The following is a 55,961-nucleotide window of genomic DNA, read 5'->3' on the forward strand; positions in this document are numbered from 1 at the left end:
GTACGGGGGCCGGGACCGCGGGCGGTACGGGGGCGGCGTCCGTGGCGGTCTCCGCCGGTGCCGCGGCCCCGGCGGGCCCCGCGCACAGCCGGACGAACTCCTCGGTGAACTCCCTGGTCATCCGGGAGACCACCGCGCCCGCGCCCGACTCGATCAGCTTGGCGAGTTTGCCGTTGAGCTGGATCTCGCCGTCGCACCTGACCAGCGAGGCGCCGGGGTCCTCCCCCGGCACGACGCGGAAGGTGGCGTGGGCACTGAAGCGGGTGGCGCCCTGCCCGTCCTTGCCGCGGGCCGACAGCCGTCCCTCGCGTGCGGGCTCGTCCAGGTCCAGCGAGACCCGGGCGGCGAATTTGACCCGGATTCCGCCGAATCTGACGGCCAGCGTCGCGTCGAACGACCCGTCGTCGTGCGACGGCCCGAGTTCGGCGCCGCCGATGCAGGACACGACGTCCGAGGGGTCGGAGACCACCTCCCACACGCGGTCGGGAGGGCTGGGTACGGCGATCTCTTCCGTGATCGATATCAAAGCGGCGAACCTCACTCGGCGGCGGGCGTGGCGTCTGGGGAGAGGGGCGGCAACGGGGCGGTCAGGTGTCCGGAAGTCCGCTGTCGTTCTTGTGCGTTCACTCACCGGTGACACCAGGCGCCGTAGACATTGTCCGACAACTGATGACGGGAACGTAACACCGTCGACCCGCACCGACAAGATGTTGCAGGAAAAACCGGCACACTTCTTGCAGCCCTAAGTCGGCGGTGTTACGTTCCCGTCACCGCTTGTCCGACAATCTCGGATTCGGGCAGGGCCGCTCACTGCATCAACAGCGACATCACCAGCGGCGGCAACGGCCGCGTCAGCAGCTGAATCCAGCCGTCACCGCCACCCCCGGACGGACGGCACGCGGCCTCACCCGCCGCCCCTCCCCGTGGCGGGGACCCGAGGAGATCCGGAGCCGGGCGCGTCAACCGGCAGTGCACTTCAAAGAGTTCGGAGGAAGCCGATGAACAGTCAGCCCGGCGCACCCGTCGACCCGCTCAAGGTCGCGCTCCGCGACTACGCCCACACCCGGGCCGTCAAGGACGGGACGGTCGTGCCGGACGGCTGCGCCCTGGAATTCGTTGAGGTGGAGCCCATCCACCGGGCGTTCGCCCCGATGGTGCGCGAGCAGCGCTACGACGTGTGCGAACTCGCCGTCGCGACCCTCCTCCAGGCCGTCGAGGCGGGCTGTCCCGTCGTGGCCCTGCCGGTCGTCCTGCACGGCAACTACCACCACCGCTCCGTCTCGACCGCGCAGCCGGGCCTCACCCCGGCCGGCCTGCGCGGACGCCGTGTCGGCGTGCGCGCCTACAGCCAGACCACCGGGCTGTGGGTCCGCGGCCTGCTGAGCGACACCTACGGCCTCGCGTCGCGGGACGTCACCTGGGTGACGACGGAGGGACCCCACGTCACCGGCGCCCGGGAGCCCGCGAACGTCGAGCGCACCGACGGCAGGCTCGTCGACCTGATGCGCGCCGGAGACCTCGCGGCCGTGGTGATGGGGGCGCGCTCCGCGGACCACGTCGAAGGGCTCGCGCCGCTGATCCCCGACTGGCAGGCGCGCCAGGAAGCGCACTTCGCCGAGCACGGCTGGATCCCGGTCAACCACCTCGCCGTCGTCCGGCGCGACCTGCTGGAGACCCGGCCGGACGCCGTCCGCGCGGTCTACCGGGCGCTGACCCGATCCATCGACCTGGCCAGGCCCGACACCCCGGCCACCGTCCGTGACGTGGTCATCCGGCACGGCGTCACCGACACCCTGCTCGCCACCCTCGACACCGCGATCCGCTACGCCCGCGAACAGGAGGTCATCCGCACCGCGATGACCGCCGAATCGCTCTTCGCCGACTTCACGAAGTACGTGGCGCGGGCGTGAGCCGGTCCCCGCTGACCCGCCGCCCCGCCGCCGGTCCTCGCCGCCGCGCCCGCTCCCGCGCCTGCTCCAGCGCCTACTTCCGCGCCCGCGCCCGCTTCCGCCGCCGTTCCCGTTCCCAGGAGAACCGATGCACTACTTCGACACCCACACCCACGCCATCTCCGCGGACACCGACGCCTACCCCGCACAGCCGCTCGGCGGCGCCCGCTCGCAGTGGTCGCAGGAGCGCCCGGTCGACATCGACGGTCTGATCCGCGCCCTCGACACGGCGGGCGTGGAGCGCGCCGCGCTCGTCCAGGCGTCCACCGTCTACGGCTTCGACAACCGGTACGCCGCCGACGCCCTCGCGCTGCACCCCGACCGCCTGGTGGGGGTCTGCTCGGTGGACTTCCTCGCCGACTCGGCCGTCGACACCCTCAGGCACTGGATCGAGGAGCGCGGCTTCCGCGGGGTCCGTATCCGGGTGTCCGACGGTACGACCAAGGTGCCCACGCCCGGCTCCGGTGTCTCGGACGCGCGCATGGAGGCCGTCTGGGACTACGTGGCCGCGCGCGGTGTCCCGGTGTGCGTCCAGATGCACTCCAAGGACGCGCCGAAACTGGCCGAGGTCCTGCGGTCGCGGCCCGGCATGACAGTGCTGCTCGACCACGCGGGACGCCCCGACGCGGCGGGCGGTCCGCCGTACGCGCGCCTGGCCGAGATCGGGCAGCTCGCCGCGTTCGAGGGCGTGCACCTCAAGCTGACCCCGCCCGCGCTGCGCCGCCTGGCCGACGAACCCGGCGCCGACGTCACCGAGGTGCTGCGCCGCCTGGTCGCGATGTTCGGCGCGCGGCGCGTGATGTGGGGCTCGAACTACCCGGCGTCTGCCGGGGCGCTTGCGGAACTGCGCGACGGGATCGAGGCACACCTGTCGTGGCTGCCGGACGCGGACCGCGCGGCGGTGCTCGGCGGCAACGCCGCACGGGTCTACGGAGTGACGGTGGGCGCGCGATGACGCCGCGCCGGAACAGATTCGGAACAGGTGAGGAAGGGACGATGATGAGACACCTCCCGACGAAGAGCGGGCGGCTGCGGCTGCTGGCGGCCACCGGCGTGCTGCTGGTCACCGCCGCGTCCCTGTCGGCGTGCGGGAAGAGCTCCGGCGCCGCGAGCCTCCCGACGACGATGAACGACCTCGTCAAGCAGGCCAGGAGCGAGGGCGAGGTCGCCTGGTCGGCGCCCAAGCCGCAGAGCCAGATGCAGGCGGCGATCGACCTGTTCCAGAAGCAGTACCCCGGCATCAAGGTCAAGTACACCAACACCAAGGCCCCCGACCAGGTCAGCCAGCTCAAGATGGAGCAGGCCGCGCGGAAGGTCTCGGTCGACGTCGCCAACGCGGGCGGCCTGACTGTGCTTCCGTCCCTCCAGTTGGCCGACGACATCGACTGGTCGGCGTACGACATCGACAAGGGCAACGTCTTCGAGAAGAACCTGGTCTACATCTGGTCGGTGCCGAAGGTGTGGGCCTACAACACGGACAAGGTCAAGGCCGCCGACCTGCCGAAGACCTGGGACGACCTGCTCGACCCGCGCTGGGGCGGCGGAAAGATCTCGGCCGAGTCCCGCGCGTCGTTCATGACCGTCTGGGACCTGGACCCGTCGATGGGCGAGGCCACGTCCCTTGAGTGGGCGAAGAAGTTCGCGGCGCAGAAGCCGCACTTCACGCCCAACACCACGCAGTCGGAGGCCCCGATCGAGTCGGGCCAGGTCAGCATCGGCACCAGCCTGATCAACCTCGTGCTGGAGGCGCAGGCCAAGGGCGCCCCGGTCGCGGTCGCTCCGCTGTCGCCGACGAACGCCAACGAGTCATACCTGTACGTGCCCAAGGGCGCCCCGCACCCGGCGGCGGCGGTGCTGCTCACCTCGTTCCTGTCGTCCGACGCGGCCCAGAGCGTGCTGGCCAAGACCTACAACTCCCGTATCCCGGTGGACACCGACTGCTCCAAGCCGGACGAGAACGCCGTGCTGAAGGCGATCTGCGCGGCGGATCTGAAGTGGTTCGGCAGCAAGACCCTCGACGAGTACAAGAGCTTCTCGACCTTCTTCCCGAAGGCGGAGAAGGCGCTCGGCACCGATGTCGGCTAGCACGCGCTCCGGCCGCGCCGCGGCACGGGCGTGGACCAACACGAGAGAGGAAGAACGACGATGAGGTGGCACCGGTTCTCCGCGGTGGCAGGCGTTCTGCTGGTCACCGCCGCGTCCCTGTCCGCGTGCGGAACCGGCGCCGGCACCGCCGACCTTCCGCCCACGGTGAGCGGCCTGGCCAAGGAGGCCAGGAGCGAAGGGGTGGTCAACTGGGCTTCCTGGAACCCGGAAGCGCAGATGCGGCCCGCCATCGACCTGTTCGAGAAGACGTACCCGGGCATCAAGGTCAAGTACACCAACGTCAAGGCGCCCGACCAGATCAGCCGTCTGAAGGTGGAACAGGCCGCGCGGAAGGTCTCCATCGACGTCGCCAACGCCGGCGGACTCACCGTGAGCCCCGCGGTGAAGATGGCCGCGGACGTCGACTGGGCGAAGTACGGCGTCGGCGCGAAGGACGTGTTCGCGAAGAACTTCGTGTACGTGTGGGCCACGCCCAAGGTGTGGGCGTACAACACCGGCAAGGTCAAGGCGGCGGACGTGCCCACGAGTTGGGACGACCTGCTGGACGGCAAGTGGGGCGACGGGAAGGTCTCGGCGGAGTCGCGGGCGTCGTTCATGACCGTCTGGGACCTCAACGACGCGATGGGCGAGGCCAAGGCGCTGGACTGGGCGAAGAAGTTCGCCCCGCTCAAGCCGCACTACTCCCCCAACCTCACCGCGGCGGCGGCCCCGATCGAGTCGGGGCAGGTCGACCTCGGCACCAGCCTGATCAATCTGGTGCTGGCGGCGAAGGCCAAGGGCGTCCCCGTGGAGATCGCCCCGGTCTCGCCGACCAGCGCCAACGAGTCGTATCTGTACGTGCCCAAGGGCGCCCCGCACCCCGCCGCGGCGGCACTGCTCACGGCGTTCCTCTCCTCGGACGAGGCGCAGAGCGTGCTGGCCAAGACGTACAACTCCCGTATTCCGGCGAGCACCGACTGCTCGGCCCCGGACGGGAACGCCGTGGTGACGGCGCTGTGCGCGGCCCATGTGGAGTGGTACGGCGCGACGTCGCTCAAGGACTACGACAACCTGGCCGGTTTCTTCCCGAAGGTCGAGAAAGCGCTCGGGACCGATGTCGGCTGACGGATCGCCCGGCCGGCCGACAAGGAATTCGCATGAAGACGTTCTACGACGCGGGAGGCCGTGATGGAACCGACGACAATCAAGGAGGGTGACGCGCCGACGGCCGGCGCCGTCGGACGCGACGACCAGGCACCCGCCCCGGCGCCGCCCGGCCGCCGTCCGCACGGGGAGCGGCGCGCGGCGGGCACCCTGGTCAACCTCGCCATGGTCGTCCTGGTCGGGTACCTCGTGCTGGTCCCGCTGGTGATCCTGCTGTACAGCAGCTTCAAGGCGTCGACCACGGAACTGCCCTTCGAGGTGCCGGGGTTCTCGCTGCACAACTACAGCGCGGTCTTCTCCTCCAGCCGGCTCCTGACGGTGACGCTCAACACGGCCGCGTACGTCGTGGGCGCACTGGTCGTGGCGCTGGTGCTCAGCGTGTGCCTGGCGTATCTCTTCGAGCGCACCGACATACCGGGGCGGTCCTTCCTGGGCCCGCTCGCGCTCGCGCCGATGGCCGTGCCGGTGACCGTCATGGCGATCGCGTGGGCCCTGGTGGCCAACCCCGCCAACGGTCCGCTGGCGATGCTCATCCGGCAGACCCTCGGCATCCACGTGGACGTCTACTCGCTGCCGGGCATGATCCTGGTCATGGGCATCTTCGGGGTGCCCAGCATGTACCTGATGATCGCCCCGGCGTTCGCGCGGCTCAACCCCGAACTGGAGGAAGCCGCCGCGACCGTGGGCGCGCCGGTGTGGCGGCGGCTGCGGCTGATCGTGTTCCCGCTGGTGACGCCCGCGGTGTCGGCGGCGGCGATGCTGCTGGTCGTGGTGGCGCTCGAAGGGTTCGCGATCCCCGCGATCCTCGGCCTGCCCAAGCAGATCTTCGTCTACAGCAGCCTCATCCAGTACTCGCTGCAACCGCCGAGCGGGGTGGCCAACTACGGGCAGGCGTGCACGTACGGCGTCCTGATCCTCGCGCTGTCGCTCGCCATGCTGCTGGTCTACCGGCGGCGCATCAAGGACACCCACCGGTTCCGGGTGGTCACCGGCAAGGGCTACCGGCAGAACCGGGTCTCGCTCGGCAAGTGGCGCGTCCCGGTCTGCGTGGTCGTCTCGCTGTACATGTTCCTGGCGATCGTGCTGCCCGTGCTGGCCCTGCTGTGGACGAGCTTCTCGCCGTACTCCCGGCCGTTCAGCTGGTCGGGCCTGCACTCGATGACCCTGGGCGCCTACCGCCATGTGCTGTCCTCGCCGGACATCGGGCAGGTGCTGTTCAACACCGGCGAGGTCGTCCTGGTCACCGCCACGGTCACCACCGCGCTGTCGGTGTGGATCGCGGTGGCCGCGGTACGCAACAGGTTCCGGGGCAGCACGATGCTCTTCGAGGCCACGTTCCTGGTCTTCGGCATCCCGAGCGTCGTCCTCGGCGCGGCCGTGCTGTTCCTCTACCTCTATCTGCCCGTGCCGATCTACGGCACGGTCTGGATCATCGTCGTCGCGCTGGTGACGCGGTTCCTGCCGCGCGGTTCGCGGATGATCCACACGGCCCTGCTCCAGCTCGACAACGGCCTCATCGAGACCGCCCGCGTCACGGGGGCGAGCCCGCTGACGGTGACGCGGACGATCCTGCTGCCGCTGCTGCGGCAGGCGCTGTGGAAGTGCTGGCTGTGGGTGTTCGCGCACGCCCTGGGCGAGCTGCCGATCGCCCTGCTGCTGACCGGCGCGGACAACAGAACCCTGGTGGTGCTGCTGTGGGACACCTTCAGTTCGAGCGTCGACTACCCGGAGGCGAGCGCCCTCGCCGTGATCATCCTGGCGATCTCCACGCTGGCGGTGTGGCTCGTCAACCGAGGCAGTGCGGAGAAGCAGGCATGACAGAAAGCAAGGTGCACGTGATGGACAGGGACACGAAGAACGCGATCGCCATCACCGGGCTGCGCAAGTCCTACGAGCAGTCGCCCGGCGCCGAGGCCACGTACGCGATCGACGACATCTCCTTCGAGGTCCCCGAGGGGCAGTTCGTCACCCTCCTCGGGCCGAGCGGGTGCGGCAAGACGACGACGCTGCGCTGTGTCGCCGGTCTCGAACGGGCCTCGCAGGGCCGGATCGAGATGGGCGGCGAGGTGATGTTCGACGCCGGGCGCAAGCGCGATGTCAGGCCCGAGGAGCGGCCGATCGCGATGGTGCCCCAGTCGTACGGCATCTGGCCGCACATGCGGGTGATCGACAACGCGGCCTTCCCGCTGCGGCACGGCCGCAACAGGACCAAGGGGCCCGAGGTACGGCGGCGCGCGCTGGAGATGCTGGAGCAGGTGGGCCTCGACGCGGTCGCCGACCGCTGGGCGACCCAGCTCAGCGGCGGGCAGCAGCAGCGGCTCGCCCTGGCGCGCGCCCTGCTCGGCGACCCGCAGGTCCTGCTGCTCGACGAGCCGCTGTCCAACCTCGACGCCAAGCTGCGGGCCAAGCTCCGGCAGGAACTGCGCTCGTTCCAGAAGCGCTTCGGCGTCTCCGCGCTGTACGTCACCCACGACCAGTCCGAGGCGCTGGCCCTGTCCGACACGGTGATCGTGATGAACAAGGGCCGCGTCGAGCAGATCGACCGGCCGGAGCGGCTGTACGACCACCCGCGCTCGTCCTTCGTCGCCGACTTCATCGGCAGCGCCAATCTGTTCCCGGTGCGGGAAGCGTCCTCGGGCGCGGGCGGCGGGGTGCTCGCCAGGACGGACCTCGGTCTCGTTCTCTGCGCCCGTACGGCGCCGGGTGAGCAGGTACGGCCGCACGACGGCGGGTTCGTGTGCGTACGCCCCGAGGACGTGGACGTACGCGCTGACGACACGGGCGACGGGCAGGCGGCGACGGGCGATAACGCGTACGCGGGGGTGGTGGAGTCGGCGGAGTTCCTGGGCGACCGGCTCGAACTCGTCGTCCGCGCGGCGGATCTCCCGGTCACCGTCTCGACCCGGGCGGGTCAGGATCTGCGGCCCGGCCGGGAGGTCGTGCTGCGGCTGGCCCCGGCGGCCACGAGCTATCTGGCGAGCTGACGGACAGGTACCGGTCAACCTCCGTTCACCGACCGGATAGACTGCCGCAATTCTGCACCTCACCCGTATGCACGGTTTTTCACGCCAAAGAGGGAGCGTCGTGGCGCTGCTCGACCACGCCCGGCCGGCGCCCGCGGCGGAGGCCACCGGCCGGGGGGACGCGCTGCGGCGCGCGGCCCGCGCGGCGGCGCCCGCGGTCCTCGGCTATCTGCTGGTGCGGCTCGCCGCGACCGCGATGCTGTGGATGTGGGCGCGGTCGGATCACAAGAGCCTGCTGGGGCTGCTGGGCCGCAAATGGGACTCGCTGTGGTTCCTGGGCATCATCGAGCACGGCTACGACCACGGCGCCCCGGCCAAGAGCAACCTGGCGTTCTTCCCGCTCTACCCCCAACTGGTGCGCGGGACCGCCGCGCTCTCCCCCACCGGGCCCGCGACCACCGGCGTCGTCCTGGGCTGGCTCTTCGCGCTGGCCGCCGCCTGGGGCATCTACGCGGTCGGCGCGAAGCTGTACGGCCACCGCGCCGGGGTGGTGCTCGCCGTGCTGTGGGGCGTGCTCCCGCACGCCGTCGTCGAGTCGATGGCGTACACCGAGAGCCTGTTCACGGCGCTGGCCGCCTGGACGCTGTACGCGCTGCTCTGCGAGCACTGGCTGACCAGCGCCTTCCTGTGCCTGCTCGCCGGGCTGACCCGGCCGACCGCCTCCGCGCTGGTGCCGGTGGTCTGCCTGGCCGCGCTGTTCGCGATCGTCCGCGCGCCGCGCGCCTGGCGCCCGTGGGCGGCGCTGCTGATCGCGCCCGCGGGCTGGATCGGCTACCTGGTGTGGGTGGGCCTGCGGGTGCACCGGCTCGACGGCTGGTTCCACATCCAGAAGGACGGCTGGGGGTCGTCGTGGGACGGCGGCCGGTTCACCGTCACCACCGCCCGGCACATCCTCAGCACGCCGTCGGCGCTCGACCTGTACGCGGTGACCGTCGTCCTGCTGCTGGCCGTCGCGCTCTTCGTCCTCGGCGTGCTCGACCGGCAGCCCTGGCCGCTGCTGCTCTTCAGCTTCCTGCTGCTGGCCACCTCGATCGGCGGCTCCGGCTTCTACCACTCCAAGGCGCGCTTCCTCGTCGCGGCCTTCCCGCTGCTCATCCCGCCCGCCGTCGCGCTGGCCAAGGCCAGGACCGGCACGGCCGTCACGGTCGTGACGACGCTGACGCTGGTGTCCGGGTACTTCGGCGGCTATCTGCTGCTGGTCTGGAACCACTCCCCGTGAGCCGGGGGGTTTCACAAGCCGTAGGGCCTGTCCGGCGGATCACGGGCGGACCAGGCGGACCAGGCGGTCCAGGCGGCAGCAGGCGGGCGTTGGCGGCGTTCTGTCCCGCCACGCCGAGGATGTGGTTCACCAGCGCCGCGCCGGAGTCGAACAGCGCCGCCTCGGCGACGCCGCCCACGTGATGCCGCCGTCCGGCGGCGGCGCGGAACTCGGCGAGGCCGTCGCCGCGCGCACCGAGCCCGTCTACGCCGAGGCGCACGAAATGCTCGACCTGTGCCTCGGCGACGACGCGCCCTACGGTCTGATCGGCCTGATCGGCCTGTTCACCGGTGCCCTCACCGGCGCGGCGCGGCCGGAACCCGCCTCCCCCGCGCGGACCTGAACCGCGCGCGGGCGCGCGGCGGCGACGGCGGCTCCGTGCCCAGGAGGGGCGCGCGGGGACGGCGCTGTGGGATCCACAGGGCCGCGGGGGCTTGACGCGGGCGCTGGGTGGGCACCAAACCCACTCATGGGTTGTCTGCACGTCGATGTTGTCGAAGCCGTACGCGGGAGGACATGTGCCGGAGTCACGGACCGCGCTGCGCGCCCCGCACCGGGCCGAGGTGGTGCGCCTGCTGGAGCGGGCGGTGGCCCAGCAGGGGCAGGGCGTGGACGGGAAGGCGCTGCTGGCGCGGGGGCTGGAGCGGCTGGAGGAGATCGCGGCCACGGCGGACGAGGAGTACGGGGCGTACGTCAGGGCGTTGGAGGCCGGTCAGGCGGCCGGGGCACAGGAGCGCTCGGGGCGCGCCACGGCAGGCGTACAGGGCCTGGTCGCGGGCGTAACGGCCGCGGTGGCCTTCGGAGTCGACCTCGGCTACGGCCTCGCGGCGGGACCCGCGCTGGTGACCGGACTCGCGGTCGGCGCGGCGGGAGCGGTCACGCTGACCGGAGCGGGCAAGCAGGGAAAGGCGCGGCGCGCGGGCGCCGGCCAGGGTTTACCGGGCGGCCCCGAACAACTGCGGCTGCTCTGGCTCGCCGCGCTCGACCGACGCGGCGTGCGGCCGTTCATCGAGGCGCAGCGCGCGGTGGTCCCCGCACCGCTCCGCAAGCAGCCCTCCAAGACCTCCAAGGTGCCCAACCAGCCCTCCCCACCGCGCCGTTCGGGCAACGACCGGAGCGCGGCGGCCCGCACACGGGCCGTACTGGAGCAGTCGTTCGGCCATCTCCCGGACGCGGAAGGCCCGTTCACCGGGCGCCGCGCCCATGTCGCGCGGATCGCCCAGTGGGTGCACCAGGCCCGGGTGTCCACGGCGGTACGGCCCACCGTGGTCGTCCTGCACGGCCAGGCGGGCAGCGGCCGTACGACGCTGGCGGTGCGTACCGCACGGCAGTTGAAGGACCAGTTCCGCGGCGCGTGCGTGGTGGACCTGCGCGGCGCGAGCGACGGCAGGACGCCGCTGCCCACCAGGGAGGCGCTGCTGCACCTGCTCAACCGGCTCGGCGCGCCCCGCGACCAGCTCCTCTTCCGCGAGCGGCAGAATCAGGAACAGCACCTGCGACGGCTCAGCGAGCAGTACCAGCAGCACCTCAGGGACGTGCCCGTGGTGATCGTGCTGGACGACGCCACCGACGCGGCGCAGATCAGGACGCTGGTCCCCGAGCGGTCCGAGAGCCTGGTGCTGGTCACCAGCCGCACACCGTTCGACCCGGAGGAGCTGGCGCTGCCCGGCGCCTTCGTGCACAGCCTGGACGTCGGCGCGCTCGACGCGGACGACACCTTGGAGCTGCTGGGCGAACTGGCCGCGGCGGGCGGCGGCGCCGCCCCGCTGCGGGAGGAGGCCGAGCGGCTGCGCGACCTGTGCGCGGGTCTGCCGATAGCGCTGCGGATCGCCGGAGCCGCGCTCCCCGACCACCACGGCGCGACCGGACTCGCCGCCGACCTGGAGGTGTTCGGCCCGCGCGATCCGGTCGACCGTGTCCTCGCGCTGCGGTACCACGACCAGCCGGAGCCCAACCGCCGCCTGCTGCGCCGCCTCGCGCTGGCCGGCCGCGCCAGCTTCGGCGCCGCCGCCGCGGCGGCCCTGATGGCCACCGACGAACGCGAGGCCGCCCGCAGGCTCGACGAACTCGCCGCCGCGGGGCTGCTCGAGAACGTCCGCGGCAGCCGCTACCGCCCGCACGACCTCGTCCGCGCCTTCGCGGGCGAACGGCTCCTGGACGAGGAGGACCCGGTGGAGCGCGGCGCCGCGCACGAGCGGCTGATCCGCTCGTACGCCGACCTCGCGAACACCGTCATCCGGCTGGTCGAGGGCAAGACCTCCACCCGCGCCGGGCGCTTCGGCCAGCACGGCTTCGCCTCGCTTGAACTGGCGCTGCGCTGGCTGGACGAGGAGTCCAGCTTCATCACCGCCGCGCTGCGCGACACCGAGGGCGTCGACCGGGCCGCCGTGCAGGCGCTGCTCGGCGCGCTGTGCGACTACTGCCTGCTGCGCGGCGACCTCTACCGGCTCGGCGAGATCAGCGAGATGGCGCAGGCCCAACAGGCCGCCAGGCAGCAGAAGTCGGGCCCCGACGAGGACCGCTCGGTGCTGGTGCGGTCGGTGCAGTGGCGTACCGGCATCGCGGCCCGGCAGCTCGGCGAGCTGGACAAGGCGCGCTCCACGCTGACGTCGGTGGTCGACCTGTACTTCGAGGCGCAGCACCCGTCGGGCGCGGCCCGCGCGCTGGACAGCCTCGGCATCACGCTGCACCACCAGGGCAACCTCAAGGAGGCCGAGCGCAGGCTGCGCGAGGCACTGGAGATCCAGTCCACCCCGGAACTGGAGGAGGACCGGGCCTGGACGATGCACGCGCTGGCCGCCGTCCTGCGCGACATGGGCCAGGTCGGCACGGCGCTGGAACTGCTGCGCGAGTCGCTGGCGCTGCACCGCGAGAACGAGAGCGTGCAGGGCGAGGCGTGGGCGCACCTCCAGCTCGGGCAGGTGTACCTGCGGCTCGGGCGGCTCGACCTCGGCGAGGCCGAACTGCGCGCCGCCGGGCAGTCGTACGCGCTGGCCCGCGACCCGCGCGGCGGCGCGTGGACCGCGACGCAGCTCGCCCGAGCCCTGCTGCTGCGCGGCGAGGCCCGGCAGGCCGCCCAGGACCTGGACGAGGCGGTGCAACGGCACCGCGCCTGCGAGGACGCGCGCGGCGAGGCGTGGACGCTGTACTACCTCGGGCACGCGCTGGAGGAGTCCGGCGACACCGACTCGGCGCTGCGCACCCTGGAACGCGCCCGCACGATGTTCTCCCGCATGCGGGACGTCTACGGGCTGGCCTGCGCCCGGCACCACTCCGCGCGGGTCACCCGCGACCAGAGGGCGGCCCGTACCGGCAATCTGCGCAACAGCGGCTTCGCCCGGCAGCTCCTCCAGGACGCCCGCCAGGACTTCCGCCGGATCGGGGTCGCGCACGGCGAGGCGTGGTCGTGCGTGGAGCTGTCCGTCATCGACGCCGGGAACGGGCGGCTGCCCGAGGCCCTCGCCCTTCTCGACGAGGCCGTCGAGCTCTTCCGGGACCTCGGCGACCGGCGCGGCCACGACTGGGCCGTCTTCCTGCGCGCCACCGTCCAGCCGCTGCTCTCCGAGGACGGTTTGCCGCTCGCCCGCTCAGCCCTCGCCGCGCTCCTCGCCGACACCTACCCCGGGCGGGACCCGGACCTCGAGGAGTACGTCGAGGCGTACGCCCTCCTCCTGGAGCGCGGCACCGTCGCCCCCGGCGGCCCCTGGGACACCTGGCGCCTCGGCATGACCCCCGGCCGCTCCGCCCGCATGGTCATGGCCGTCCCCACCTGACGCCCCCAGGACGTGCCTTTTCAGGGGCGCGGCGGCTCGGGGGCGTTGGCGGAAGGGGCCGCAGGGGCGTCATCCGGCTGGCGAACCGCAGGCTCCTCGGTGAAATCGATCTTCTTCATCTGCTTGCCCATGTTCTTCATCAGCAGCCACAGCCCGACGGCGATGGCCGCGAAGATCACGAAACCGAGGAGCCCCGGTGTCACCTTGTTGGTGTCCAGCTCGGTCGCTGCGAGCGGGACCAGCGTATTGAGTCCGTGGGAGGCGTTCACCCGCCCATTGTCGCCTAGGCCCTCCCGATCCCCGCAAAGAGGTCGTCCTCGGGGATCGAGGTGTCCACGCGGGACTGCGCCAGCTCGTAGTCCTCGGTCGGCCAGACCTCCCGCTGGAGGTCCATCGGGATACGGAACCAGCCGCCGTCCGGGTCGATCTGCGTGGCGTGCGCGAGCAGCGCCTTGTCACGGATCTCGAAGAAGTCCGCGCAGGGCACGTGCGTGGTGAGCTGCCGCTCCGGGCGGTCGAATTCCTCCCAGCGCTTGAGCCACTCGCCGTACGGGGACTCCATGCCGCGCGAGAGCAGCGCCTCGTGCAGCGCGAGGGTGCGCTCCTTGTTGAAGCCCTGGTTGTAGTAGAGCTTCAGCGGCGTCCACGGCTCCCCGGCCTCCGGGTACCGCTCGGGGTCGCCCGCGGCGTCGAAGGCCACCGCCGAGATCTTGTGCGTCATGATGTGGTCCGGGTGCGGATAGCCGCCGTTCTCGTCGTACGTGGTGATGACGTGCGGCCGGAACTCACGGATCAGCTTCACCAGGGTGCCCGCGGCCACGTCCACGTCCTGGAGGGCGAAGCAGCCCTCGGGCAGCGGCGGCAGCGGGTCGCCCTCGGGCAGTCCCGAGTCGACGTAGCCGAGCCAGGACTGGCGGACGCCCAGGATCTGGCGCGCCTCGTCCATCTCCTTGGCGCGTACCTCGTGGATGTTCTCCTCGATGTAGGGGTCGCCCTGGAGTTTGGGGTTGAGCACCGAGCCGCGCTCGCCTCCGGTGCAGGTCGCGACCAGTACGTCCACCCCCTCGGACACGTACTTGGCCATGGTGGCCGCGCCCTTGCTCGACTCGTCGTCGGGGTGGGCGTGAACGGCCATCAGTCGAAGCTGCTCAGTCAAGGCTGGGTCCTCAGGTCTTCGGGGTCCGAGCGGCGCCGAGCCCCCGTCTTCTAAGCCCCCTCCGTCGGCCGAGAGGGCGCCTCCTATAGTGACCGAGTGAGGGGACGAATAATTCCGCCGTTCCCGCGCTCGGGAGGAAAAGCCTATGACCGCCGTGCGGCCCGGTGAGCCGGGCGCCCGCCCCGCCCTGCCCGACGGCAGGTACGGTCCGGGCGCGGACGCGCGGGCGGACCGCAAGCTGCGGATCGCCGCCGTCGTGCTGGGCGCCCTGATGGTCGTCGGCGTCGGCTGGTACGGCTGGCACGCCCTCACCGGCACCAAGGTCAGCGGTCAGGTCATCGCCTTCAAGGCCGTATCGGACCAGGCCGTGGAGATCCACCTGGAGGTCCACAAGGACCCGGGGACCGTCGCCGTCTGCACCCTGCGCTCGGTGGACGTCGACCACAACGAGGTCGGCCGCAAGGACGTGCGCCTGGCGCAGCACGCCAAACAGGTCGACACCGTCGTCACGGTGCGGACGACCTCGCGCGGCGAGACCGGTGAGCTGGTCAGCTGCCAGACCGCCCCGCGCGGCTGACCCCGCACCCCGGCACCCGCGTTCGTTTCCCGTCCCCTTGACCGACTTGACCGACGAGTAATTGTTAGGCTCGTGGTTTCGTCCCGGCGACCGGTGGCAATGGACTTGTTCATCGGGGCGCACCCCGGCACCGGCCGTGGGGACGAGCCGTCGGCCCCACGGGCGCGACGGCACACACCGCCCCGCGGGGAGTCCGCGGGACAGGCACACGACATGACCAGTACCGACGAGGAGCACCTGTGACCCAGACCAGCGAGAACGTCACCTGGCTGACCCAGGCGGCGTATGACCAGCTCAAGGCCGAGCTGGAGCATCTGTCTGGTCCGGCGCGCGCCGAGATCGTCGCCAAGATCGAGGAAGCCCGCCAGGAAGGCGATCTCAAGGAGAACGCCGGCTATCACGCGGCGCGTGAGGACCAGGGCAAGCTGGAGCTGCGCATCCGCCAGCTCAACCAGATCCTGGAGTCCGCGAAGGTGGGCGAGGCCCCGGCGGACGACGGTGTGGTGGCCCCCGGCATGGTGGTGACCATCGCCTTCGACGGCGACCCCGACGACACTATGACCTTCCTGCTGGGCTCCCGCGAGGGCGTCTCCAGCGACCTGGACACGTACTCGCCGCAGTCGCCGCTCGGCCGCGGTGTGGCGGGCAAGAAGCCGGGCGAGGACGCCACGTACGAACTGCCCAACGGCAAGAGCGCGTCGGTGAAGGTCCTCGACGTGAAGCCGTACCAGGGCTGAGAGCCGTACGAGGGCTGACCGGACAGCGGTGTGCCGCCCGTCCCCGTGGCACGGGCGGCACACGACAGCGAACGCGCTGCGCAGCGGCGTCGGGCGTTACGCGGTCGCCGAGCGGTACTTGCGGACCGCGAGCGTGCGGAAGACCACGATGATGACCACCGACCAGAGCAGCGACGCCCACACCGGGTGCTGCATCGGCCAGGCGCTGGACTGCGAGACGCCGGGGTTGCCGAAGAGCACGCGGCACGCCTGCACGGTGGCGCTGAACGGGTTCCAGTCGGCGATCGGCTGGAGCCAGCCCGGCATCTGCGAGGAGTCCACGAAGGCGTTCGAGACGAACGTCACCGGGAAGAGCCAGATCAGCCCGCCCGAGGTGGCCGCCTCCGGGGTGCGGACCGACAGGCCGATCAGCGCGCCGATCCAGGAGAAGGCGTAGCCGAGCAGGAGCAGCAGCAGGAACGCGCCGAGCATCTTCGGCACACCGTTGTGGATGCGCCAGCCGACCAGCACGCCGACGATGGCGAGCACGATGACGGTCAGCGTGGTCTGGACGAGGTCGGCGAGCGTACGGCCGGTGAGGACCGCGCCGCGCGCCATCGGCAGCGATCTGAAGCGGTCGATCAGGCCCTTGTTCATGTCGTCGGCGATGCCCGCGCCCGCGCCCGCCGTGGCGAAGGTGACCGTCTGGGCGAAGATGCCCGCCATCAGGAAGTTGCGGTAGTCGGAGGCGTTGAGCGAGCCGCCGACGGCGACGGAGCCGCCGAAGACGTAGCTGAACAGCACCACGAACATGACCGGCTGGATCATCCCGAAGATGATCATCTCGGGGATGCGGAGCATCCGGATCAGATTGCGCTTGGCGACGATCAGCGAGTCCTTGACGGACTGGACGACGCCGCCCGTGCCCTTGGGCGCGGAGGTGGACACGATGCCGGTCGTGGCGCTCACTTGACTGCCTCCTTGCGGGACGCGTCGGCCTTGCGGCCGCCCGGGTTCTCGGTCTCCTCGTCGGTCGCGTTCTCCTGTTCGGCCGCGTGGCCGGTCAGGGAGATGAACACGTCGTCCAGGGTGGGCCGGCGCAGGCCGATGTCGTCGATCTCGATGCCCTGCGCGTCCAGGTCGCGGATCACCTCGGCGAGCAGCTTGGCGCCGCCGGTCACCGGGACGGTGATCTTCCGCTGGTGTTCCTCGATCTTCGCGTCGCCCTTGCCGAATCCGGCGAGCGCGCGGGCAGCGTCGGAGATGCGGTCCCGCTCGTGCACGACGACCTCGACGCGTTCGCCGCCGGTCTGCGCCTTGAGCTGGTCGGAGGTGCCGCGCGCGATGACCTTGCCGTGGTCGATCACGCAGATGTCGTGCGCGAGGTGGTCGGCCTCTTCCAGGTACTGGGTGGTGAGCAGCAAGGTGGTGCCGCCCGCGACCAGTTCCTGGATGACCTCCCAGAGCTGCTGGCGGTTGCGCGGGTCGAGGCCGGTGGTCGGCTCGTCCATGAACATCACCGGCGGGCTCACGACGAGCGCGGCGGCGAGGTCGAGGCGGCGGCGCATACCGCCGGAGTAGGTCTTGGAGGGCCGGTTCGCGGCGTCCGCCAGATTGAAGCGCTCCAGCAGTTCGTCGGCCCGCGCGCGGGCCGCCTTGGCGCTCATCTGGTAGAGCTGGCCGACCATCTGGATGTTCTCCCGGCCGGTCAGATACTCGTCGACCGCGGCGAACTGTCCCGACAGGCCGATGTGCCTGCGGACCTCGTTGGGGTGCTTCAGTACGTCGATGCCCGCGACGACGGCCTTGCCGCTGTCGGGTTGCAGGAGTGTGGTCAGGACCCGGACGGCGGTGGTCTTTCCCGCGCCGTTCGGCCCGAGCAGCCCGAGGACCGTGCCCTCCGGCACGTCGAGGTCCACTCCCCCCAGTGCCTTGACATCGCCGAAGGTCTTCACAAGACCCTCTGCATAGATGGCGCCCGGCATTTTGTCACTCCGTCCGTTGGTGCGGTGTGCGACTCTCACGACTGGTGCTGTGTGCGGCTTCATGACTTCGACCGCCCGAACGGCCGAAACTCATCGCTCAGCGCGCGGCGGACCGCCCCGGGACCGCCCCGGGACTGCCCTGGGACCGCGCGGCGAACCGCGATAGAACGCGAGAATGACAGACGCGATATATCGCGTCAAGTCAATTTCACGTCCGCCGCGGAACCTGGTAAGCGGCGCGCCGCCGCAGGGGGTTCGGCGAGCGATTCCCCCACGGCGGCGGGTCGTACGACGGCGAGCGTCCGCCCGCAGGGGCGGTCACCGGATGACGGTGTACCCCGCGTTCTCCAGCGCCTCGCCCACGGCGACACAGTGCTCGGGTCCCTTGGTTTCCAGGTGCACCTCGACCTCGGCCTCGGTGAGGCCGAGCCGCGGGTCGGTGCGCACATGGCTAACATCGAGGACGTTAGCGTCGACCACTGACAACACCCCCAGGAGCGTGGCGAGCGCGCCGGGCCGGTCGGTGAGACGCAACCGCAGGGACAGATAACGCCCGGCGGCCGACATGCCGTGCCGGAGGATGCGCTGCATCAGCAGCGGGTCGACATTGCCGCCGGACAGCACCGCGACGACGGGGCCCCGCAGCGCCTCGGGCGCGGCCAGCAGCGCCGCGACCGGACTGGCTCCGGCCGGTTCCACGACCAGCTTCGCGCGTTCCAGGCAGAGCAGCAGCGCGGAGGAGAGCTGGTCCTCCGTCACCGTCACGACCTCGTCCACCAGGTCCCTGACCAGGGCGAACGGGATGTCGCCCGGACGGCCGACCATGATCCCGTCGGCCATCGTGGCGACCGTGCCGAGCGCCACCGGGCGGCCGACCGCGAGCGAGGGCGGATACGCGGCGGCGCCCACGGCCTGCACTCCGATGATCTTCACATCGGGCCGCAGCGCCTTGACGGCGACCGCGAGACCGGCGGCGAGACCGCCGCCGCCGATGCCGACCACGATGGTGCCGACCTCGGGGCACTGTTCAAGGATCTCCAGGCCCACCGTGCCCTGCCCGGCGATGATGTCCGGGTGGTCGAAGGGGTGGATGAAGACCGCCCCGGTCCGCTCGGCGTACTCCATGGCCGCCCGCAGCGTCTCGTCGACGACCGCGCCGTGCAGCCGTACCTCGGCGCCGTAGTCGCGGGTCGCGGCCACCTTGGGCAGCGGTGCGCCGACGGGCATGAAGACCGTCGAGCGGACCCCGAGCAGGGAGGCCGCGAGGGCGACGCCCTGGGCGTGGTTCCCGGCGCTGGCCGCCACCACCCCGGCCGCGCGCTCCTCCGGGCCGAGCCCCGCGATGCGGACGTACGCGCCGCGAATTTTGAACGAACCTGTGCGTTGAAGATTCTCGCATTTGAGGTGCACAGGTGCTCCGACCAGCGACGACAGATGGCGACTGCCTTCCATCGCGGTGATACGGGCCACCCCGGAGAGCATTTTGTGCGCTCCTCGCACGTCATCGAGGGTGATCGAAGGGGACGCTGCGGGCACCGGACTGTCCATGGGCCCAGTCTCCCAGCTCCGGCGGACCGCCACCGCCGGGGGCCAAGGGTGTCACCGGGCGGCCGGAATCCGTGTCAGGGCCGGGGCCGGGGCGGGCGGCGTATTGCCGGTGAAGGGTCACGGGGCCTTCCGCGCCGCGTACTCTTCTCCACAACTTCCCGCCTTCCCGTTCCCCTTCACAGGACCGACAGAACGCGAGCTTCAAGGTCATGTCCAACCCCACGGAGACCTCGACCGAACTCCTTGAGCGCCTCCAGCACCAGGTCGCACTTTTCGCCCGTCGCGCGGAACAGACGCGGCTCGGCGGAGTCGGCAAGGCCCGCAACTCCATGGACCGCGCCGCCTATCTGCTGCTCAACCGGCTCGACCGCGAAGGCCCGATGGGCGTCAAGGCGCTCGCCGAGGCCATGGGCATCGACTCCTCCACGGTCACCCGCCAGGTCGCCCCGCTCGTCGACACCGGCCTGGTCAAGCGCACTTCGCACCCGGAGGACGGCCGCGCCGTCGTCCTCGCCCTCTCGCCGCGCGGCCGGTCCCGGCTCGACGCGGTGCGCGACTCCCGCCGACGGCTGATGGCCGAGGTCACCGACGAGTGGACCCCGCAGGAGCGGGAGATCTTCACCGAGCTGCTGGCCCGCTTCAACACCTCGCTCTCCGACTGGCACACCGGGGCGGGGCAGCGCGATGAGCCGGACTCCGACGAGGCCGACGAGGCCGGCGGGACGGATGGGACCGGCGGCGCGACGGGGGCGCGGGGAGACACGCAAGGGGCTTGACCCGGAACACCCGGTTGCCGTCCCATGGCCGCGTGGGGAAGCGCCGGGCGGCAGCGGAGAACCGACGGGACGCCGAATTCGCGGCGTTCACCGCGGGAGCGGCGGGCCGTCTGCTGCACGCCGCCACTCTGCTCACGGGCGACCCGGAGACCGCCGACCGCCTCCTGACCGCGACGCTCGCGCACGTCTACGCCAACTGGTTCACGATGCGCGCGGAGGACCCGTACGAACGGGCCAGGAGCGAGCTGGTACGGCGGTTCGCCTACCGCCCGTGGTGGCGGCGGCCCCGCGGCGGCACGCTGGACCGGCTCAGCGGCCAGGAGCGGCTGATCGTCGTGCTGCGGCACTTCGAGGGCGTCGCGGAGGAGCAGGCCGCCGCCCAACTCGGCCTGCCCGTCGAGCGGGTGCGGGCCATCTGCGCCCGCGGGACGGCCACGCTGCGCAGCAGGCCAGAAGGCGACGACCCGGCGGCCGACGCGGCGGCCAGGGCCGTGGCCGCCGCCGCGGCGCGCGCCCGCAGAGCCCCCGGCGGGTCAGAACCGGCGTCCGGGGCAACGGAGTTGGCCGAGTCCAGCGCGGTGGCGCCGTGAGCCGCCTGCCCAACCGCCGCGACGACGAGGTGCGCCGCCTGCTGGACACCCCGCACCCGGTGGTCCCGCTCGACCTCACCGCCCGCGCCGCCGCCCGCGGACGCCGGATCGTACGCCGTCGCCGTGCCGTGCGACTCGCCCTGTGGCTGGTGCTGTTCGCGGCCGTCCTGGCCGGTGTCGTCCTGGCCGCGGCGGCCTGGCCCGACCACTCGGCCCATACGACGCCGACGGACGGCAGTTGGTGGTCGGCGACGGGCTGACGCCTTTCGTGTGAAAGGCGTCGGGCCCGTACGGGCCCGGGAGTTCGGGTTCTCAGGACCGTGTCGCGACCTCAGCCGAGGGCCTGCGCCAGATCGGCCAGCAGGTCGTCGGCGGCCTCGATGCCGACCGACAGGCGTACCAGATCGGCGGGCACCTCCAGCGCGGAACCGGCCACCGAGGCGTGCGTCATACGGCCCGGGTGCTCGATCAACGACTCGACGCCGCCGAGGGATTCGCCGAGCGTGAAGAGCTCCGCGCGGTCGCAGACGGCGACCGCCGCGTCCTCGCCGCCCACGACACGGAAGGACACCATGCCGCCGAACGCCTTCATCTGCTTGGCGGCCACCTCGTGCCCCGCGTGCTCCGGCAGCCCCGGGTAGTACACCTGCGCCACCTTCGGGTGCGCGGCCAGCATGTCGGCCACCCGCGTCGCGTTGGCGCTGTGCCGGTCCATCCGTACCGCGAGCGTCTTGACGCCGCGCATCACCAGCCACGCGTCGAACGGCCCGGCGACCGCGCCCATCGCGTTCTGGTGGTACGCCAACTCCTCGCCCAGGCCCGCGTCCGAGGTGACCAGCGCGCCGCCGACCACGTCGGAGTGCCCGCCCATGTACTTGGTCGTGGAGTGCACGACGACGTCCGCGCCGAGCGCCAACGGCTGCTGGAGGTAGGGGCTCGCGAAGGTGTTGTCGACCACCAGCCGCACCCCGGCCTGCCGGGCGACCCCGGCGAGCGCCGCGATGTCGGTGATGCCGAGCAGCGGGTTCGAGGGCGTCTCGACCCAGATCAGCCTGGTCTCCGGCCGGAGCGCGTCCCGTACCGCCTGGACGTCGGAGGTGTCGGCCACCGACCAGCGCACGCCCCAGCGCTCCACGACCTTCGCGAAGAGCCGGAAGGTGCCGCCGTACGCGTCGTCGGGGATCACCACATGGTCGCCCGGCGCGAGCATCGTACGCAGCAGGCAGTCCTCGGCCGCGAGCCCCGAGGCGAAGGCGAGGCCGCGGCTGCCGCCCTCCAGCGCCGCCAGGTTCTCTTCGAGGGCGGTCCTGGTCGGGTTGGCCGACCGGCTGTACTCGTAGCCGCCGCGCAGCCCGCCGACACCGTCCTGCTTGTACGTCGACACCTGGTAGATCGGCGTCACCACGGCCCCGGTCTGCGCGTCCGCGGCCTGGCCGGCGTGGATCGCGAGGGTCTCGAAGTGCTGGTGCCCGATGTCCTGGTGCCCGATGTGCTTGTCGCTCATGGCCCCGAGCGTAGTGCCGCCGTCAGGCGCGCGCCGACAGCCTCGCGCGCAGCACGGCCGCGCTGCGCTCGCACCACTCGACGTTTCCCCGCTCGAAGGCGAGGCCGCGCAGGCAGGTCAGATACGGGCCGATGCGGGTGCCGTGGCGCAGGAAGTCCTCTTCGTCCCGGTCGCCGCGGAGCGTGCCGAGCAGGGCCGTGAACAGCTCGACCTTCGCCGCCGCGAAGGCGGCGCGCTCCATGAGCTGGGCGATGACGGCCTCGGTGTCGAGGCGGTCGGCGGTCTGAACCTTCACCAGGAGTTCATCACGGATGAAGGACGGTTTCGCGGGCGCCGCCGCGAAGCGTTCCAGTTCGGCGAGGCCGGCGTCGGTCACCTGGAAGAGGCGCTTGTTCGGCCGCGTGTCCTGGACCACCTCCCGGCCGGTGACCAGGCCGTCGCCCTCCAGCCTGGTCAGTTCCGCGTAGAGCTGCTGGGGCAGCGCGTGCCAGAAGTTGGCCACGCCGACGTTGAACGCCTTGGCGAGCTGGTAGCCGCTCAACTCCTCGTCCAGCAGCGCCGCGAGCACCGCGTGGCGCAAAGCCATCGCCCGGCCTCCTCCCGTCCGCCCGGTCCGTTGTACGCTCGACATGATACTCAAGAAAGTGACTATTCAGATCCATGAGTATCGCGCGCGTACCCGTGCCCAGGACCGCAGGACCGCAGAACCGAAGGAGCAGCCGCCATGACCTCAGCAGACCCCTCCGCCTTCCGCGCCGCCGCCGAGTCGGGCGACGTCGAGGCCCTCAGCCGCCTGTTCACCGACGACATCCGGCTCTACAGCCCGGTGAAGTTCACCCCGTTCGAGGGCAAGCCGCTCGTCGTCGGCCTCTTCCACGTCCTGGTCAGGACCTTCGAGGACTTCCGCTACATCGGCCGATTCGACGGCTCCGCCCTGAGCACCGGTGACGGCGCCGACACCCCGTCCGCGATCCTGCTCTTCCGCGCCACCGTCAACGGCAAGGAGATCCACGGCATCGACATGCTCCAGTTCGACCCCGCCGGGCTGATCAAGGAGATCACCGTCATGGTCCGCCCCCAGTCCGCCGTCCACACCCTCGGCGAAGCCATCCTCGCCGGTCTCGTCGCCGACGGCCTGGTCCCGTCCCCGAGCCCCCGCTGACGGCCGTCTCAGCCGGAGGAGACGATGCCCGCCGCGCGGGCGGCCGTGAGCCACTGCGGGAACTCGTTGAGCAACTGGTCGTAGAGGTCGGCGTCCGCGATGGCCTTGGGCGAGGGTCCCGCGGCGAAGAATCCCGCGTTGTCGATGACCCGGCGGGCGGGCACCGGCAGGTCGTCCAGCTTGTGGAGGAAGCGGAATTCGTCCTGCCCGAAGCCGACGAACTGCCAGAAGATCGGCAGCCGGGCCGCCGTGCACAGCACATGCTCCGCGGCGGTCTTCGACGACGGTGACCCGTCGGTCTGGAAGACGACGAAGGCCGGGTCCTTCGCCCCGCAGGCCGTGTAGTGGTCGATGACCGCCTGCATGGCGACGTGGTAGTTGGTGCGCCCCATGTGCCCCATCGACTCGTGCAGCGGGGAGATCCGGTCGCGGTACGCGTCCAGGCCGATGTCCGCCGTGCCGTCGATCTCCGTCGAGAAGAACACCACCGGCACCACCCCGTCGTCGTCCAGATTCGCCGCGAGCGCGAGCGTCTGCTCCGCGAGGTGCTGCACCGACCCGTCCCGGTAGTACGGCCGCATGCTCCCCGACCGGTCGAGCACCAGATACACCGCGGCCCGCTCCCCGCCCACCCGGTGCTTGGCCAGCGACACAGCCGCCGTCTTGTACAGACTCACCAGGCCCGGAGCCCGGTCGGTGACCTTCTCCAAACTGATCGCCGCACCACCGCCCGGCTTCGGTCTCTTGCGGTAGTCGATCCGGGAGGACTTACGGTAATCAATCGTCATGCGCCGTGATTGTCCTCCAACCCCCCTCCCCTCGCCCGCCGTTGCCGAAATCCGCGGCGCCCCCGGAGGGTCAGGCGGTTGTTGTGGGGGAGGTCGGGGAGGTGGGGAGGCGGTAGTCGGACAGGGAGAGCATGCGGCGGTGCTGGGGGTGCAGGCCCGTGATGTGGAGCGGGAGCGCGAAGGCGGTGCAGCGGGCGTGCAGGCTGCTCAGGAAGCGCAGCGCCGTCGTGTCCATGAAGGGGACGGCGTCGAAGTCGAGGTGGACGCCGCGCAGGCCGGGGCGCAGCGCCAGTTGGGCCTGGGTCAGGGCCGGGCGGGCTTCGAGGTCGATTTCACCGCACGGCCGGAAGGTGAGTATCCCGTCGTCGTCCAGCGCGGTCGGACAGGTGAAGGGAGCCGTGGCGTCCATGGCGGTCGATGTCCTCTCTCGAATCTCGAAGGGTCCGCACCCTTGGACACCGTCGGCGGACGGAAATCACGCGCGTGGACGTACCAGCCAAGGACCGGCGGTCTCAGACGATCGCGGTGACCGTCACCGACACCGTGACCGGCGTGGTCAGCGTCTGCGGATACGTCGCGTAGACCGCCTCGACGACCGCCTTCCGCACGTGCTGGGCGACCCGGGCCGCCTGGTAGCCGGTGCGCACGGCCAGCGAGACGGTGACCGCGCACTGCGCGGGGTCGGTCCGCCACCGCACGGTGACACCGGGGGCGGTACGCGAGCGCAGGCGGTCGGTCAGGCGCGGGCTGAGGTAGGCGACGCCGGGGACGTCGACCGCGGCGGCGGCCGCGGCGGTCGCGGTCTCGCGCTCTTCCGGTGTGCGGGTCAGCGGGTTCATCGGGTCAGCCCTCCCCAGAGGTCGCGTCGTTGAGCGGGCGGCCGGCCGCCGCCTCGTCGTCGTCGTCCAGGACGTCCACCACCGACACGTCCACCACGGCGACGTCCAGGCCGATCACCGCGTGCGCCGCGTTCATGACGCGTTCGCGGACGGCCGCGGCGGCCCCGGGGACGGTACGGCGCAGGCCGATGGCCACCTCGATGCGGACCCGCAGCGGCACGCGCGGCAGCGGCAGGCCCGGCAGGACGTAGCGCGCGGGCTCGCGGGCCGCGGTGATCCGGCAACTCCCGGCCACGACACCGGGAACCGCGTCCGCGGCCTGCCGGAAGAGCCGGGCGGCGGCGGTCTCGGTGATCCAGTCGTCGGCCGCGGGGTCGCCGAGCGGTACGAGGCGGCCGGGCCGCAGTTCGGTCCGCACCAGGTCCATCACGCGGGCGGCCAGATCGGGCGCGGGCAGGTCACGTACCGCCAGCGCCTGGTGCACGGCCTGGTCGAGCTGGGCCAGTTCGGCGAGCGAGTCCCGGCAGTGCGGGCAGTCCTCGTGGCCGGGGGCGGGCTCGCCGCTCTCCCACAGATCGGCCAACGAGGCGTCGCAGGCCAGGAGTTCGTCGTCTAGCGCCATGTGTCCATCGCCTCCGTCAGATAGCGGCGGGCGCGGAAGATCCGTCCCCGGACGGCCGGTTCGCCGATCCCCACGGCGGCGGCGATCTCGTCGTACGACAGGCCGTGGAATTCGCGCAGCACCCAGCAGGCGCGCTGCTCGGGGGTGAGCCCGGCCAGCGCGCGGTGCAGCGCCTCGGCCGACGCGGCGGACTCCGCGGCGCGGACGGGCGAGGACTGGTACTCGGGCGCGGCGGGTTCGAGGATCGAGTCCAGTGGCTGGGTGGGGCGGCGGCCCCTGAGGACGTTCAGGCAGCGGTTCGTCACGATGCGGTACATCCACGTGCCGAAGGCCGCGTTCCTGCGGAACTCCGGGAGCCGTCGCCACGCGCTGACATACGCGTCCTGCACCGCGTCCTCCGCCTCGGCGTCGTTGCCGAGCAACCGGCGCGCCAGGCGCAGCAGTTCGCCGCTGTGCCGCCGTACCAGGATCTCGAATGCCTCGTCGTCGCCCTCGCTCGCGCGAGCGACCAGCAGGTCTTCCTCCCGGCCGGACACCGGCAACTCCCGGCCGGACAACAGCGACTCCCGTCCGGACACCGGCAACTCCGGCTCGGGCGGGGGCACATGCGACGGCGCCCCGTCGGACGCCTCACCGGACACGGCACCGCACCGGGTCCTCGGCGGCGAGCAGAGGCACGTACAAGCAGGTCAACGTCGTCCGTCCAACAGGTGATCGCGGTCCACGGGGGTGTGCCGTACGGCACCGGGTTCGGGCGAGCGGCAGCGGCGTGCGGGGGCGCCGGGGTGGGACAGCCCCGGCGCTCCCGGAGAACGGCTACTGCACTCGTCCCTCGGTGGGGGTCTCGTCGTCCTCGTCGGGCAGGTGCACGTCCACGATCGAGACGTTGACCTCGACGACCTCGAGCCCGGTCATGCGCTCGACGGCGGAGATCACGTTCTCCCGTACGTCGGCGGACACATCGGTGATGGCGACGCCGTACTCGACGACCAGCTCCAGGTCCACGGCCGTCTGCCGCTCGCCGACCTCGACCTTGACGCCGCGGGTCACGTTGGGACGGCCGCCGGGGACGCGGTCGCGGATGGCGCCCATGCTGCGGGCGAGGCTGCCGCCGAAGTCGTGGACGCCGAGCACCTCGCGTGCCGCCATGCCCGCGATCTTCTCCACGACGGAATTGGCGATGGACGTACGGCCGCGCTCGGCGGGCACGCGGAAGGCGTCTCCGGCTCGCTTCTCCAGGCCCTGCCCCTTGCCGCCGTCGTCGTTGCGGTCCGTGCTGGTGCGCTGGGCCGAAACCGGCGCTTCGGCCTTCGTCGTGGTCATAACCGGATCTCCAGGTGTACGCAGTGCACCGGCCGGGTCGCGCGGATCCACGGACGCGGATCGCACGACGGTGGATCGTACGAATACGCCGACCCTACGGTGCGTGTGGCGGCCTCATGGGCCCTGACATCGTTAAGACACCACTGATCCGAAGACCTCACGCGCGGATTCGGGGTCTTCTCGAAGAGATTCCCGCCGAGGTCGGCGAATCCGGGCCAGGCCCGGATTCTGAGGCTCCGCGACCTCGGTCCCGGCGGGGCTCAGACCTCGGTGCGCACCCAGAGGCAGAAGGGGTGACCGGCCGGGTCGAGGAAGATCCGCGTGTCGTCCTGCGGCTGGTACGCGGCCAGGGCGGCGCCGCAGGCCAGGGCGGTGGCGGTGCCCGCCGCGAGGTCGGTGACCTCGAAGTCGAGATGCAGCATCATCTGCTGGGCGGCGGGGGCGGAGGGCCAGGTCGGCGGGGTGTAGAGGGGCTCGGTCTGGAAGGACAGGCCCGTGCCGCCGCCGGGCGGGTTGAGCTTGACCCAGTCGGGCTCCCGCGCGGTGACCTCCCAGCCGAGCAGCCGCCGGTAGAAGTCGGCGAGCGCCGTCGCGTCGGGCGCGTCGAGGACGACGGCGGTGAAGGTCGTACGCAGTGGCGCGGTCGGCTCCGACATCGGTCTCCCCTGGTCGCGGCGGGCCGGGCGGCACGGTGGGCGGCCGGGCGGGTCGGCCCGGCTCTTGGGCGTGCGGCCCGTTTCCGGTCCAGCCTGGCACCGGGCACCGACAACGCGGCGCCGCCTCTCCGCCGCCGGACGGATCGACCGGCGGCGGGGAGGCGGCGGGAGCCATTCGTACGGGCCCCGGGGGCGCGGGGCCCGCGGAGCGCCCGGCTCAGGCGGCCGTGCGCTCGCGCGGCGTCAGCGTCCCCTTCCCGACCGCCGCCGGCCAGGGCGGTGGTCGCCTGCGGTCAGCGGACACCCAGCAGGTGGTCCATGGCGAGCTGGTCGAGCGCTTCGAACGCCATGCCGCGCTCGGCCGCCGCCTCGACGTCGAAGTCCTCGTACGCGCTTCGGTCGGCGAGCAGTCCGGCCAGCCTTCCGCCCAGCGTGTCCTGCTCGCCGAGCGTCGGGAGGGCCAGCTCGTCCAGGCGCGAGGCGCGCAGCGCGGCCTGCACCTCGGGGTCGGCGCGGAAGGCGGCGGCGCGCTCCTTGAGGATCAGGTAGTTGCGCATGCAGCCCGCGGCCGACGCCCACACCCCGTCGTAGTCCTCGGTACGCGGCGGCTTGAAGTCGAAGTGGCGCGGCCCCTGGTATCCGGCGGTCTCCAGCAGGTCGACCAGCCAGAAGGCGGAGCGCAGGTCGCCCGCGCCGAAGCGGAGGTCCTGGTCGTACTTGATGCCGGTCTGGCCGTTGAGGTCGATGTGGAAGAGCTTGCCGTGCCACAGCGCCTGGGCGATGCCGTGCGGGAAGTTGAGCCCGGCCATCTGCTCGTGGCCGACCTCGGGGTTGACGCCCACGATGTCGGGGCGCTCCAGCGAGTTGATGAAGGCCAGCGCGTGGCCGACGGTCGGCAGCAGGATGTCGCCGCGCGGCTCGTTCGGCTTCGGCTCGACCGCGAACCGCAGGTTGTAGCCCTGCTCGGTGACGTACTCGCCGAGCAGGTCGAACGCCTCCTTCATCCGGTCGAGCGCCAGCCGTACGTCCTTGGCCCCGCCGGACTCCGCGCCCTCCCGGCCGCCCCACGCCACATACGTCTCCGCGCCCAGCTCGGCGGCGAGGTCGATGTTGCGGAGGGTCTTGCGCAGCGCGAAGCGGCGGACGTCGCGGTCGTTGGCGGTGAAGGCGCCGTCCTTGAAGACGGGGTGCGTGAAGAGGTTCGTGGTCAGCATCGGGGTGGTCATCCCGGTGGTGTCCAGCGCCTGCCGGAACCGCTTGACCAGCGCGTCGCGCTCCGCGTCCGTCGAGCCGAACGGGATCAGATCGTCGTCGTGGAAGGTGACGCCGTACGCGCCCAGCTCGGAGAGCCGGTTGACGGACTCGACCGGGTCCAGCGGGGCGCGGGTGGCGTCGCCGAACGGGTCGCGGCCCTGCCAGCCGACGGTCCACAGGCCGAAGGTGAACTTGTGCTCGGGGGCCGGGGTAAGACTCTCGGAAGTCATTGCGACTGGCTCCTATTCGTCAGACTGTTAAACAAATTAGTATGCGAGGCCAGCGATGGGAAGTGGCGCTCGCGAAGGGATCGGGAATCGCATGGGGTCGAAAGCAGGGACGGGACGGGTCGTACTCGGGGTGGACAGCTCCACGCAGTCCACGAAAGTGCTGGCCGTCGACGTGGACAGCGGCGCCGTCCTGGCCAGTGGGCAGGCGCCGCACACGGTCAGCTCGGGGGCCGGACGCGAGACCGACCCCGAGGTGTGGTGGACGGCGCTGCGCGACGCGATCGGGCAGACCGGGGAGTACGCGGCGCGCGCCGAGGGGATATCGGTCGGCGGGCAGCAGCACGGGCTGGTCGTCCTCGACGCCGCCGGGCGCCCGCTGCGGCCCGCGCTGCTGTGGAACGACGTACGGTCCGCGCCGCAGGCCGCCGCGCTCGTCGAACGGCACGGCGCGCAGTGGTGGGCCGAGCGCTTCGGCTCCGTGCCCGCGGCCAGCTTCACCGCCGCCAAGTGGGCGTGGCTCACCGAGCACGAGCCCGAGGTCGCGGCAGCAGCAGCGGCCGTACGGCTCCCCCACGACTTCCTCACCGAACGCCTCGGCGGCGCCGCCGTCACCGACCGCGGTGACGTCTCCGGCACCGGCTGGTGGGCCTCGGGCACCGAGACCTACGACGACGGGCTGCTCGCCGAGATCGGGCTCGACCCCGCGCTGCTGCCGACGGTCCTCGGGCCCGGCGAGGAGGCGGGCGCCGTCTCCGCCTCCGCCGGTCTGTCCCTGCGGCCCGGCGCCCTCGTCGCCTCCGGCACCGGTGACAACGCCGCCGCCGCGCTGGGCCTCGGCCTCGGGCCCGGACGCGCCGTCCTCAGCCTCGGTACCTCCGGTACGGTCTACGCCGTTTCGCGGCGGCGGCCCACCGACGCGTCCGGGACCGTGGCGGGGTTCGCCGCCGCCGACGGGGGGTGGCTCCCCCTCGCCTGCACCCTCAACTGCACGCTGGCCGTCGACAAGGTGGCCGCGCTCCTGCGGCTCGACCGGGAGGAGGTGGAGCCCGGCGGCTCCGTCGCCTTCCTGCCCTTCCTCGACGGTGAGCGCACGCCCAACCTGCCCTACGCCTCGGGGCTGCTGACCGGCCTGCGCCACGACACGTCCGCCGGACAGGTGCTCCAGGCCGCCTACGACGGGGCCGTCTTCGCGCTTCTCTCCGCCCTCGACCAGGTACTCGCCGTGGACTCCGCCCCCTCCGACCAGCCCCTTCTCCTCATCGGCGGCGGCGCCCGGGGCACGGCCTGGCTCGACACCGTTCGCCGTCTTTCGGGGCGGGCCGTTCAGGTGCCGCGCGCGGCGGAGTTGGTCGCCCTGGGCGCTGCCGCGCAGGCCGCCGCTCTTCTCACCAAGGAGGCTCCCTCGGCCATCGCGCTCCGCTGGGGTACCGCCGCCGGGGCTCTCCACCCGCCCCTTCCCCGCGATGACGCTGCCCTCGCGCGCCTCTCCTCCGCCCTCCCCTTGGCGGGCGCCCGCTGAATCCGCCCCCTCCCTGGTGCGGCGCCCGTTTTTTCCCGCCCGCCCACCCGTGCGAGTGCTTTCTCCGTCTGCGGGTGCCGCCCGTGCCTGGTCGGTCCCGGCCCGGGGTACCTCCTCGAAATCCGTAACACCTGGCCCTGCGTATCCGGTGCCGTTCCTGTCAACGTATTTCTGCGGGGGCACCCCGGCCCGTCCCCTCCGGGTACGTCGGCGTCCGCCTGTCCGTGGGGGCTGAGGGGGGGGCGGGGGGTGGGTGGGTTCGGGTACGTCGGCGGGTGCCTGCCCGGCGGGGGCGGGGGGCTCGGGCACCTCGGCGTCCGGCTGCTGGTTGGGGCGGCCGGGGAGGGGGGTGGGCGGGCTCTCGGGTACGTCGGCGGGTGCCTGTCCGGCGGGGGTGGCGGAGGGGGTGGGGATTGTTCCGGCGAACCGTCCTGCGCGGTGCCCCCTTCCGGTTGGTCGGAGAGGCGGGCTCCTTCCACCCGGGTGGAGGGTCGGGTGGCGCAGGGGTCCGGCCCCCACCTACTCCCTCCCCCCCTCAGCCACAGCGGACAGGCGACCACCGCCGTACCCAAACCCACCCACCCCCGCCACCCCTCAGCCACAGCGGACAGGCGACCGCCGACGTACCCGAACCCACCCACCCCCCCTCCCGGCCACCCCCACCGGACAGGCGGACGCCGACGGGCGAGGAGGGGACGGGCCGGGGTGCCCCCGCAGAAATACGTTGACAAGAAGGTCACCGGATGCGCAGGGCCAGGTGTTACGGATTTCGAGGAGGTACCCCGGACCGGGACCGACCAGGCACAAGCGGCACCCGCAGACGGAGAACACACCCGCACGGGTGGGCGGGCGGGAAAAGACAGGTCTGCGGCGGAGCCGCACATACTTGGGGGGATGGGATGGGGAGGACGGCGTGGGTAAGGGAATGGGCGCGCAGGCGGGCCTGAGGCGCCGCAACCTGGCACTGGTCATGCGGGCCCTCGCGGCAGGCGAGAACGTCACGCGCGCCGCCGTCGCGGCAGAGGTCGGCCTGACGAGGGCAACCGTCTCGACGCTGGTGGACGAACTGCTGGCGGCCGGCCTGGTGGAAGAGCGCGGCGCGCAGCGCCCCGGCACCGTCGGCCGCCCAGGCACCGCCCTGGCCCTGAGCGAGCGCGGCCCCGCCGGCCTCGGCGCCGAGGTCGGCGTCGACCACCTGGCCGCCTGCGTGGTGGACCTGCGCGGAACCGTCCGCTGCCACGCCGAGGCGAAGGCGGCGAACCGCGGCCGCCCGGCCGCCGAAGTGCTGGCGGAACTGGCCGAGTTGACGGCGAAGGTGACCAGGGAGGCGGCCGGAAGCGGCCTGCGCCCGGTCGCCACGACAGTGGCGGTCCCCGGCCTGGTCGGAAAGGACCGCGGCACGGTCCTGCGCGCCCCGAACCTGGGCTGGGAGGACGTGGCCGTCGCGGCCCCCCTCGGCGAGGGCACGGTCGTGGAGAACGAGGCGAATCTCGGCGCGCTCGCCGAACTGTGGCTCGGCGGCCACGAGAAGCTCGCGGACTTCGTGCACGTCTCCGCGGAGATCGGCATCGGCGCCGCCCTCGTCGTGGAGGGCCGCCTGTTCCGCGGCGCCCGCGGCTTCGCGGGCGAGCTGGGCCACGTACCGGTACACCCGGACGGCCCCTTGTGCTCGTGCGGCGCGCACGGCTGCCTGGAGACGTACGCGGGCGAGGAGGCGCTGCTGCGGGCGGCGGGGGTGGGCACGGGCGGCGGCCCGGCGCTGCGGGCGGCGGCGGCCGACGGCGACCCGGCGGCGCTGAAGGCGCTGGAGGAGGCGGGCGCGGCGCTCGGCATCGCGCTGAGCGGCGCGGTGAACCTGCTGGACCCGCAGGCGGTGGTGGTCGGCGGCCCGCTGGCCGAACTGGCGCCGTGGCTGCTGCCGGGCGTCCGGCGGGAGCTGGCGGCCCGCGTCACCGACCGGCAGTGGCGCCCTGAGGACGTGGTGACGTCCAGGCTGGGCCGTGACGGGGTGCTGCGCGGCGCGGCGTACAGCTCCGTACGCACGGTGCTGGAGGACCCGGCGGGCTGGGCCCTCCAGCAGGAGGCGTAGAGGACGGTAGAGGACTTACGCCTGCGGAGCCGTCCATGCCGCCCAGGACACGTTCCAGCCGTTGAGCCCGTTGTCCGGCTGGATCGTCTTGTCGGCGGAGTCCTTGACGATGACGACGTCACCGACCATGGAGTTGTTGTAGAACCAGGCGGCCGGGGTGCTGCCGTCCTTGCCGCCCTTGGTGTCGCTCAGACCGATGCAGCCGTGGCTGGTGTTGACGGTGCCGAAGATCGACTTGCTGCCCCAGTAGTTGCCGTGGATGAAGGTCCCGGAGTTGCTGAGCCGCATGGCGTGCGGGACGTCGGGGATGTCGTACTCGCCCTTGCCGTCGTCCTCGGTGAAACCGACCGTCGCGCCGTTCATCCGCGTGGTCTGGTACTTCTCGGAGATGACCATCTGGCCGTTGTACGTGCTGTGGTCCGGGGCGCCCGCGGAGATCGGGATGGTCTTGAGGACCTTGCCGTCGCGGACGACGGTCATCTGGTGGGTCGCGGCGTCGACGGTGGAGACCTGGGAGCGGCCGACGGTGAAGTTCACCGTCTTGTCCTGGACGCCGTAGATGCCCGCGCCGCCCTTGACGCCGTCGAGCGTGAGCTTGAGGGAGACGTGCGAGCCCGCCTGCCAGTACTGCTGGGGGCGGAAGTCGAGCCGGGTGGAGCTGAACCAGTGGCCCTCGACCCGCTGGCCGCTGCTGGAGGTCACCGACACCGCGGCCTCGACGGCGGCGCGGTTGGTGATCGCCTTGTCGAAGTTGATCGAGACCGGCATGCCGACGCCGACGGTGGAGCCGTCCTCCGGCGTGAAATAGCCGATGAAGCTGCTGGAGGCGGAGACGGTCGCGAAGGTGCCGTTCGCCGCGGCCGTACGGCCCTGGGAGTCGGTGGCGGCGGCCGATATCGCGTACTGCGTGCCGCGGGCCAGCGCGGCGTCCGGGGTCCAGCTCGTGCGGTCGGCGGATATGGTGCCCGCGATCTTGTTGCCGGTGGCCTTGGACGTCATCGTGACCGAGGTCAGGGTGCCACCGGCCACGGTGACCTTGGCGTCGTTGTGGATGCTCGCGCCGGTGCTGCCGTCCTTGGGCGTGATGGTGATCTTCGCGTCGGACGCCTGCTTCGCCGCCGCGGCGTCCTCCTTGGACTGGGCGGCGGCCGACGGGGACTGTCCGCCCGACGGGGACGAGCTGGCGGAGCTGGTCGGCTTGTCGCCGCCCGCGGCCTTGTCGCCGCCGCCTCCGCCGCCGCACGCCGTCAGCGTGACGGCACCGCCGATCAGCACCGCGGCAGCCGCGAGTGTGCGGCGGCGGGTGAACGGCGAGCGCTTGGCGGGGGCATGTGCGTTGTCGGGCGGCGTCACGCGTGTCTCCAATGGGCTGGGGTCGCTCGCGGGTGAATGACGAGCTTCGTCCATATGCCATGAAAACAGGCCGACGCCGTTAACCGTGCCCCGAGTGCCGGAATTGTGGGGTAACGCACGCGGGCCGCGTCCGACCGCACGGGACGGGGGGCGGCGCGTTCGCGCAGGTGGGAGGTGCTTTCCGGGCGCCGCCTCCGGGCCGCTCGGCGCGGAGCGTCCGGCTCCGCTTCCCCCGCCCCGGCCCCCCGGACCCCGACGCCTAGTCGTCCCCGTCCGCGTCCTCCTCGTCGAGGTCCCACTCGTCGGAGTCCGGGTCGTACTCGGTGTGCGCGCACGACCACGACGCCTGGACGAGGTCGACGCCCGGCACGGCCGAGAGCAGGTCGGCCGGGTCGACGAGGTACGCCAGCGCCTCCGACTCGTCCTTGCCGACGGCGTCGCGGGCGTGCAGCCGTTCCTGCGGCGGCATGAACTCGTCGGCGCCGATGTGGTCCAGGGCCGCGCCGCGCAGCTCGTCGGGACCGGAGACCTCCAGGACGAGTTCCACCTGGAGGCGTACGTACCGCGGGCCGCTCTCGCCGCGGGGAATCTCAGTAGTGCTCATGCCACGGAGCGTAAGCGCCTTCGCCGTGGCTTCCCACGAGCCACACCAAGTCACTACCATCTGCCCCTACGGTCAATTCGCCGCACCAACTGGGGGATCCGTTGACCTCGCCCCGTCCCTATGTCGCCGCAGCAGCCGCCGCCGCGCTCGCGGCGCTGTTCTTCGTCCCGTCCGCGAGCGCGAGCCCCGACGACGCCGCGGCCTCCGCGCACACGAAGACCGCGGCCCACACCAGTACGACAAGCACGGCCCGTACGACAGATACGCCAGGTACGGCCACCACGCGCTCCGCCGCGGAGCAGATCGGCCTCGCCGACACCGGCAGCATCGACACCACGCCGTACCTCATCGGCGGTGCCGCGTTCCTGGTGGCGGGCGCGGGGCTGATCGTCAACGCCGGCCGCCGCACCCGCCAGAGCTTCTGACGGCGTCGCTCACACGGCTGCCGGTTCCGCTCACGGATTCACGCGAGCGGGCCGGTGACCGACTCCGCCGCGCGCGCCAGCTCCCCGGCCCGTACGAAGCGGTAGGCCGCCTCCAGGTCCGGTGACAGGAAGCGGTCGGGGCCCGCGCCCGGCACGCCCGCCGCGCGTACCGCTGCCAGGACCGCGGCCGAAGCGGGCGCCAGGCGCTGCTCGCCCGTCGTGGTCCTGATCTCCAGCGCGCGGGTGGCCGCGTACATCTCGACGGCGATGATCCGGGTGAGGTTGTCGACCGCCGTACGGAGCTTGCGCGCCGCCGACCAGCCCATGGAGACGTGGTCCTCCTGCATCGCGGAGGACGGGATCGAGTCCACCGACGCGGGCACCGCGAGCCGCTTCATGTCGCTGACCAGCGCGGCCTGCGTGTACTGGGCGATCATCAGACCGGAGTCCAGGCCGGGGTCGTCCGCCAGGAACGGCGGCAGGCCGTGCGAGCGGTTCTTGTCCAGCAGCCGGTCGGTGCGGCGCTCCGCGATGGAGCCGAGGTCGGCGGCGGCGATGGCGAGGAAGTCCAGGACGTACGCGACCGGCGCGCCGTGGAAGTTGCCGTTCGACTCGACCCGGCCTCCCCCGGAGCCTTCGGCCGGGGAGGTACCCCCGACCAGGACCACCGGATTGTCGACGGCGGCGGCCAGCTCGCGCTCGGCGACCAGGCGGGCGTGCGCGAGGGTGTCGCGGCCCGCGCCGGCGACCTGCGGGGCGCAGCGGATGGAGTACGCGTCCTGTACGCGCGGCGCGTCGTCCTGGTGGTGGCCGGTGAGCCCCGAACCCTCCAGCACCCGGCGCATGTTCTCGGCGCTGGCCGCCTGGCCGGGGTGCGGGCGGATCGCGTGCAGTTCGGGGGCGAGGACCTTCTCGGTGCCGAGCAGGGCCTCCAGGGTCAGCGCGGCCGTGATGTCGGCCGCGGTGAAGAGCCGGGCCAGGTCGGCGCAGGCCATCACGAGCATGCCGAGCATGCCGTCGGTGCCGTTGATGAGGGCCAGGCCCTCCTTCTCCCGCAGGACGACCGGCTCGATGCCGTGCTCCGCCAGGAGTTCCGCGGCGGGGCGCACCGTACCGTCCGGGCCCTCCGCCTCGCCCTCGCCCATCAGCACCTGCGCGCAGTGCGCCAGCGGGGCGAGGTCGCCCGAGCAGCCGAGCGAGCCGTATTCGTGGACGACGGGCGTGATCCCGGCGTTCAGCAGGGCCGCCATCGTCTCCGCCACCACCGGGCGCACCCCGGTACGGCCCGAGGCCAGCGTCTTCAGCCGCAGGAACATCAGCCCGCGGACCACCTCGCGCTCCACCGCCGGGCCCATCCCCGCCGCGTGCGACCGTACGAGGCTGCGCTGCAACTGGGCCCGCAGTTCCGGGCTGATGTGCCGTACCGCCAACGCCCCGAAGCCCGTCGACACCCCGTAGACCGGCTCGGGCTTCGCCGCCAGCGCCTCGATCACCTCACGCGCCCTGGCGATCCCCGCCACCGCTTCCGGCGCCAGCTCCACCCGCGCGCCGTCGCGCGCCACGGCGAGTACGTCGTCGGCGGGGGCGCCGTGCGCACCGATGACCACGTTATGCATATTCATATTCACGCACCCTAAGCACTGAAAGCCGCCCTGTCACTCCCCCCTGCGACCAGCGCTCTCCGGCCCCGCCCCCGGCCCGTCCGGCCGAGGACGGTGGCCGCGGATGCGGCGCCGCTCGCCCTCGCGGGCCGGAGGCGAGTCGGCGAGCCGGACGACGGGGTCCTCGGGCCCGGCGCGCCCCGCGACGACGGGGTGCGCCGCGCGCAGCGCCTTGGCCTGGTACTGCGCCGCGTCGGCCAGCCGGAACAGCCGCCGCGCCGAGCGCACGGGCCCGATCGGGTCGCCGGTGGACGCCACACCGCAGGCCACGCCCTCGCCGACGTCGAGCTGCGCGGCCCGCCCGCACAGCTCGTCGGCCGCCGCGACCACCTCGTCCGGCTCCTGCCCGACGGCCACGACGCAGAATTCGTCACCGCCCAGACGGGCGGCCAGGCTGCCGGGAAGCATGGCGCCGCACAGCGAGAGCAGCGAGCCGAATCGTTCCAGCAGCCGGTCGCCGACGGCGTGCCCGAGTCGGTCGTTGACCTTCTTCAGACCATTGAGGTCGCACACCACGAGGCTGACCACGGCACCGTCCGCCCGGTGCCGTTCCAGCGCCTCATCGAGGCGTACGTCCACGGCCCGGCGGTTGCCGAGCCCGGTCAGCGGGTCGGTGAAGGCCAGCCGCTGCACCTCGGCGAGCCGTTCGGTCTGGGCGATCCCGGACGCGATGACGGCGGCGAGCACCGTCGCGAAGTCGGCGTCCCGGCGGTCGAAGCCGGACACCCCGGCGCGCCTGGCCACGTACAGCTCGCCCCACGCCCTGCCGTGCAGCACGATCGGCGCGACCACGCACGAGCCACGGCCGCGCCTCCGCAGCGCCGCGGCCCGGCCCCAGCTGCTGCCGCCGGGCGACGCGCCCGTGCCGTCGGCGGTCTCGACCCAGGCGTGCGGCTCGCCGCCCCGGGCCCACTCACCGTGCAGGAACTCCACGATCTCCGGGAAGTCGTGCACCGAATACGACTCGTCGTCCGGCTCCGGCTCCTCGCCGGGCGCCAGCTCCCCGTCGTTGACCAGGACCCGCAGCCGCCCGGTCTCCCGCTCCCACGTCGAGATCGCCGCGAAGGACGCGTCCATCGCGAGCCGCGCCCGCCGCGCCCCGGCCCGTACCGCGGCCAGCGGCGTCTGCTCGGTCGCCAGTGCCTGTGCCAGCTCGACGACCGCTCGAAGCCGGAGATCGGCCGTCCCGTCCACCATCTGTCCAGGCTAGGGAGATTTGTCCGGTTTGGAGCGCTGGCTGCGCCGAACGGAGCCCGTTCGGCGCTGCGGCCCGCCGCTGGCGACTACGCACAGTGGCCGCGCGCGGAGATCACACGCCGGGCCACCGCGGGGGCCGCTTGTCGTTGAAGGCGGCCACGCCTTCCGCACGGTCGGCGGAGAAGGCGGTGGCGCGCCAGGCGGCGTCCTCGATCTCCAGCCCGGCGCGCAGGTCGAGGCCCTGGCCCAGGCGCAGCGCGCGTTTGGCGGAGCGCAGGCCGACCGGCGAATTCACGGCGATCCGGTCGGCCAGCGCCAGCGCCTCGGCGCGGGCGTCGTTCCCGTCCGCGAGCTGGTCGACCAGCCCGAGGGCGAGCGCTTCGGCGGCCGGTACGCGGCGGGCGGTGAAGACCAGTTCCGCGGCGCGAGCCGCGCCGACCCTGCGGGGCAGCAGTTGGGTGCCGCCGCCGCCCGGGATGACGCCGACCGAGACCTCGGGAAGGCCGACGACGGCCGTCGCGTCGGCCACGATCACGTCACAGGCGAGCGCCAGCTCGAAGCCGCCGCCGAGCGCGTAGCCGTGCACCGCCGCTACGGCGGGCATCGGCAGCTCCAGCACACCGGTGTACGCGGCCCTGGTGTGCGGGCGCTGGCGTACGAGGTCGGCGTCCGTGAACGCGTTGCGCTCCTTGAGGTCGGCGCCGACACAGAACGCCTTGTCGTGGGTGGACGTCAGGACCGTGACGCTGACGCCGGGGTCGGCCGCCAGCGCCGCGCAGGCGTCGCCGATCGCGACGGCCATCTCCGTGGAGACGGCGTTCATCGCCTTCGGCCGGTCGAGCACCAGTTCCGCGACACGCTCGCCGTGCCGGCGGACCGCCACCCACTCCCCGAACCGCCGTTCCGCCGTCCCCTGCGCTTCCATTCGCCCGCCCTCCGGTTAACGACCGTGAACTCCCATCCTGCCATCCCCCTCCCCGCGGGGGACGGCACCGTCGCACACAGCCGGACGGCGCTCGCGCCACCTCGGATCCATACGGTCACACGGCCATACGGTGGACGGTCGCGAATCCCCCGGCCAGCAGCACCGCGACGACGGCCGCGAGGACTCCGGTGACCCCCAGGGCGGTGAGCCCGGCGAAGAAGTGGCCTATGCCCTTCCAGCCGTGCGCCCAGGTGGCGACGATCGCGACCAGGGCCAGCACCCCGAGCTGCGCCCCGCCGAAGGCCGTGGCGCCGGGAAGCCCGGCGCGGCGGAAGACCAGGCCGTACCACATCCCGTAGACGAACAGCAGGAAGAAGGCGACGGCGGCGGTGAGCCACGAGACGTACCAGGCGCCGTCCAGCAGGAACGGGACGCGGAAGTAGGCCATGCGCATGCCCCAGCCGCCGGTAGCGCGTTCGAGTATCTGGCCGACCGCGACGACCAGCCCGAAGGTCACGGCGAGGGCCCCGGCCAGGGCGGTGACGCCGCGCAGGTAGGTGCGTCTGCTGACGCCGAGGGCGAGGGCGAACGGCAGCGCGCGGGCGACGGTCTGGAGGCCCACGGCGAACATCACGAGGAGGGCCGCGGCCAGGCCGCCGACCCAGCGGTGGTCGGCGTGTGCCACCGGGGTGAGCCGCAGGATCACCACGTCCAGGACGAAGCCGAAGGCGGCCCACTCCCAGGGCAGGACGAGGTAGGTGAAGCGGTCCAGGAGCAGATAGCGGACGACGGAGAGAACCGGGGTGGGACGCATCAGGATGCCCTCGCAGTCGTGAGGCCGGACGGGTCGTGGGGCCCGGCGCCGGGCTCGCCGTGGCGCTCGGCCGCGTGGACCGCGAGCTGTTGGAGGGTGCACTCCTCCAGCCGCAGGCGCAGGTGTTCGGCCAGTTCGCGGTCGCGCCCGTCGAGGCGGCCGACCATCACCGCTCTGGTCTGCGCGCCCATGGAGCGGCGGCTCACCGTCGCGCGGGTGGCGATGAACCGGTCGACGGCGGTGGCGGGGCCGGTGACGGTCGTGGCGGTGCCGCGCAGTTCGTCCGTCGGCGCGTCGAGGACCAGTCGGCCCCGGTCGAGGACCAGGACGCGGTCGAGCAGCTCGGCGGCCTCGTCGACGAGGTGGGTCGAGAGCACGATGCACCGGGGGTGGGCGGCGTAGTCGGCGAGGAGGTGGTCGTAGAAGAGCGAGCGGGCGACCGCGTCGAGGCCCGCGTACGGCTCGTCGAACAGGGTCACTTCGGCGCGGACGGCCAGCCCGACGGTGATGCCGAGAGCGGTCCGCATCCCGCGCGAGAGCTTCCTGATCGGCCGGGCCGGCGGCAGCTCGTACGCGTCGAGCAGGGTGTCCGCCAGCTCCTGGTCCCAGTTCGGGTAGAACAGCGAGGCCGCCGCGATGGCGTGCCGCACCCTCAGCTCGGGGTACGTCTGGTCCTCGCGGACGAGGATCATCCGGCGCAGCACCGCGTCGTTCTCCAACGGCGGGGCGCCAAAGGCGTGCACGGTCCCGGCGGTGGCGAATTCCTGGCCCGCGAGGATGCGCAGTAACGTCGTCTTCCCCGCGCCGTTGCGGCCCACCAGTCCGGCGATGCACGGCGTGTCCAGCGCGAAGCTGACGTCGGTGAGCGCCTGGTGGTCGCGGAAGCCGCGTCCGACGCCGGTCAGCGAGACGACGGGGCTCATGTGTCGCCCCCGACCGTCGCCGCCGTGGTCGTGGCGGCGGCCGTGGCGGCCCTGGCGGACGGTGTCCCGGCGGACGGCGTGGGGTTCGGCTTCGGCGCGGTGGCGCCCGCCGCCTGCGACGTCACCGCGACCGAGGCCAGCTCGTCGCGTACCAGGCCGAGCAGTTCGTCCTGCCCGATCCCGAGCCGCGCCGCCTCGACCGCCAGCGGCCGTACGTACCGGTCCGCGAAGCGCCGCCGTCGGCCCAGCACGAGCCGCTCGCGCGCGCCCTGCGCGACGAACATGCCGACGCCGCGCCGCTTCTCCACCAGTTCCTCGTCCGACAGGGCGGTGAGCGCGCGGGCCGCGGTGGCCGGGTTGACCCGGTAGAAGACCGCGAGCTCGTTGCTCGACGCGACGCGTTCGCCCTCGCCCACCGTCCCGTCGGCGATCTGATTCGCCAGCTCGGCCGCGATCTGGGCGAAGATCGGCCCGCCCTCTTCCAGGAGTGACATCATTCCTCCATTGCTCTGGTGGTTCCCTACTGTACTAAGGAACCAACGCAGTGGGCAAGAGGGCACGCCACATGAACCGGGCGGGGATGCCAGGGGACCCGGCGGAGGCGGGATACGGCGTCAGGTACGCGAGGCGCGGGCAGGCCGGAGCACGCGCCCGTGGCGCGGTCGGGGCGGAGCGGACCTCAGTCCCGGCGGGACAGCAGCCAGGGTTCGACGACACCGAGGCCGCGCACGGGGCGGCGCCACATCGGCTGGAGGGCGAAGCGGTACTTCTCCGCCTCGGCGGCGTCCACGTCCGCCTCCGACAGCGGTGCGTCACCGGCCTCGCCCAGCGCCTCGGCGAAGTCGCCGTCGACGAGGACGGCGTCGCGCGGCGCTATCGAGGTGAGCCGGGAGGCGAGGTTCACGGTGGTGCCGAAGACGTCGCCCATGCGGGTGGTGACGGTGCCGAAGGCCATGCCGACGCGCAGGGCGGGCATGGAGTCGTCGCCGGTCATGGTCTCGATGAGGCGTATGCCGATCTCGGCGGCGGTGCCGGGGTCGTCGGCGACGAAGAGGACTTCGTCGCCGAGGGTCTTGATCAGCCGTCCGCCGTACGCGGCGACCTGGTCGGCGGCCGTGGTCTCGAACGCCTCGACCAGCTCGCCCAGTTCCTCCTCCTCCAGGCGCCGGGTGAGCCGGGTGAAGCCGACGAGGTCGGCGAAGCCGACGGCCAGCCGACGGTCGACGGCCTCCTCGTCGTCGGACTGCACGACCCGGCTGGTGGCGGCGGCGACCTGGCGGCGCCAGACGTAGATGAGGAACTCCTCCAGTTCCGGCAGGAGGAGTTCGACCAGCGGGTACGCGACTTCCGCGCGGGTCATCCCCGGCTCGGGCGGCTCGGTGAGACCTTCGAGGAAGGAGTCGGTCTGCCAGTCGGCGAGCCGGGCCGTGGTCTGGCCGGTGGAACGGGCGACCTGGATGGCCATTGACTCGCTGAGCAGCCCCGCCTCGACCAGACCGGCCAGCCGCCGCAGGGCGAGGACGTCCGCCTCGGTGAGCGCGCGCGCCTGGCCGATGTCGGCGAAGCCCATGGCCCGCCAGAAGCGGGAGGCCAGGTCCATGGAGACGCCCGCGGTGCGGGCGGCCTGGAAGGGGGTGTAGCGGCGTGGCGCGCCGAGGATGAGCTGCTCCAGGCGCAGCGCCAGCGGGTGCTCGCCCGCCTCGCCCGGCTCTCCCTGCTCTCCCTGCTCTCCCTGCTCTCCGGCCTCTCCCTGCTCCTCGGGATCGGCCGGGTCCGAAGGATCGACCGGACCCGAGGGACCAGCTGGGTCGGCCGGATCTGACGCGCCCGAGCCGTCAACGGAATCGGCCGGATCCGGCGCGTCCACGGGGTCGGGTCCGTCCGCGGCGTCCGGTGCGGTCGGAGGGTCGGCGGGATCGACGCCGTCCGGCTCCGGGGCGGCACCCGGATCCGAGTCGTGCGGCTCGTCTGGCGGGGTGCCCGCGTTCTCCACGCTCACCGCCCGGCCCTTGAGGAATCCCTGCGCACAGCCCTTCCGATCATCGAGACGACGCAGCCCCTCAACGATACGGCAGGTGTGCCGTGGCTCACTCTCACCAGGGGCGCCCGTGAGACACCCGTGGCGCGAAACATAACGGCGCGCGAGCCGCTTTCCGCGACGGCGTCCCGCCGCGTCAGCGCGCGGGCCTGAGGTGGACGACATCGCCCGCGGCGACCGGCTGCTCGGCGCCGTCCGGCGTGGCGATCACCAGGCGGCCGTCACCGTCGATCCCGACCGCGGTACCGGCCAGCTCCTTGCCGCCCGGCAGCTCCGCGCGGACCTCCCGGCCGAGCGTGGCGCAGCCCGCCGCGTAGGTCTGCTGGAGCCGGGACGCGGCGGGGTCGCCGTCCTCCGCGCGCCAGGCGCCGTACCAGTCGGCCAGCGAGCGCAGGACGGCCCGCAGCAGCGGATCGCGGTCGGTGCCCTTGGCCCCGGCCAGGGCGAGCGACGCGGCGGTGGGGACGGGCAGTTCGGCGGCGCGCAGCGACACATTGAGGCCGATGCCGATGACGACGCCTCCCCCGGAGTCCGTCCGGGCGGTGCCCCCACCGCCCGCGCGCTCGGCGAGGATGCCGCCCGCCTTGCGTTCCTCGCCGTCCACGGTGACCAGCAGGTCGTTGGGCCACTTGAGTGCCGTGTCGACGCCCGCGGCCCGCGACAGGGCGGTGGCGGTGGCGACCCCGGCGAGCAGCGGCAGCCAGCCCCAGCGGTGCACCGGCACCGGACCGTGCGCCGGGAGCGGCGTGCCGTCGGACGCGGTACGGGCGGCCATGGCGCCACCCGGTCGGAGCAGTACCGAGAAGAAGAGCCCGGAGCGCGGCGGCGCCGACCAGCGGCGGTCCAGCCGTCCGCGGCCCGCGGTCTGCTCCTCGGCCACGAGCACCGCCCCCTCGGGGGCGCCCCGCGCGGCGCGGGCGGCCAGGTCGCTGTTGGTGGAACCGGTGGCGTCCACCACGTCCAGCGCGGTCCACAGCGCGTCGGGGGTGACCACCGCGCGCCGCAGCGCGGCGGCGTTGAGCGGCGGTCGTTCCAGGTCGGACCAGCGGCTGGGCGTCATGTCCTCACCCTACGAGGCGGGTACGGGAGTGTGTCCAACGCCGCACTGCTCGTACCCCAGAGTCGCCACTACGCTACGGAACAGCGTTACTGGCCAGTCATCAAAGTCCCGCCGAGAGCAGGAGAGCCGCCTCCATGTCCGAGCAGGAGTCCGAGCAGGAACACGACATCCACACCACCGCGGGCAAGCTCGCGGACCTGCGCCGCCGTATCGAGGAGGCGACGCACGCGGGCTCCGGGCGCGCGGTGGAGAAGCAGCACGCCAAGGGCAAGGGCACGGCCCGCGAGCGGATCGAACTGCTCCTGGACGAGGGGTCGTTCACCGAGCTGGACGAGCTGGCGCGGCACCGCTCGACCAACTTCGGCCTGGAGAGCAACCGGCCGTACGGCGACGGTGTCGTCACCGGCTACGGCACCGTCGAGGGCCGCCCGGTCGCGGTGTTCTCGCAGGACTTCACGGTCTTCGGCGGCGCGCTGGGCGAGGTCTACGGCGAGAAGATCGTCAAGGTGATGGACTTCGCGCTGAAGACCGGCTGCCCGGTGATCGGCATCAACGACTCCGGCGGCGCCCGCATCCAGGAGGGCGTGACCTCGCTCGGCATGTACGGCGAGATCTTCCGCCGCAACACCCACGCCTCCGGGGTGATCCCGCAGATCAGCCTGATCATGGGCCCGTGCGCGGGCGGCGCGGTGTACTCCCCCGCGATCACCGACTTCGTGGTGATGGTCGACCAGACCTCGCACATGTTCATCACGGGTCCCGATGTGATCAAGACCGTGACCGGCGAGGACGTCGGCATGGAGGAGCTGGGCGGCGCCCGTACCCACAACTCGACGTCGGGGAACGCGCATCACCTGGCCGGTGACGAGAAGGACGCCTTCGAGTACGTCAAGGCGCTGCTGTCGTACCTGCCGAGCAACAACCTCCAGGAGGCGCCGTCCTTCGCCGCCGAGACGGATCTCGCCGTCACGGACGAGGACCTCGAACTGGACACGCTGATCCCGGACTCGGCGAATCAGCCGTACGACATGCACAAGGTGATCGAGCACGTCCTGGACGACGGCGAATTCCTGGAGACCCAGGCGCTGTTCGCGCCGAACATCCTCACCGGTCTCGGCCGTATCGAAGGCCGTCCTGTGGGTGTGGTCGCCAACCAGCCGCTGCAATTCGCGGGCTGTCTGGACATCAACGCCTCCGAGAAGGCGGCGCGTTTCGTGCGGACCTGCGACAGCTTCAACATCCCCGTGGTCACTTTCGTCGACGTTCCCGGTTTTCTCCCCGGCACCAGTCAGGAGTGGGACGGCATCATCCGCCGCGGTGCCAAACTGATCTACGCGTACGCCGAGGCCACAGTTCCCCTGATCACGATCATCACCCGTAAGGCGTACGGCGGCGCGTACGACGTGATGGGCTCCAAGCACCTGGGCGCGGACCTGAACCTGGCCTGGCCCACGGCCCAGATCGCGGTGATGGGCGCGCAGGGCGCCGTCAACATCCTGCACCGCCGCACGCTGGCGGAGGCGGCCACCCCGGAAGAGGCGGAGGAGCTGCGGGCGCGGCTCATCGCGGACTACGAGGACACGCTGCTGAATCCGTACATCGCCGCCGAGCGCGGCTACGTGGACGCGGTCATCGCGCCCTCGAAGACCCGCGCGCAGCTCGTGAAGGCGCTGCGGACGCTGCGCAACAAGCGGGAGAGCCTGCCGCCGAAGAAGCACGGCAACATCCCGCTGTAGCCGGACCGTGCGGGGCCCGGGGGGCGAGGACCCGCCGGACCCGCAGGGCAGGGACCCGCGAGCCGAGGAGGAGAGCGCTCATGGTGATCAAGGTGGAGCGGGGCAGCCCGACCCCCGAGGAACTGGCGGCCGTCGTCGCCCTCGTCCAGGCACGGGCCGCGGCGGCCGGGAAGAGCGCCGACGGCCCGGCGCCGCTGGACGGCTGGGCCGACCCGGCGCGCAACGTGCCGCGCGGCGTACCGACGCCGGGGCCCGGCGCGTGGCGGGCGTCGGCCTGGCCGGCGTGAGCGGAATGTCGGACCGGGCGGGAACGTCGGACCGGGCGGGGATGTCGGACCGGGCGGGGATGTCGGACCGGGCGGCGGAAGTCACACCAGTAACACGGTGATCCTGAGTATCCGTACTCAGGCGCTCCGGTTCGCCGGGGCGCAACCCTGGAGACATGTTGTGGTCGGACCCGCGGGACGAGCCGCCGGAGGAGATGCGCAAGGCGCAGGCGATGCTGCGCCGCGCGATGCTGGTGATCGCGCTGGCAGCCGCCGTGGTCATGCTGGTGGCGACCTGGAGATCGTGACCGGCGGATCGGGAGCCGCCCGAGTCGGGGTCTGCCCGCAACCGCACCCGTACCCGTACCGGCACCGCCGGGCCGCCGGGCCGCCGCCCGGGACGCGGCCGTGAACCCGCGTCCTGAACCGGCGTCCCCCGTACGGGTGTCAGTGCCTACGATGGGCCGATGAGCAGCTCCAGAACCCTTGTCCTCGCGTCCGCCTCCCCCGCCCGGCTCGGGCTGCTGAAACTGGCGGGCCTCGACCCGCGCGTGATCGTCAGCGGTGTCGACGAGGACGCGATCACGGCCGCCACGCCCGCCGAACTGGCCCGCGTGCTGGCCGAGGCGAAGGCCAACGCGGTCGTGGGGAGCGGCGCGCTCGACGGCGGCGAGCTGGTGATCGGCTGCGACTCCGTACTCGAACTCGACGGCGAGGCGCTGGGCAAGCCCAAGGACGCGGCCGAGGCGGTGGCGCGCTGGCAGGCGATGCGCGGGCGCAGCGGGGTGCTGCGGACCGGGCACTGCGTGATCGACACGACGAGCGGCAAGCAGGTCTCGGAGACCGCGTCCACGACCGTACGGTTCGGGACGCCGGACGACGAAGAGGTCGCCGCCTATGTGGCGAGCGGTGAACCGCTGTACGTGGCGGGCGCGTTCACGCTCAACGGCCGCTCCGCGCCCTTCGTGGAGGACATCGAGGGCAACGCGGGCAATGTGATCGGCCTGTCCCTGCCGCTGCTGCGACGGCTGCTGGCCGAGTTGGGTGTACGGATCACCGATCTGTGGGTCTGAGAGCCTGTCGGGGTCCGGGTGGGCGCTCAGGCCGTGGCGGGCGGGGGGAGTTCGCCGCCGTTGCCGTTCGCGGTCCCGCTCTCGGCCGCCTCCCGCGGCCGGTCCTCCGGCGCGTACATCAGCAGCGTGGCGACGAGGCCGCCCAGTATCACCATCATCACCACGAACGCGTACCAGCCGATCAGGCCGACGACCAGCGCGCCGACCACGCCGTGCACCACAGCGCAGACGATGAGCACGATCCTGGCGGCCCGGCCGGTCATCTCGTCGCGGCGCACTATCCGTACGACGAGCACCGCGCACAGGATGAGGAAGAGGCCGAACAGCGCGCCGCCCACCCACGATCCGATGGCCATGGCGTCGGAGTCGAGACCGGCGAGCGACATGGACTGATGGCGTACGGCGAGGCCGAGTATCCAGTTCACGAAGGCGATGGTGAGGGCTTCGAGAACAAGGACCACGGCGGTGCCGACGGCTATACCTCTGCGCACACTGTCCCCTTCGGCCGTCGTCCGGGGCCCGGTTACCGCTGGTACCCCCGCCTGTCGCAGGCTACTCACCGGTACAACCGGCGGCAAGGGGTCTGGCCACCCCGGTCGTTCCACCCGTACGGGGAGTCCGGGGCGCGCGATCCGGAACGTCACCCCACTCGTTCGGGGACACCGGCGGCCGGTCCGGAAACACCGACGGCAAAGATTCCGCTCGCTATTCGTAGGGTTTCCACAAAAGAACGTCAGGTCTCTTCGCAGACTTACAGGGAGATCTCCCCCACACCGATGAGTGCGGGACATCGGCCCGAGCGGGGCCTTACCGTGGACTGAGCAGGCGTTCACGGGTTCTCCATGCCCATGGATCACCCTCCGTGTGGGGAAGCTCACGTGCAGGGGTGCCTCGGCACCAAGTGTGGCCAGTACCTAAACTCGGCTTGTTTCAAGGAGGGAGCCATCGTGCGCAAGGTGCTCATCGCGAACCGCGGTGAAATTGCTGTCCGCGTTGCCCGTGCCTGCCGGGATGCGGGGATCGCGAGTGTGGCGGTGTACGCCGATCCGGACCGGGACGCTGTGCATGTCCGGGTGGCGGATGAGGCGTACGCGCTGGGCGGTGACACTCCGGCGACCAGTTATCTGGACGTCGCCAGGGTGCTGGCCGCCGCGGCGGAGTCGGGTGCGGACGCGGTCCATCCGGGGTACGGATTCCTGTCGGAGAACGCGGAGTTCGCGCAGGCGGTCCTGGACGCGGGTCTGACGTGGATCGGTCCGCCGCCGCAGGCGATCCGGGATCTGGGCGACAAGGTCGCGGCGCGGCATATCGCGCAGCGTGCGGGCGCCCCGCTGGTCGCGGGCACCGCTGACCCGGTCTCGGGCGCCGACGAGGTCGTGGCGTTCGCGCGGGAGCACGGGCTGCCGATCGCGATCAAGGCGGCGTTCGGCGGCGGCGGGCGGGGGCTGAAGGTCGCCCGCACGCTGGAGGAGGTCCCGGAGCTGTACGACTCCGCGGTGCGTGAGGCGGTCGCGGCGTTCGGCCGCGGGGAGTGCTTCGTCGAGCGCTACCTGGACCGCCCGCGGCATGTGGAGACGCAGTGCCTGGCCGACACGCACGGCAATGTGGTGGTGGTCTCCACCCGTGACTGCTCTTTGCAGCGGCGTCACCAGAAGCTGGTGGAGGAGGCCCCGGCCCCTTACCTGTCGCAGGCCCAGGTCGACCAGCTCTACAGCGCGTCGAAGGCGATCCTGCGTGAGGCGGGGTACGTCGGTGCGGGCACGTGTGAGTTCCTGGTGGGCCAGGACGGCACGATCTCGTTCCTGGAGGTCAACACCCGGCTCCAGGTGGAGCACCCGGTCACCGAGGAGGTCTCGGGGATCGACCTGGTCCGGGAGATGTTCCGGATCGCCGACGGTGAGGCGCTGGGTTACGACGACCCGCCGCTGCGGGGTCATTCGGTGGAGTTCCGGATCAACGGTGAGGACCCGGGCCGGGGTTTCCTGCCCGCGCCGGGCACGGTGACCCGCTTCGACGCGCCGACCGGACCGGGCGTACGCCTGGATGCCGGTGTGGAGTCCGGGTCGGTGATCGGTCCGGCGTGGGACTCGCTGCTGGCCAAGCTGATCGTGACCGGCGCCACCCGTGAGCAGGCGTTGCAGCGTGCCGCGCGGGCGCTGGGCGAGTTCGAGGTGGAGGGGATGGCGACCGCGATCCCCTTCCACCGCGCGGTCGTCACCGACCCGGCGTTCGCACCGACCGACGGCAGCCCGTTCACCATCCACACGCGGTGGATCGAGACGGAGTTCGACAACACGATCCCGGCGTTCGTCGGCGCGGTCGTGGACGAGGACGACGCCCCGGGCCGCGAGACCGTGGTCGTGGAGGTCGGCGGCAAGCGCCTGGAGGTGTCGCTGCCCGCGTCGCTCGGGATGACGCTGGCGCGGACGGCTGCTGCGGGGGGTGCCAAGCCCAAGCGGCGGACGGCGGCGAAGGCGGGCGCGGCGGTGTCGGGCGACGCGCTGCCGTCGCCGATGCAGGGCACCATCGTGAAGGTCGCGGTCGAGGAGGGCCAGCAGGTCACCGCGGGCGATCTGATCGTGGTCCTGGAGGCCATGAAGATGGAACAGCCCCTGAACGCCCACCGGTCGGGCACCGTCATCGGCCTCAAGGCCGAAGTCGGCACCTCCGTCTCCTCCGGCGCCGTCATCTGCGAGATCAAGGACTGACGCCACAGCACGCACGAAGGCGGTGGTACGGCGGCGGCCGTACGTACGACACGCCGGTGGGGCCGGTCACGACGACCGGCCCCACCGGCGTTCGCGCGCCGATGACCGCGCGCGGCTCCGTACCGTCGACTCCGTACCGTCGACTCGGCACCGGTCGAAACGGCACCGGTCGAAACGGCACCGTCCACCTGTTCAACGCGTCAGCGCAGGGACACCGGTTTCGGGCTGCGCAGCGCCAGGACCAGGGCGACGGACAGGGCCGTGAAGACCGCGGCAGCGGTGAAGGCGGCGGTGGCGCCGTGGATGAACGGCTCGCTGTGCGCGTGGCGCGAGACGGTGCCGAACACCGTGACCAGGATGGACAGTCCGAGGCTGCCGCCGACCTGCTGCATCGTCTGGAGCAGCCCGGACGCGGAGCCGGCCTCCTTCGGCTCGACGCCGGAGAGGATGAACGTGTTGAGCGGCATCATCGTGAAGCCGACGCCGACACCGATCAGGATCAGCGGGCCGAGGATGCCGCCCGCGTACCCGTCGGACGCGTTGAGCGTGGAGAGCCAGACCGTGCCGCCGACGTTGAACAGGCCGCCGGTGGCGGCGACGCGCTTGGCGCCGAAGCGGGCGAGGGCGCGCGGGGCGATGCGGGCGGCGACGAACAGCGGTCCGGCCAGCGGCAGGAACGCGAAGCCGGTCCGCAGCGGGCTGTAGTGCAGATACGTCTGGAGGTACTGGGTGGAGAAGTAGAACACCCCGAACATCCCGGCGGGGACGAGCAGCATGATCCCGTACGCCAGCGCGCGGTTGCGGTCCAGGAAGAGCCGCAGCACGACCAGCGGGCGCTCGACGCGGGTCTCGTTGATCAGGAACGACACGAGCAGGGCGGCGGCGATGACGAAGCTGGTCAGGGCGCGGGAGTCGGTCCAGTGGCTCTCGCCGACGCGGATGAAGGCGTAGACCAGGGAGGCCATGCCGAGGGTGCCGGTCAGGGCGCCCGCGACGTCGAACCGGCCGCCGGGGTGCCGCTCGGTCTCCTTGATGTAGCGCGGGGCGAGCAGCACGATGGCCAGGCCCACGGGGACGTTGACGAAGAAGACCCAGCGCCAGGAGCCCCAGTCGGTGAGCATGCCGCCGACGGTGAGGCCGATCGCGGAACCGGCGCCGGAGATCGCGGAGAAGACGCTCAGCGCGCGGTTGCGTTCCGCGCCCTCGGAGAACGAGGTGGCGATCAGCGCCAGGGTGCTGGGCGCGGCCAGCGCGGCGGCGGCGCCTTGCAGGCCGCGGGCGATGAGCAAGGTGGTGGAGTCGTTGGCGACGCCGCCGGCGACGGAGGCGAGGGTGAAGGCGCCGACGCCCCACATCAGCGCCGTGCGGCGGCCGATCAGGTCGCCTATCCGGCTGCCGAGCAGCAGGAGACCGCCGAAGGCCAGCGTGTAGACGTTCAGCACCCAGGACATGCCGGTGGGCGAGAAGCCGAGATGGGTGCCGATGCCCGGCAGGGCGACATTCACCACGGTGGCGTCGAGCAGCAGCATGAGCTGCGTGCCGACGATGGCCACGAGGGCGATGGACGGGCGCCCGCGGGCGGGGGACGGAGTGCGGGGCGTGGTGGAGAGCGCGCGCACTGTGGGTGTGGACATGCTGAGTAAGCCTCCAGCGGAGAGCAATAAACGGAGGGTTCCTCCGTTAACTATACGGAGACAGCCTCCGGTTCTACAATCGCTTTTGGGCGGGCTTTGACGAACGATGGGTTCCGGCGAGCCGCGAGCCGCGGGCACGGTGGCGTGGGCGTGGGTCAGCCGTGGACGTGGACGTGGGCGCGCCGCGGGCACGGGCGAGCCGTGAGGACCGGCACTTCAGGAGGCATGACGTCATGCGGGCAGACGCGCAGCGCAATTACGACCGGCTGCTGGAAGAGGCCACCCAGGCATTCTTCGTGCACGGCACCGACGTCGCCCTGGAGGACATCGCGCGCCAGGCCGGGGTGGGCATCGGCACGCTGTACCGCCACTTCCCGGACCGCTACACGCTGATGAACACCGTCTTCGAGCGGGAGCTGGTGAAGCTCAACGCTCGCGCGCAGGAGCTGCTGGAGGAGCAGGACCCGGTCGACGCGCTCACCAAGTGGCTCTACGCGGTCGCCGTGCACTCCACCGCTTACCGCGGCCTCGCCAAGGCCATCATGTCCGCGCCGGACGCGAAGATGCCCGCGTGCAAGGCGCTGCTGCGCTCGTCGGGCGAGGCGCTGCTGCGGCGCGCGCAGGACGCGGGCGAGATCAGGCCGGACGCCACCATGTCCGACCTGCTCAAGCTGATCAACGCGATCGTGCTGACCGCGGAGAACAACCGTGAGGACAAGGGGCTGTTCGCCCGCCTGATGACGCTGACCCTGGACGGCCTGCGAACCCGGCAGGGCACCGGTTGCGGGACCGCGAAGGACACCGGCCGCGGGGCCGTGAGGGAGACGGCCGCGGGGCCGGCGTAGGAATCTCAGGCCGCCGAGCCTGCGGGAGGGCTCCGGTAGCGCAGAGCCCCGGTGAGCGGGGAGCCCTAGCGGCGGCGGACGTCCGCCAGCCGCGGGGTGGGCTCGGTGCCGCCGCCGGCCAGCGATTGGCCGCCGCCGGGCAGCGGCTGGGCGCTGCGCAGGGGCTGGGGCCGCCGGGGTCCCGGCAGGGGCTGGTCGTGGCGCGGACGTCCGGCGGCGATGGCGTCCGCGCCGGTCAGCGGCGCCACGGTGATCTGCACGCCGCGGTCGGCGAGCGCCTGGAGTTCGGTACCGGCCCGCTCGTCGCCGCCGGGCGGCTCGTCGGTGACCAGGTGGGTGATGAGGTCGGTGGGCACGGTCTGGAACATCGTGTCGGCGCCGAGCTTGGTGTGGTCGGCGAGGACGACGACCTCGGCGGCGGACTGCACCAGCGCCCGGTCCACGCTCGCGGAGAGCATGTTGGACGTGGACAGGCCGCGTTCGGCGGTCAGGCCCGCGCCGGAAAGGAAGGCGCGGGATACCCGCAGGCCCTGGAGGGACTGCTCGGCACCGCTGCCCACCAGGCCGTAGTTCGACCCGCGCAGCGTGCCGCCGGTCATCACTACCTCGACCCGGTTGGCGTGCGCCAACGCCTGTGCCACCAGCAGGGAGTTGGTGACCACGGTCAGTCCCGGCACCCGCGCGAGCCGACGGGCCAGCTCCTGCGTGGTGGTCCCCGCGCCGACGACGATGGCCTCGCCCTCGTCCACGAGATCGGCGGCGAGTTCGGCGATGGCCGACTTCTCCGCGGTCGCTAGATGGGATTTCTGCGGGAAACCGGACTCCCTGGTGAAGCCACCGGGCAGGACCGCACCGCCGTGCCGGCGGTCCAGCAGTCCTTCGGCCTCCAACGCCCGCACGTCCCGGCGCACGGTCACTTCTGAGGTCTGGACGACACGGGCGAGTTCACGGAGCGAGACCGCCCCGTTCGCCCGCACCATTTCGAGGATCAATTGGCGACGTTCTGCAGCGAACACGGAACCGACAGTAACGCCAACGTCCGTCGCCTTTCAGCACTTTGCACCAGATGACGGAAGTCGTGCACAAAAGAGACCGGCAAGTGCTATACGCCGACCGTGCGTTCGCAAACGGCGCCTTTCCGGATGACGCGAGCGGCGCCTTTGCGGATGACGCGAGGGGCCGTCAGCCCAGATCCGCCTCGGCCGCCTTGCGGGTGTGCAACTGCCGTGCCACCTCGGCCACCGAACCGGACAGCGACGGGTACACGGTGAAGGCGTTGGCGATCTGCTCGACCGTCAGATTGTTGTCGACGGCGATCGAGATGGGATGGATCAGCTCGCTGGCCTTGGGCGCCACCACCACTCCCCCGACCACGATGCCCGTGCCGGGACGGCAGAACAGCTTCACGAAGCCGTCCCTGATGCCCTGCATCTTGGCCCGCGGATTGCGCAGCAGCGGCAGCTTGACGACATTGGCGACGATCCGCTTGTTGTCCACGTCGGCCTGCGTGTAGCCGACGGTGGCGATCTCCGGGTCGGTGAAGACGTTCGAGGAGACCGTCTTGAGGTTGAGCGGGGCCACCGCGTCGCCGAGGAAGTGGTACATCGCGATCCGGCCCTGCATGGCCGCGACCGACGCGAGCGCGAAGATCCCGGTCACGTCACCGGCCGCGTACACGCCGGGCGCGCTCGTCCGCGACACCTTGTCGGTCCAGATGTGACCGGAGTCGGTCAGCTTCACACCCGACTCCTCCAGGCCCATGCCCGAGGTGTTCGGGATCGCGCCGACCGCCATCAGGCAGTGCGTGCCGGTGATCACCCGGCCGTCGGCCAGGGCGACCTCGACCCGGTCGCCGATGCGTTTGACCGACTGGGCGCGGGAGCGGGCCATGACGTTCATGCCGCGGCGCCGGAAGACGTCCTCCAGTACGGCGGCGGCGTCCGGGTCCTCGCCGGGCAGCACCCGGTCGCGGGACGACACGAGCGTCACCGTCGAGCCGAGCGCCTGGTACGCGCCCGCGAACTCCGCGCCGGTCACGCCGGAGCCGACCACGATCAGTTCCTCGGGCAGCTCGTCCAGGTCGTAGACCTGCGTCCAGTTGAGGATGCGCTCGCCGTCGGGCAGCGCGTCCTCCAGTTCGCGCGGGCGCGCGCCGGTCGCCACGAGCACCGCGTCGGCGGTCAGCCGCTCGGTCGTGCCGTCCGCGGCCTCGACCACCACGCAGCGGCTGCCGTCGGCGGCGGTCTGACAGCCGTCGAGCCGCCCCCGCCCGCGCATCACCCGGGCGCCGGCCCGCGTCACGGACGCGGTGATGTCGTGCGACTGCGCGAGCGCCAGGCGCTTCACGCGCCGGTTGACCTTGCCGAGGTCCACCCCGACGACGCGCGCCGCGCGCTCCAGCGGCGGGGTGTCGTCGGCGACGATGATGCCGAGTTCCTCGTACGACGAATCGAACGTCGTCATCACCTCGGCGGTGGCGATGAGGGTCTTGGACGGTACGCAGTCGGTCAGCACCGACGCCCCGCCCAGACCGTCGCAGTCCACGACGGTCACCTCCGCGCCGAGCTGCGCCGCCACCAGGGCAGCTTCGTAGCCGCCGGGTCCGCCTCCGATGATCACGATCCTTGTCACGTACCCCATTGTCCCGCACGCGCCAAGTGTTCTCCGCCAGGGGGCACGCTTGTCCGGTCCGGGCGCCGTCGCGCGCCGTCGCCCGCCGTCAGAACACCCCGAAACGGCGTGCGGCCGTCGCGCCCGCGTGCTCCCGTACTCTCGTGGTCATGTCGCTCTACGCCGCCTACGCCAGCAACCTCGACGCGCGGCTGATGATCCGCCGCGCCCCGCACTCCCCCCTGCGCGGCACCGGCTGGCTCGACGGCTGGCGGCTCACCTTCGGCGGCGAACAGATGGGGTGGGAGGGCGCGCTGGCCACTCTCGTGGAGGACCAGGACAGCCAGGTTTTCGTCGGCCTCTACGACATCGCGCCCGTTGACGAGGAGTCGCTCGATCGCTGGGAGGGCGTGCCGCTGGGCCTCTACCGGCGCACCACCGTGCGCGTTCACACGCTCGACGGGGAGGTCGCGTCCTGGCTCTACGTTCTCAACGACTACGAGGGCGGGCTGCCGTCCGCTCGCTATCTCGGCGAGGTGGCCGACGCCGCCGAGTCTGCTGGCGCTCCCCACGACTACGTCATGTCCTTGCGCAAGAGGCCCTGCTAGCGCCTGCGGCGCCTTGTCTTTCCCCGCCCGCCCACCCGTGCGGGTGCTTTCTCCGTCTGCGGGTGCCGCTTGTGCCTGGTCGGTCCCGGCCCGGGGTACCTCCTCGAAATCCGTAACACCTGGCCCCGCGAATCCGGCGACGTTCCTGTCAACGTATTTCTGCGGGGGCACCCCGCCCCGTCCCCTCCGGGCCCGTCGGCGTCCGCCTGTCCGGTGGGGGTGGCGGAGGGGGGTGGGTGGGGACCGGGCCCTGCGCCACCCGGCCGTCCAGCCGGGGTAGGCGGGAGGGGGGGGGGTGGGTGGGTTTGGGTACGTCGGCGTCCGCCTGTCCATGTGGGGGGCGGATGGGGGCCGGGCCCTGCGCCACCCGGCCGTCCAACCGGGGCCGCCGGGAGGCAGGCTCGGGCACCTCGGCGTCCGACGGTCCGGTGGGGGGCGGCCGGGAGAGGGTGGGCCAGCGTACGTCGGCGCCCGACTGCCGGTGGGGGTGGGCGGGCTCGGGCACCTCGGCGTCCGGCTGCCGGTGGGGGGGCGGCCGGGAGGGGGGTGGGCCAGCCCGTACGTCGGCGTCCGCTGGGTGGGCTCGGGCACCGGGTGGGCGGAGGATGCTCGGGGCGCACTCGCGGTCTTTGACACCCTCCCCGGCCATCTACGGACAGGCGGACGCCGACGTACCCAAACCCACCCACCCCCCACCTCGGCAACCCCCACCGGACAGGCGGACGCCGATGGACCGGAGGGGACGGGGCGGGGTGCCCCCGCAGAAATGCGGTGACAGGAAGGGTGCCGAATCAGCAAAGGGCAGGCAGCCGCATTTCGAGGAGGTACCCCGGACCGGGACCGACCAGGCACAAGCGGCACCCGCAGACGAACAACACACCCGCACGGGCGGGCG

General features: G+C 72.1%; 54 protein-coding genes and 1 pseudogene. 25 read left to right on the forward strand and 30 right to left on the reverse strand.

Translation table 11 applies throughout. From position 1 onward, the window contains the following. The coding region (locus tag BGM09_RS08615; protein ID WP_188280869.1) for an SRPBCC family protein at positions 1-526 on the reverse strand (526 nt) is incomplete at its 3' end. Between the two features lie 472 nt (positions 527-998). Here BGM09_RS08615 and BGM09_RS08620 point away from each other — a divergent pair. The 9 genes and pseudogenes from BGM09_RS08620 (at position 999) to BGM09_RS08660 (ending at position 13,252) form a co-directional block, all read left to right on the forward strand. Further along, a complete protein-coding gene (locus BGM09_RS08620) occupies positions 999-1,910 on the forward strand; it encodes a hypothetical protein (RefSeq protein WP_188280870.1) in 912 nt (303 codons plus the stop codon). Positions 1,911-2,037: 127 nt separating this feature from the next. Next, positions 2,038-2,904: an amidohydrolase family protein gene (locus BGM09_RS08625; RefSeq protein ID WP_188280871.1), complete on the forward strand. Its 867-nt coding sequence runs from the start codon at positions 2,038-2,040 to the stop codon at positions 2,902-2,904. A gap of 41 nt (positions 2,905-2,945) precedes the next feature. Further along, on the forward strand, positions 2,946-4,034 hold the full coding sequence (locus BGM09_RS08630) for an ABC transporter substrate-binding protein (RefSeq protein WP_223186527.1): 1,089 nt from the start codon (positions 2,946-2,948) through the stop codon (positions 4,032-4,034). A gap of 60 nt (positions 4,035-4,094) precedes the next feature. Next, the gene (locus BGM09_RS08635) at positions 4,095-5,159 is read left to right on the forward strand and encodes an ABC transporter substrate-binding protein (protein WP_188280873.1); all 1,065 of its coding nucleotides are present in this window, start codon (positions 4,095-4,097) and stop codon (positions 5,157-5,159) included. Positions 5,160-5,222: 63 nt separating this feature from the next. Next, on the forward strand, positions 5,223-7,016 hold the full coding sequence (locus tag BGM09_RS08640; RefSeq protein ID WP_188280874.1) for an ABC transporter permease: 1,794 nt from the start codon (positions 5,223-5,225) through the stop codon (positions 7,014-7,016). Further along, positions 7,013-8,182 (forward strand): ABC transporter ATP-binding protein, encoded by a 1,170-nt coding sequence (locus BGM09_RS08645; protein WP_188280875.1) that lies wholly within the window; start codon positions 7,013-7,015, stop codon positions 8,180-8,182. Before BGM09_RS08640 ends, BGM09_RS08645 begins: the two co-directional genes overlap by 4 nt. 100 nt (positions 8,183-8,282) lie before the next feature. Beyond that, on the forward strand, positions 8,283-9,440 hold the full coding sequence (locus tag BGM09_RS08650; protein ID WP_223186528.1) for a hypothetical protein: 1,158 nt from the start codon (positions 8,283-8,285) through the stop codon (positions 9,438-9,440). Positions 9,441-9,600: 160 nt separating this feature from the next. Next, positions 9,601-9,822, forward strand: a pseudogene (locus tag BGM09_RS08655) (hypothetical protein); the annotation flags it as partial. Positions 9,823-9,967: 145 nt separating this feature from the next. After that, complete coding sequence (locus tag BGM09_RS08660; RefSeq protein WP_188280877.1) at positions 9,968-13,252, forward strand: tetratricopeptide repeat protein; 3,285 nt, start codon at positions 9,968-9,970, stop codon at positions 13,250-13,252. Positions 13,253-13,272: 20 nt separating this feature from the next. Here BGM09_RS08660 and BGM09_RS08665 read toward each other — a convergent pair whose 3' ends face one another. Together BGM09_RS08665 and mca are read right to left on the reverse strand one after the other, a co-directional pair. Next, the gene (locus tag BGM09_RS08665; RefSeq protein WP_188280878.1) at positions 13,273-13,521 is read right to left on the reverse strand and encodes a hypothetical protein; all 249 of its coding nucleotides are present in this window, start codon (positions 13,519-13,521) and stop codon (positions 13,273-13,275) included. Positions 13,522-13,535: 14 nt separating this feature from the next. Beyond that, the gene (gene mca, locus BGM09_RS08670; RefSeq protein WP_188280879.1) at positions 13,536-14,408 is read right to left on the reverse strand and encodes a mycothiol conjugate amidase Mca; all 873 of its coding nucleotides are present in this window, start codon (positions 14,406-14,408) and stop codon (positions 13,536-13,538) included. Positions 14,409-14,553: 145 nt separating this feature from the next. Between mca and BGM09_RS08675 the strand changes: the two genes are divergently transcribed. Together BGM09_RS08675 and greA are read left to right on the forward strand one after the other, a co-directional pair. Further along, on the forward strand, positions 14,554-14,985 hold the full coding sequence (locus BGM09_RS08675) for a DUF4307 domain-containing protein (protein ID WP_188280880.1): 432 nt from the start codon (positions 14,554-14,556) through the stop codon (positions 14,983-14,985). A gap of 239 nt (positions 14,986-15,224) precedes the next feature. Continuing rightward, complete coding sequence (gene greA, locus BGM09_RS08680; protein ID WP_188280881.1) at positions 15,225-15,722, forward strand: transcription elongation factor GreA; 498 nt, start codon at positions 15,225-15,227, stop codon at positions 15,720-15,722. Positions 15,723-15,818: 96 nt separating this feature from the next. Here the strand turns inward: greA and BGM09_RS08685 are convergent, their stop codons facing one another. The 3 genes from BGM09_RS08685 to ilvA all read right to left on the reverse strand — a co-directional run bounded on the left by BGM09_RS08685 (position 15,819) and on the right by ilvA (position 19,234). Next, on the reverse strand, positions 15,819-16,670 hold the full coding sequence (locus BGM09_RS08685) for an ABC transporter permease (RefSeq protein WP_188280882.1): 852 nt from the start codon (positions 16,668-16,670) through the stop codon (positions 15,819-15,821). Further along, a complete protein-coding gene (locus BGM09_RS08690; protein ID WP_188280883.1) occupies positions 16,667-17,686 on the reverse strand; it encodes an ATP-binding cassette domain-containing protein in 1,020 nt (339 codons plus the stop codon). The genes BGM09_RS08685 and BGM09_RS08690 overlap by 4 nt, the downstream gene beginning before the upstream one ends. 318 nt (positions 17,687-18,004) lie before the next feature. Continuing rightward, complete coding sequence (ilvA, locus tag BGM09_RS08695) at positions 18,005-19,234, reverse strand: threonine ammonia-lyase (RefSeq protein WP_188280884.1); 1,230 nt, start codon at positions 19,232-19,234, stop codon at positions 18,005-18,007. 209 nt (positions 19,235-19,443) lie between these two features. Here ilvA and BGM09_RS08700 point away from each other — a divergent pair, with 209 nt between their 5' ends. From BGM09_RS08700 to BGM09_RS08710, 3 genes are read left to right on the forward strand one after another with little or no spacing between them, the layout of a single operon-like run. Next, complete coding sequence (locus tag BGM09_RS08700) at positions 19,444-20,010, forward strand: MarR family winged helix-turn-helix transcriptional regulator (protein ID WP_188280885.1); 567 nt, start codon at positions 19,444-19,446, stop codon at positions 20,008-20,010. A 32-nt stretch (positions 20,011-20,042) separates the two neighbouring features. Next, positions 20,043-20,600, forward strand: coding sequence for a sigma factor-like helix-turn-helix DNA-binding protein (locus BGM09_RS08705; RefSeq protein ID WP_188280886.1), 558 nt, complete (start codon positions 20,043-20,045; stop codon positions 20,598-20,600). Continuing rightward, positions 20,597-20,860: a hypothetical protein gene (locus BGM09_RS08710; protein ID WP_188280887.1), complete on the forward strand. Its 264-nt coding sequence runs from the start codon at positions 20,597-20,599 to the stop codon at positions 20,858-20,860. Before BGM09_RS08705 ends, BGM09_RS08710 begins: the two co-directional genes overlap by 4 nt. 71 nt (positions 20,861-20,931) lie before the next feature. Here BGM09_RS08710 and BGM09_RS08715 read toward each other — a convergent pair whose 3' ends face one another. Further along, entirely contained in the window at positions 20,932-22,104 is a 1,173-nt protein-coding gene (locus BGM09_RS08715; RefSeq protein ID WP_188280888.1) for a cystathionine gamma-synthase, read from the reverse strand. Positions 22,105-22,126: 22 nt separating this feature from the next. Next, positions 22,127-22,690, reverse strand: a complete 564-nt coding sequence (locus tag BGM09_RS08720) for a PadR family transcriptional regulator (protein WP_188280889.1) — start codon at positions 22,688-22,690, stop codon at positions 22,127-22,129. Positions 22,691-22,828: 138 nt separating this feature from the next. On the opposite strand from BGM09_RS08720, the gene BGM09_RS08725 reads away from it, so the two are divergent. Beyond that, positions 22,829-23,266, forward strand: a complete 438-nt coding sequence (locus tag BGM09_RS08725; RefSeq protein ID WP_188280890.1) for a nuclear transport factor 2 family protein — start codon at positions 22,829-22,831, stop codon at positions 23,264-23,266. A gap of 8 nt (positions 23,267-23,274) precedes the next feature. Here the strand turns inward: BGM09_RS08725 and BGM09_RS08730 are convergent, their stop codons facing one another. From BGM09_RS08730 to xylA, 8 genes are all read right to left on the reverse strand, one after another. Continuing rightward, entirely contained in the window at positions 23,275-24,054 is a 780-nt protein-coding gene (locus BGM09_RS08730; RefSeq protein WP_188280891.1) for a vWA domain-containing protein, read from the reverse strand. Positions 24,055-24,124: 70 nt separating this feature from the next. Then, positions 24,125-24,463 (reverse strand): STAS domain-containing protein, encoded by a 339-nt coding sequence (locus tag BGM09_RS08735; protein ID WP_188280892.1) that lies wholly within the window; start codon positions 24,461-24,463, stop codon positions 24,125-24,127. Positions 24,464-24,566: 103 nt separating this feature from the next. Then, on the reverse strand, positions 24,567-24,893 hold the full coding sequence (locus BGM09_RS08740; protein ID WP_188280893.1) for an Asp23/Gls24 family envelope stress response protein: 327 nt from the start codon (positions 24,891-24,893) through the stop codon (positions 24,567-24,569). Positions 24,894-24,897: 4 nt separating this feature from the next. After that, entirely contained in the window at positions 24,898-25,515 is a 618-nt protein-coding gene (locus BGM09_RS08745; protein ID WP_188280894.1) for a hypothetical protein, read from the reverse strand. Continuing rightward, positions 25,506-26,072, reverse strand: a complete 567-nt coding sequence (locus tag BGM09_RS08750) for an RNA polymerase sigma factor (protein WP_223186534.1) — start codon at positions 26,070-26,072, stop codon at positions 25,506-25,508. Before BGM09_RS08750 ends, BGM09_RS08745 begins: the two co-directional genes overlap by 10 nt. Before the next feature lie 259 nt (positions 26,073-26,331). Beyond that, the gene (locus tag BGM09_RS08755) at positions 26,332-26,838 is read right to left on the reverse strand and encodes an Asp23/Gls24 family envelope stress response protein (protein ID WP_188280895.1); all 507 of its coding nucleotides are present in this window, start codon (positions 26,836-26,838) and stop codon (positions 26,332-26,334) included. Between the two features lie 260 nt (positions 26,839-27,098). Then, the gene (locus BGM09_RS08760; RefSeq protein WP_188280896.1) at positions 27,099-27,494 is read right to left on the reverse strand and encodes a VOC family protein; all 396 of its coding nucleotides are present in this window, start codon (positions 27,492-27,494) and stop codon (positions 27,099-27,101) included. Positions 27,495-27,787: 293 nt separating this feature from the next. Continuing rightward, positions 27,788-28,978 (reverse strand): xylose isomerase, encoded by a 1,191-nt coding sequence (gene xylA / locus BGM09_RS08765; protein WP_188280897.1) that lies wholly within the window; start codon positions 28,976-28,978, stop codon positions 27,788-27,790. Positions 28,979-29,069: 91 nt separating this feature from the next. Between xylA and xylB the strand changes: the two genes are divergently transcribed. Both xylB and BGM09_RS08775 read left to right on the forward strand, forming a co-directional pair. Continuing rightward, positions 29,070-30,497, forward strand: coding sequence for a xylulokinase (gene xylB / locus BGM09_RS08770; protein WP_188280898.1), 1,428 nt, complete (start codon positions 29,070-29,072; stop codon positions 30,495-30,497). A 970-nt stretch (positions 30,498-31,467) separates the two neighbouring features. Beyond that, a complete protein-coding gene (locus tag BGM09_RS08775) occupies positions 31,468-32,586 on the forward strand; it encodes an ROK family transcriptional regulator (protein ID WP_188280922.1) in 1,119 nt (372 codons plus the stop codon). A gap of 15 nt (positions 32,587-32,601) precedes the next feature. On the opposite strand, the gene BGM09_RS08780 is transcribed toward BGM09_RS08775, so the two are convergent. Then, complete coding sequence (locus tag BGM09_RS08780; protein WP_317452598.1) at positions 32,602-33,939, reverse strand: Ig-like domain-containing protein; 1,338 nt, start codon at positions 33,937-33,939, stop codon at positions 32,602-32,604. Positions 33,940-34,198: 259 nt separating this feature from the next. Beyond that, entirely contained in the window at positions 34,199-34,543 is a 345-nt protein-coding gene (locus BGM09_RS08785; RefSeq protein WP_188280900.1) for a hypothetical protein, read from the reverse strand. Positions 34,544-34,644: 101 nt separating this feature from the next. Between BGM09_RS08785 and BGM09_RS08790 the strand changes: the two genes are divergently transcribed. Then, complete coding sequence (locus BGM09_RS08790) at positions 34,645-34,968, forward strand: LAETG motif-containing sortase-dependent surface protein (protein WP_188280901.1); 324 nt, start codon at positions 34,645-34,647, stop codon at positions 34,966-34,968. A gap of 38 nt (positions 34,969-35,006) precedes the next feature. On the opposite strand, the gene hutH is transcribed toward BGM09_RS08790, so the two are convergent. The 8 genes from hutH to BGM09_RS08830 form a co-directional block, all read right to left on the reverse strand. After that, positions 35,007-36,590 carry a histidine ammonia-lyase gene (gene hutH / locus BGM09_RS08795; RefSeq protein ID WP_188280902.1) on the reverse strand — a complete coding sequence of 528 codons (1,584 nt, stop codon included), beginning with the start codon at positions 36,588-36,590 and terminating at the stop codon, positions 35,007-35,009. Positions 36,591-36,623: 33 nt separating this feature from the next. Next, positions 36,624-37,826: a diguanylate cyclase domain-containing protein gene (locus BGM09_RS08800; protein ID WP_188280903.1), complete on the reverse strand. Its 1,203-nt coding sequence runs from the start codon at positions 37,824-37,826 to the stop codon at positions 36,624-36,626. A 112-nt stretch (positions 37,827-37,938) separates the two neighbouring features. Then, positions 37,939-38,751: an enoyl-CoA hydratase/isomerase family protein gene (locus tag BGM09_RS08805; protein ID WP_188280904.1), complete on the reverse strand. Its 813-nt coding sequence runs from the start codon at positions 38,749-38,751 to the stop codon at positions 37,939-37,941. A gap of 115 nt (positions 38,752-38,866) precedes the next feature. Next, positions 38,867-39,565, reverse strand: a complete 699-nt coding sequence (locus BGM09_RS08810) for an ABC transporter permease (RefSeq protein WP_188280905.1) — start codon at positions 39,563-39,565, stop codon at positions 38,867-38,869. Beyond that, positions 39,565-40,488 carry an ABC transporter ATP-binding protein gene (locus BGM09_RS08815; protein WP_188280906.1) on the reverse strand — a complete coding sequence of 308 codons (924 nt, stop codon included), beginning with the start codon at positions 40,486-40,488 and terminating at the stop codon, positions 39,565-39,567. The genes BGM09_RS08810 and BGM09_RS08815 overlap by 1 nt, the downstream gene beginning before the upstream one ends. Further along, entirely contained in the window at positions 40,485-40,982 is a 498-nt protein-coding gene (locus BGM09_RS08820; protein ID WP_188280907.1) for a GntR family transcriptional regulator, read from the reverse strand. The genes BGM09_RS08815 and BGM09_RS08820 overlap by 4 nt, the downstream gene beginning before the upstream one ends. Before the next feature lie 185 nt (positions 40,983-41,167). After that, a complete protein-coding gene (locus BGM09_RS08825; RefSeq protein WP_411158280.1) occupies positions 41,168-42,487 on the reverse strand; it encodes an adenylate/guanylate cyclase domain-containing protein in 1,320 nt (439 codons plus the stop codon). A gap of 175 nt (positions 42,488-42,662) precedes the next feature. Next, a complete protein-coding gene (locus tag BGM09_RS08830) occupies positions 42,663-43,586 on the reverse strand; it encodes a biotin--[acetyl-CoA-carboxylase] ligase (protein WP_188280908.1) in 924 nt (307 codons plus the stop codon). A gap of 134 nt (positions 43,587-43,720) precedes the next feature. On the opposite strand from BGM09_RS08830, the gene BGM09_RS08835 reads away from it, so the two are divergent. The 4 genes from BGM09_RS08835 to BGM09_RS08845 all read left to right on the forward strand — a co-directional run bounded on the left by BGM09_RS08835 (position 43,721) and on the right by BGM09_RS08845 (position 46,661). Continuing rightward, positions 43,721-45,322, forward strand: a complete 1,602-nt coding sequence (locus BGM09_RS08835) for an acyl-CoA carboxylase subunit beta (protein WP_188280909.1) — start codon at positions 43,721-43,723, stop codon at positions 45,320-45,322. 80 nt (positions 45,323-45,402) lie between these two features. Beyond that, positions 45,403-45,609 (forward strand): acyl-CoA carboxylase subunit epsilon, encoded by a 207-nt coding sequence (locus tag BGM09_RS08840; RefSeq protein ID WP_188280910.1) that lies wholly within the window; start codon positions 45,403-45,405, stop codon positions 45,607-45,609. A 155-nt stretch (positions 45,610-45,764) separates the two neighbouring features. Next, entirely contained in the window at positions 45,765-45,896 is a 132-nt protein-coding gene (gene mmpB, locus BGM09_RS38475) for a morphogenic membrane protein MmpB (RefSeq protein ID WP_262928358.1), read from the forward strand. A 159-nt stretch (positions 45,897-46,055) separates the two neighbouring features. Then, complete coding sequence (locus tag BGM09_RS08845) at positions 46,056-46,661, forward strand: Maf family protein (protein WP_188280911.1); 606 nt, start codon at positions 46,056-46,058, stop codon at positions 46,659-46,661. A gap of 26 nt (positions 46,662-46,687) precedes the next feature. On the opposite strand, the gene BGM09_RS08850 is transcribed toward BGM09_RS08845, so the two are convergent. Continuing rightward, complete coding sequence (locus tag BGM09_RS08850; protein WP_317452599.1) at positions 46,688-47,152, reverse strand: hypothetical protein; 465 nt, start codon at positions 47,150-47,152, stop codon at positions 46,688-46,690. A 456-nt stretch (positions 47,153-47,608) separates the two neighbouring features. On the opposite strand from BGM09_RS08850, the gene BGM09_RS08855 reads away from it, so the two are divergent. Beyond that, on the forward strand, positions 47,609-49,369 hold the full coding sequence (locus BGM09_RS08855) for an acetyl/propionyl/methylcrotonyl-CoA carboxylase subunit alpha (RefSeq protein WP_188280912.1): 1,761 nt from the start codon (positions 47,609-47,611) through the stop codon (positions 49,367-49,369). 200 nt (positions 49,370-49,569) lie between these two features. On the opposite strand, the gene BGM09_RS08860 is transcribed toward BGM09_RS08855, so the two are convergent. Beyond that, positions 49,570-51,003, reverse strand: coding sequence for an MFS transporter (locus BGM09_RS08860; RefSeq protein WP_188280913.1), 1,434 nt, complete (start codon positions 51,001-51,003; stop codon positions 49,570-49,572). Between the two features lie 233 nt (positions 51,004-51,236). Here BGM09_RS08860 and BGM09_RS08865 point away from each other — a divergent pair, with 233 nt between their 5' ends. Then, positions 51,237-51,848, forward strand: coding sequence for a TetR/AcrR family transcriptional regulator (locus BGM09_RS08865; protein WP_188280914.1), 612 nt, complete (start codon positions 51,237-51,239; stop codon positions 51,846-51,848). Between the two features lie 65 nt (positions 51,849-51,913). Here the strand turns inward: BGM09_RS08865 and BGM09_RS08870 are convergent, their stop codons facing one another. Both BGM09_RS08870 and BGM09_RS08875 read right to left on the reverse strand, forming a co-directional pair. After that, positions 51,914-52,864, reverse strand: coding sequence for a DeoR/GlpR family DNA-binding transcription regulator (locus tag BGM09_RS08870; RefSeq protein ID WP_317452600.1), 951 nt, complete (start codon positions 52,862-52,864; stop codon positions 51,914-51,916). Between the two features lie 166 nt (positions 52,865-53,030). Beyond that, complete coding sequence (locus BGM09_RS08875; protein ID WP_188280915.1) at positions 53,031-54,488, reverse strand: NAD(P)H-quinone dehydrogenase; 1,458 nt, start codon at positions 54,486-54,488, stop codon at positions 53,031-53,033. A gap of 140 nt (positions 54,489-54,628) precedes the next feature. On the opposite strand from BGM09_RS08875, the gene BGM09_RS08880 reads away from it, so the two are divergent. After that, complete coding sequence (locus BGM09_RS08880) at positions 54,629-55,066, forward strand: gamma-glutamylcyclotransferase (protein WP_188280916.1); 438 nt, start codon at positions 54,629-54,631, stop codon at positions 55,064-55,066. The last annotated feature ends 895 nt before the right edge of the window (positions 55,067-55,961 follow it).

Origin of the sequence: Streptomyces sp. CBMA29 (genome assembly GCF_014596445.1) — a bacterium.
Classification (GTDB): domain Bacteria; phylum Actinomycetota; class Actinomycetes; order Streptomycetales; family Streptomycetaceae; genus Actinacidiphila.

Bases quoted from the DNA above. Each gene is read 5' to 3' on its own strand.
- BGM09_RS08845 (WP_188280911.1), top strand. From the start codon at position 46,056: ATGAGCAGCTCCAGAACCCTTGTCCTCGCGTCCGCCTCCCCCGCCCGG.
- BGM09_RS08830 (WP_188280908.1), bottom strand. From the start codon at position 43,586: ATGACGCCCAGCCGCTGGTCCGACCTGGAACGACCGCCGCTCAACGCC.
- BGM09_RS08785 (WP_188280900.1), bottom strand. From the start codon at position 34,543: ATGAGCACTACTGAGATTCCCCGCGGCGAGAGCGGCCCGCGGTACGTA.
- BGM09_RS08860 (WP_188280913.1), bottom strand. From the start codon at position 51,003: ATGTCCACACCCACAGTGCGCGCGCTCTCCACCACGCCCCGCACTCCG.
- xylB (WP_188280898.1), top strand. From the start codon at position 29,070: ATGGGGTCGAAAGCAGGGACGGGACGGGTCGTACTCGGGGTGGACAGC.
- mmpB (WP_262928358.1), top strand. From the start codon at position 45,765: ATGTTGTGGTCGGACCCGCGGGACGAGCCGCCGGAGGAGATGCGCAAG.
- xylA (WP_188280897.1), bottom strand. From the start codon at position 28,978: ATGACTTCCGAGAGTCTTACCCCGGCCCCCGAGCACAAGTTCACCTTC.
- BGM09_RS08630 (WP_223186527.1), top strand. From the start codon at position 2,946: ATGATGAGACACCTCCCGACGAAGAGCGGGCGGCTGCGGCTGCTGGCG.
- BGM09_RS08715 (WP_188280888.1), bottom strand. From the start codon at position 22,104: ATGAGCGACAAGCACATCGGGCACCAGGACATCGGGCACCAGCACTTC.
- BGM09_RS08660 (WP_188280877.1), top strand. From the start codon at position 9,968: ATGTTGTCGAAGCCGTACGCGGGAGGACATGTGCCGGAGTCACGGACC.
- BGM09_RS08840 (WP_188280910.1), top strand. From the start codon at position 45,403: ATGGTGATCAAGGTGGAGCGGGGCAGCCCGACCCCCGAGGAACTGGCG.
- hutH (WP_188280902.1), bottom strand. From the start codon at position 36,590: ATGAATATGCATAACGTGGTCATCGGTGCGCACGGCGCCCCCGCCGAC.
- BGM09_RS08690 (WP_188280883.1), bottom strand. From the start codon at position 17,686: ATGCCGGGCGCCATCTATGCAGAGGGTCTTGTGAAGACCTTCGGCGAT.
- BGM09_RS08835 (WP_188280909.1), top strand. From the start codon at position 43,721: ATGTCCGAGCAGGAGTCCGAGCAGGAACACGACATCCACACCACCGCG.
- BGM09_RS08880 (WP_188280916.1), top strand. From the start codon at position 54,629: ATGTCGCTCTACGCCGCCTACGCCAGCAACCTCGACGCGCGGCTGATG.
- BGM09_RS08805 (WP_188280904.1), bottom strand. From the start codon at position 38,751: ATGGAAGCGCAGGGGACGGCGGAACGGCGGTTCGGGGAGTGGGTGGCG.
- BGM09_RS08740 (WP_188280893.1), bottom strand. From the start codon at position 24,893: ATGAACCCGCTGACCCGCACACCGGAAGAGCGCGAGACCGCGACCGCC.
- BGM09_RS08775 (WP_188280922.1), top strand. From the start codon at position 31,468: ATGCGGGCCCTCGCGGCAGGCGAGAACGTCACGCGCGCCGCCGTCGCG.
- BGM09_RS08620 (WP_188280870.1), top strand. From the start codon at position 999: ATGAACAGTCAGCCCGGCGCACCCGTCGACCCGCTCAAGGTCGCGCTC.
- BGM09_RS08675 (WP_188280880.1), top strand. From the start codon at position 14,554: ATGACCGCCGTGCGGCCCGGTGAGCCGGGCGCCCGCCCCGCCCTGCCC.
- BGM09_RS08815 (WP_188280906.1), bottom strand. From the start codon at position 40,488: ATGAGCCCCGTCGTCTCGCTGACCGGCGTCGGACGCGGCTTCCGCGAC.
- BGM09_RS08645 (WP_188280875.1), top strand. From the start codon at position 7,013: ATGACAGAAAGCAAGGTGCACGTGATGGACAGGGACACGAAGAACGCG.
- ilvA (WP_188280884.1), bottom strand. From the start codon at position 19,234: ATGGACAGTCCGGTGCCCGCAGCGTCCCCTTCGATCACCCTCGATGAC.
- BGM09_RS08635 (WP_188280873.1), top strand. From the start codon at position 4,095: ATGAGGTGGCACCGGTTCTCCGCGGTGGCAGGCGTTCTGCTGGTCACC.
- BGM09_RS08735 (WP_188280892.1), bottom strand. From the start codon at position 24,463: ATGGACGCCACGGCTCCCTTCACCTGTCCGACCGCGCTGGACGACGAC.
- BGM09_RS08800 (WP_188280903.1), bottom strand. From the start codon at position 37,826: ATGGTGGACGGGACGGCCGATCTCCGGCTTCGAGCGGTCGTCGAGCTG.
- BGM09_RS08875 (WP_188280915.1), bottom strand. From the start codon at position 54,488: ATGGGGTACGTGACAAGGATCGTGATCATCGGAGGCGGACCCGGCGGC.
- BGM09_RS08745 (WP_188280894.1), bottom strand. From the start codon at position 25,515: ATGGCGCTAGACGACGAACTCCTGGCCTGCGACGCCTCGTTGGCCGAT.
- BGM09_RS08820 (WP_188280907.1), bottom strand. From the start codon at position 40,982: ATGTCACTCCTGGAAGAGGGCGGGCCGATCTTCGCCCAGATCGCGGCC.
- BGM09_RS08625 (WP_188280871.1), top strand. From the start codon at position 2,038: ATGCACTACTTCGACACCCACACCCACGCCATCTCCGCGGACACCGAC.
- BGM09_RS08810 (WP_188280905.1), bottom strand. From the start codon at position 39,565: ATGCGTCCCACCCCGGTTCTCTCCGTCGTCCGCTATCTGCTCCTGGAC.
- BGM09_RS08725 (WP_188280890.1), top strand. From the start codon at position 22,829: ATGACCTCAGCAGACCCCTCCGCCTTCCGCGCCGCCGCCGAGTCGGGC.
- BGM09_RS08755 (WP_188280895.1), bottom strand. From the start codon at position 26,838: ATGACCACGACGAAGGCCGAAGCGCCGGTTTCGGCCCAGCGCACCAGC.
- BGM09_RS08720 (WP_188280889.1), bottom strand. From the start codon at position 22,690: ATGGCTTTGCGCCACGCGGTGCTCGCGGCGCTGCTGGACGAGGAGTTG.
- BGM09_RS08865 (WP_188280914.1), top strand. From the start codon at position 51,237: ATGCGGGCAGACGCGCAGCGCAATTACGACCGGCTGCTGGAAGAGGCC.
- BGM09_RS08700 (WP_188280885.1), top strand. From the start codon at position 19,444: ATGTCCAACCCCACGGAGACCTCGACCGAACTCCTTGAGCGCCTCCAG.
- BGM09_RS08730 (WP_188280891.1), bottom strand. From the start codon at position 24,054: ATGACGATTGATTACCGTAAGTCCTCCCGGATCGACTACCGCAAGAGA.
- BGM09_RS08760 (WP_188280896.1), bottom strand. From the start codon at position 27,494: ATGTCGGAGCCGACCGCGCCACTGCGTACGACCTTCACCGCCGTCGTC.
- BGM09_RS08640 (WP_188280874.1), top strand. From the start codon at position 5,223: ATGGAACCGACGACAATCAAGGAGGGTGACGCGCCGACGGCCGGCGCC.